The 54,389-nt window shown below is 59.7% G+C and carries 47 protein-coding genes; 27 read left to right on the forward strand and 20 right to left on the reverse strand.

The window, feature by feature from the left end; genetic code table 11:
• The first annotated feature begins 162 nt into the window (after positions 1 to 162).
• The 6 genes from HNH97_RS11220 (at position 163) to HNH97_RS11245 (ending at position 11,318) form a co-directional block, all read left to right on the forward strand.
• Positions 163 to 2,394 (forward strand): TonB-dependent siderophore receptor, encoded by a 2,232-nt coding sequence (locus HNH97_RS11220; RefSeq protein ID WP_244949404.1) that lies wholly within the window; start codon positions 163 to 165, stop codon positions 2,392 to 2,394.
• Positions 2,381 to 4,141, forward strand: a complete 1,761-nt coding sequence (locus HNH97_RS11225; protein WP_171790938.1) for an ABC transporter ATP-binding protein/permease — start codon at positions 2,381 to 2,383, stop codon at positions 4,139 to 4,141. The genes HNH97_RS11220 and HNH97_RS11225 overlap by 14 nt, the downstream gene beginning before the upstream one ends.
• 132 nt (positions 4,142 to 4,273) lie before the next feature.
• On the forward strand, positions 4,274 to 5,503 hold the full coding sequence (locus HNH97_RS11230; protein WP_171790939.1) for an FAD-dependent oxidoreductase: 1,230 nt from the start codon (positions 4,274 to 4,276) through the stop codon (positions 5,501 to 5,503).
• 12 nt (positions 5,504 to 5,515) lie between these two features.
• A complete protein-coding gene (locus HNH97_RS11235) occupies positions 5,516 to 7,927 on the forward strand; it encodes a penicillin acylase family protein (protein WP_171790940.1) in 2,412 nt (803 codons plus the stop codon).
• Entirely contained in the window at positions 7,924 to 9,210 is a 1,287-nt protein-coding gene (locus HNH97_RS11240; protein ID WP_171790941.1) for a serine hydrolase domain-containing protein, read from the forward strand. Before HNH97_RS11235 ends, HNH97_RS11240 begins: the two co-directional genes overlap by 4 nt.
• Positions 9,210 to 11,318, forward strand: a complete 2,109-nt coding sequence (locus HNH97_RS11245; protein ID WP_244949405.1) for a S9 family peptidase — start codon at positions 9,210 to 9,212, stop codon at positions 11,316 to 11,318. Before HNH97_RS11240 ends, HNH97_RS11245 begins: the two co-directional genes overlap by 1 nt.
• 145 nt (positions 11,319 to 11,463) lie before the next feature.
• Here the strand turns inward: HNH97_RS11245 and HNH97_RS11250 are convergent, their stop codons facing one another.
• From HNH97_RS11250 to HNH97_RS11290, 9 genes are all read right to left on the reverse strand, one after another.
• Positions 11,464 to 12,915, reverse strand: coding sequence for a sulfatase family protein (locus HNH97_RS11250; protein ID WP_171790942.1), 1,452 nt, complete (start codon positions 12,913 to 12,915; stop codon positions 11,464 to 11,466).
• A 34-nt stretch (positions 12,916 to 12,949) separates the two neighbouring features.
• A complete protein-coding gene (locus tag HNH97_RS11255) occupies positions 12,950 to 13,333 on the reverse strand; it encodes a hypothetical protein (protein WP_171790943.1) in 384 nt (127 codons plus the stop codon).
• 43 nt (positions 13,334 to 13,376) lie between these two features.
• Positions 13,377 to 14,507, reverse strand: a complete 1,131-nt coding sequence (locus HNH97_RS11260) for an AraC family transcriptional regulator (protein WP_167400394.1) — start codon at positions 14,505 to 14,507, stop codon at positions 13,377 to 13,379.
• A 121-nt stretch (positions 14,508 to 14,628) separates the two neighbouring features.
• Positions 14,629 to 15,789, reverse strand: coding sequence for an MFS transporter (locus tag HNH97_RS11265; protein ID WP_171790944.1), 1,161 nt, complete (start codon positions 15,787 to 15,789; stop codon positions 14,629 to 14,631).
• 12 nt (positions 15,790 to 15,801) lie between these two features.
• Complete coding sequence (locus tag HNH97_RS11270) at positions 15,802 to 16,854, reverse strand: phosphotransferase enzyme family protein (protein WP_171790945.1); 1,053 nt, start codon at positions 16,852 to 16,854, stop codon at positions 15,802 to 15,804.
• Positions 16,851 to 18,140, reverse strand: a complete 1,290-nt coding sequence (locus HNH97_RS11275; RefSeq protein WP_171790946.1) for an aspartate aminotransferase family protein — start codon at positions 18,138 to 18,140, stop codon at positions 16,851 to 16,853. Before HNH97_RS11275 ends, HNH97_RS11270 begins: the two co-directional genes overlap by 4 nt.
• A complete protein-coding gene (locus HNH97_RS11280) occupies positions 18,137 to 19,258 on the reverse strand; it encodes a class II histone deacetylase (protein ID WP_171790947.1) in 1,122 nt (373 codons plus the stop codon). Before HNH97_RS11280 ends, HNH97_RS11275 begins: the two co-directional genes overlap by 4 nt.
• A gap of 32 nt (positions 19,259 to 19,290) precedes the next feature.
• Positions 19,291 to 21,684, reverse strand: coding sequence for a TonB-dependent receptor (locus HNH97_RS11285; protein WP_244949406.1), 2,394 nt, complete (start codon positions 21,682 to 21,684; stop codon positions 19,291 to 19,293).
• Between the two features lie 219 nt (positions 21,685 to 21,903).
• On the reverse strand, positions 21,904 to 22,878 hold the full coding sequence (locus HNH97_RS11290; RefSeq protein WP_171790949.1) for an alpha/beta hydrolase: 975 nt from the start codon (positions 22,876 to 22,878) through the stop codon (positions 21,904 to 21,906).
• A 113-nt stretch (positions 22,879 to 22,991) separates the two neighbouring features.
• Between HNH97_RS11290 and HNH97_RS11295 the strand changes: the two genes are divergently transcribed.
• Positions 22,992 to 24,077 (forward strand): helix-turn-helix transcriptional regulator, encoded by a 1,086-nt coding sequence (locus HNH97_RS11295; RefSeq protein WP_171790950.1) that lies wholly within the window; start codon positions 22,992 to 22,994, stop codon positions 24,075 to 24,077.
• Here the strand turns inward: HNH97_RS11295 and HNH97_RS11300 are convergent.
• The 3 genes from HNH97_RS11300 to HNH97_RS11310 all read right to left on the reverse strand — a co-directional run bounded on the left by HNH97_RS11300 (position 24,038) and on the right by HNH97_RS11310 (position 29,008).
• The gene (locus tag HNH97_RS11300; RefSeq protein WP_171790951.1) at positions 24,038 to 25,249 is read right to left on the reverse strand and encodes an MFS transporter; all 1,212 of its coding nucleotides are present in this window, start codon (positions 25,247 to 25,249) and stop codon (positions 24,038 to 24,040) included. The genes HNH97_RS11295 and HNH97_RS11300 overlap by 40 nt on opposite strands.
• Before the next feature lie 30 nt (positions 25,250 to 25,279).
• Positions 25,280 to 26,347 carry a RidA family protein gene (locus HNH97_RS11305; protein WP_171790952.1) on the reverse strand — a complete coding sequence of 356 codons (1,068 nt, stop codon included), beginning with the start codon at positions 26,345 to 26,347 and terminating at the stop codon, positions 25,280 to 25,282.
• 123 nt (positions 26,348 to 26,470) lie between these two features.
• Entirely contained in the window at positions 26,471 to 29,008 is a 2,538-nt protein-coding gene (locus HNH97_RS11310) for a glycoside hydrolase family 3 C-terminal domain-containing protein (protein WP_171790953.1), read from the reverse strand.
• 37 nt (positions 29,009 to 29,045) lie between these two features.
• Here HNH97_RS11310 and HNH97_RS11315 point away from each other — a divergent pair, with 37 nt between their 5' ends.
• The 7 genes from HNH97_RS11315 to HNH97_RS11340 all read left to right on the forward strand — a co-directional run bounded on the left by HNH97_RS11315 (position 29,046) and on the right by HNH97_RS11340 (position 35,743).
• Positions 29,046 to 29,225, forward strand: coding sequence for a hypothetical protein (locus HNH97_RS11315; protein WP_171790954.1), 180 nt, complete (start codon positions 29,046 to 29,048; stop codon positions 29,223 to 29,225).
• 93 nt (positions 29,226 to 29,318) lie between these two features.
• Positions 29,319 to 31,328 (forward strand): primary-amine oxidase, encoded by a 2,010-nt coding sequence (locus HNH97_RS11320; protein ID WP_216657629.1) that lies wholly within the window; start codon positions 29,319 to 29,321, stop codon positions 31,326 to 31,328.
• A 25-nt stretch (positions 31,329 to 31,353) separates the two neighbouring features.
• A complete protein-coding gene (locus HNH97_RS11325) occupies positions 31,354 to 31,737 on the forward strand; it encodes a nuclear transport factor 2 family protein (protein WP_171790955.1) in 384 nt (127 codons plus the stop codon).
• A gap of 963 nt (positions 31,738 to 32,700) precedes the next feature.
• Complete coding sequence (locus HNH97_RS11330; protein WP_171790956.1) at positions 32,701 to 33,240, forward strand: TetR/AcrR family transcriptional regulator; 540 nt, start codon at positions 32,701 to 32,703, stop codon at positions 33,238 to 33,240.
• A 271-nt stretch (positions 33,241 to 33,511) separates the two neighbouring features.
• Positions 33,512 to 33,904, forward strand: a complete 393-nt coding sequence (locus HNH97_RS17755) for an alpha/beta fold hydrolase (protein ID WP_216657630.1) — start codon at positions 33,512 to 33,514, stop codon at positions 33,902 to 33,904.
• A complete protein-coding gene (locus tag HNH97_RS11335; RefSeq protein WP_216657631.1) occupies positions 33,802 to 34,353 on the forward strand; it encodes an alpha/beta fold hydrolase in 552 nt (183 codons plus the stop codon). The genes HNH97_RS17755 and HNH97_RS11335 overlap by 103 nt, the downstream gene beginning before the upstream one ends.
• Positions 34,354 to 34,462: 109 nt before the next feature.
• Complete coding sequence (locus HNH97_RS11340) at positions 34,463 to 35,743, forward strand: MFS transporter (protein ID WP_171790957.1); 1,281 nt, start codon at positions 34,463 to 34,465, stop codon at positions 35,741 to 35,743.
• Positions 35,744 to 35,857: 114 nt separating this feature from the next.
• Here HNH97_RS11340 and HNH97_RS18390 read toward each other — a convergent pair whose 3' ends face one another.
• Positions 35,858 to 36,262, reverse strand: a complete 405-nt coding sequence (locus tag HNH97_RS18390; RefSeq protein WP_407716818.1) for a DUF2867 domain-containing protein — start codon at positions 36,260 to 36,262, stop codon at positions 35,858 to 35,860.
• A gap of 131 nt (positions 36,263 to 36,393) precedes the next feature.
• Here HNH97_RS18390 and HNH97_RS11350 point away from each other — a divergent pair.
• A protein-coding gene (locus HNH97_RS11350) for an IS3 family transposase (RefSeq protein WP_118963845.1) occupies positions 36,394 to 37,580 on the forward strand; the annotation gives its coding sequence in 2 pieces (ribosomal slippage) (positions 36,394 to 36,652 and positions 36,652 to 37,580; 1,188 coding nt in all).
• Positions 37,581 to 37,731: 151 nt separating this feature from the next.
• Here HNH97_RS11350 and HNH97_RS11355 read toward each other — a convergent pair.
• Positions 37,732 to 38,040, reverse strand: a complete 309-nt coding sequence (locus HNH97_RS11355; RefSeq protein WP_171790958.1) for a muconolactone Delta-isomerase family protein — start codon at positions 38,038 to 38,040, stop codon at positions 37,732 to 37,734.
• An 86-nt stretch (positions 38,041 to 38,126) separates the two neighbouring features.
• Here HNH97_RS11355 and HNH97_RS11360 point away from each other — a divergent pair, with 86 nt between their 5' ends.
• A complete protein-coding gene (locus HNH97_RS11360) occupies positions 38,127 to 39,056 on the forward strand; it encodes a LysR family transcriptional regulator (protein WP_171790959.1) in 930 nt (309 codons plus the stop codon).
• A gap of 80 nt (positions 39,057 to 39,136) precedes the next feature.
• Here HNH97_RS11360 and HNH97_RS11365 read toward each other — a convergent pair whose 3' ends face one another.
• The gene (locus HNH97_RS11365; protein WP_171790960.1) at positions 39,137 to 40,042 is read right to left on the reverse strand and encodes an AraC family transcriptional regulator; all 906 of its coding nucleotides are present in this window, start codon (positions 40,040 to 40,042) and stop codon (positions 39,137 to 39,139) included.
• A gap of 95 nt (positions 40,043 to 40,137) precedes the next feature.
• Here HNH97_RS11365 and HNH97_RS11370 point away from each other — a divergent pair, with 95 nt between their 5' ends.
• Positions 40,138 to 40,965, forward strand: coding sequence for an oxidoreductase (locus tag HNH97_RS11370; RefSeq protein ID WP_171790977.1), 828 nt, complete (start codon positions 40,138 to 40,140; stop codon positions 40,963 to 40,965).
• 112 nt (positions 40,966 to 41,077) lie between these two features.
• On the opposite strand, the gene HNH97_RS11375 is transcribed toward HNH97_RS11370, so the two are convergent.
• Positions 41,078 to 41,656 (reverse strand): TetR/AcrR family transcriptional regulator, encoded by a 579-nt coding sequence (locus HNH97_RS11375; RefSeq protein ID WP_265176010.1) that lies wholly within the window; start codon positions 41,654 to 41,656, stop codon positions 41,078 to 41,080.
• A 134-nt stretch (positions 41,657 to 41,790) separates the two neighbouring features.
• Here HNH97_RS11375 and HNH97_RS11380 point away from each other — a divergent pair, with 134 nt between their 5' ends.
• The 3 genes from HNH97_RS11380 to HNH97_RS11390 all read left to right on the forward strand — a co-directional run bounded on the left by HNH97_RS11380 (position 41,791) and on the right by HNH97_RS11390 (position 43,924).
• Positions 41,791 to 42,774, forward strand: a complete 984-nt coding sequence (locus HNH97_RS11380) for an SDR family NAD(P)-dependent oxidoreductase (RefSeq protein ID WP_171790978.1) — start codon at positions 41,791 to 41,793, stop codon at positions 42,772 to 42,774.
• Positions 42,775 to 42,838: 64 nt separating this feature from the next.
• The gene (locus HNH97_RS11385) at positions 42,839 to 43,084 is read left to right on the forward strand and encodes a hypothetical protein (RefSeq protein WP_171790962.1); all 246 of its coding nucleotides are present in this window, start codon (positions 42,839 to 42,841) and stop codon (positions 43,082 to 43,084) included.
• 12 nt (positions 43,085 to 43,096) lie between these two features.
• Complete coding sequence (locus HNH97_RS11390; RefSeq protein ID WP_171790963.1) at positions 43,097 to 43,924, forward strand: SDR family NAD(P)-dependent oxidoreductase; 828 nt, start codon at positions 43,097 to 43,099, stop codon at positions 43,922 to 43,924.
• A 119-nt stretch (positions 43,925 to 44,043) separates the two neighbouring features.
• Here the strand turns inward: HNH97_RS11390 and HNH97_RS11395 are convergent, their stop codons facing one another.
• Positions 44,044 to 44,955 (reverse strand): LysR family transcriptional regulator, encoded by a 912-nt coding sequence (locus HNH97_RS11395; protein WP_171790964.1) that lies wholly within the window; start codon positions 44,953 to 44,955, stop codon positions 44,044 to 44,046.
• 165 nt (positions 44,956 to 45,120) lie between these two features.
• Between HNH97_RS11395 and HNH97_RS11400 the strand changes: the two genes are divergently transcribed.
• Both HNH97_RS11400 and HNH97_RS11405 read left to right on the forward strand, forming a co-directional pair.
• Positions 45,121 to 45,732: an FMN-dependent NADH-azoreductase gene (locus HNH97_RS11400; RefSeq protein ID WP_171790965.1), complete on the forward strand. Its 612-nt coding sequence runs from the start codon at positions 45,121 to 45,123 to the stop codon at positions 45,730 to 45,732.
• Between the two features lie 30 nt (positions 45,733 to 45,762).
• Positions 45,763 to 46,386 carry a YceI family protein gene (locus HNH97_RS11405; RefSeq protein WP_171790966.1) on the forward strand — a complete coding sequence of 208 codons (624 nt, stop codon included), beginning with the start codon at positions 45,763 to 45,765 and terminating at the stop codon, positions 46,384 to 46,386.
• A 473-nt stretch (positions 46,387 to 46,859) separates the two neighbouring features.
• On the opposite strand, the gene HNH97_RS11410 is transcribed toward HNH97_RS11405, so the two are convergent.
• Positions 46,860 to 47,228: a winged helix-turn-helix transcriptional regulator gene (locus HNH97_RS11410; RefSeq protein WP_124306749.1), complete on the reverse strand. Its 369-nt coding sequence runs from the start codon at positions 47,226 to 47,228 to the stop codon at positions 46,860 to 46,862.
• A gap of 121 nt (positions 47,229 to 47,349) precedes the next feature.
• On the opposite strand from HNH97_RS11410, the gene HNH97_RS11415 reads away from it, so the two are divergent.
• The 5 genes from HNH97_RS11415 (at position 47,350) to HNH97_RS11435 (ending at position 51,627) form a co-directional block, all read left to right on the forward strand.
• Complete coding sequence (locus tag HNH97_RS11415) at positions 47,350 to 48,375, forward strand: zinc-dependent alcohol dehydrogenase family protein (RefSeq protein WP_171790967.1); 1,026 nt, start codon at positions 47,350 to 47,352, stop codon at positions 48,373 to 48,375.
• A 346-nt stretch (positions 48,376 to 48,721) separates the two neighbouring features.
• Positions 48,722 to 49,810, forward strand: coding sequence for a protein NO VEIN domain-containing protein (locus HNH97_RS11420; protein ID WP_171790968.1), 1,089 nt, complete (start codon positions 48,722 to 48,724; stop codon positions 49,808 to 49,810).
• Positions 49,811 to 50,203: 393 nt separating this feature from the next.
• Positions 50,204 to 50,437: a hypothetical protein gene (locus HNH97_RS11425; protein WP_171790969.1), complete on the forward strand. Its 234-nt coding sequence runs from the start codon at positions 50,204 to 50,206 to the stop codon at positions 50,435 to 50,437.
• 42 nt (positions 50,438 to 50,479) lie between these two features.
• The gene (locus tag HNH97_RS11430; protein WP_171790970.1) at positions 50,480 to 50,998 is read left to right on the forward strand and encodes a cell wall hydrolase; all 519 of its coding nucleotides are present in this window, start codon (positions 50,480 to 50,482) and stop codon (positions 50,996 to 50,998) included.
• 176 nt (positions 50,999 to 51,174) lie between these two features.
• Complete coding sequence (locus HNH97_RS11435; RefSeq protein ID WP_171790971.1) at positions 51,175 to 51,627, forward strand: hypothetical protein; 453 nt, start codon at positions 51,175 to 51,177, stop codon at positions 51,625 to 51,627.
• A 177-nt stretch (positions 51,628 to 51,804) separates the two neighbouring features.
• Here HNH97_RS11435 and HNH97_RS11440 read toward each other — a convergent pair whose 3' ends face one another.
• Together HNH97_RS11440 and HNH97_RS11445 are read right to left on the reverse strand one after the other, a co-directional pair.
• Positions 51,805 to 52,542 (reverse strand): DUF3223 domain-containing protein, encoded by a 738-nt coding sequence (locus HNH97_RS11440; RefSeq protein ID WP_171790972.1) that lies wholly within the window; start codon positions 52,540 to 52,542, stop codon positions 51,805 to 51,807.
• A gap of 3 nt (positions 52,543 to 52,545) precedes the next feature.
• Positions 52,546 to 54,210 (reverse strand): helicase-related protein, encoded by a 1,665-nt coding sequence (locus HNH97_RS11445; RefSeq protein WP_216657632.1) that lies wholly within the window; start codon positions 54,208 to 54,210, stop codon positions 52,546 to 52,548.
• Positions 54,211 to 54,389 lie beyond the last annotated feature (179 nt).

The raw sequence follows: 54,389 nt of genomic DNA on the forward strand, positions 1-54,389 counted from the left end.
CCTCCCTCCCGCGGGCCGCCCCCTGCTGCGTGAACCCTGGCGCCAGCATGGACTACAGGCCCCGCCCCGCGCGACATCCCCCACCTGCCTGATGGTGCGGGAAACACGTGATCGCGCACCTGTCCTGCTGGCTGGTTTCATGTCAGTTCAGGATCGCAACCCATGTCGCGTTTTTCCAAGGCGTTCCCGCCTGTCGGGATCGTCCTGTGCGGATGCCTGATCGCACCCCCTGCCGGTGCGGTCCCGCACCGCACCCGCCACCCTGCCCCGCCGGTGGCCACCACGGGCAGGCATGCCCCCCATGCCACCACAAAAGCACAGCCCGGGCCCGACGCCACCGCGCACGCGCCCGAGACGATCGAGGTCCGGGCCAACCGTGGGTCCTATACGGTGCCCGCGACCGACATGTGGGCCAAATCCGGCGCGGCGCTGAAGGACGTGCCGCATTCCATTTCCGTCATCACGCAGGAACGGATGCAGGATTCCAACATGCTGACGATGACGGACGCGATGCGGCAGGTGAACGGCATCCGCGTGCTGCCGGGATCGAGCGCGAGTTCGAATTTCTACTCCCGCGGCTACCAGTTGACGACATCGCTCGATGGTACGCCCAACGCGGCGGGCACGCTCAACAACGCCACGTTCGACCTGTCGATGTATGACCGGATCGAGGTCCTGCGCGGCGCGGCGGGCCTGCTGCAGGGGGCGGGCGGCGCGGGCGGCGTGGTCAACGAGGTGACGAAGAAGCCCGGCCGCGACTTCGCCCTCAGTGGCGCGGCAGGCATCGGCAGCTTCGACCATTACCGTGCGGACATCGACCTCAGCACCCCGCTCAACCGTTCGGGGACGCTGCGCTTTCGCACCGCCGACCTGTTCGAGGACAACCGTTATTTCTACCGCTATTCCCATTCGCGCAAATGGCAGGCCTATGGCGCGCTGGAATGGGACATCACGCCCACGACGACCTTCCTCGTCTCCCACGCGGCGCAGCAGCAGGACATCACCGCGCCCTATTTCGGGCTGCCGGTCACGACGGACAGGACGCTGTGGTATGGCGGCCGGTCGGCCAACCCGTCGCAGCCATGGGGCTACAGCAATTACATGACGCAGCAGACCGCCGTGTCGCTGTCGCAGAAGATCGGGCGGGACTGGACGCTGACGGCGCGCGGGACGTTCTATGACCAGAGCTACAACATGCTCTATAACGAGCCATGGACGACCATTGATGCGAAAAGCGGCCTGCTCACCTACGAGGACCAGGGCATTTCCGCGCAGAAGGGCACCAATTCTTCACGCTCGGCCGATATCTACGCCACGGGTGCGTTCCGCCTGTTCCACCACACGCATCACCTGCTGGTCGGCTTCAATTACAATTCATATGACCAGTACGTGGCCTATCCCGACATCACCGGCAGCGGCGTTTATGACAATGTCAGCATCAACAACACCGCCACCGTGCCGGCCCCCGCCCCCGGCAGCATCAGCTACGCCCGCTCTTCCGGCGGGGCCGAGGGCAGCGACGACGATGCCTGGCAGTGGGGGTTTTACGGGCAGTTGCGGCTGCAACCCGTACGGAACCTTTCGCTGGTGCTGGGCGGGCGCATCTCGCGCTTTTACGAACATGAACGCGATGCCGCCCCCTCCCCACGCGGGGCGTGGGCGACGCAGTCCGATATCCATGCCCAACTGACGCCCTACCTTGGCACGGTGTACCAGATCACCCCGAACCTGTCGTGGTACGCCAGTTACGCCAGCATCTTCACCCCGTCGGTGGGTGACATGCGCTATCGCGGCGGCGGGCTTGCACCACAACTTGGCAACCAGGTGGAGACCGGGTTCAAGGGGGAGTATTTCCACGGCCGCCTCAATGTCTCGACCGCGCTGTTTCGCATGGAAAGCGTCAACCAGCCTCTGTCGGACCCCGAACATGTCGGTTTCTACATCACTACCGGCCCCATCCGCCGACAGGGATGGGAGGCGCAGATGGATGGGGAGATCCTGCCCAACCTCAGCGTCTCGATCGGCTATACCTACCTTGACACGAAACTCTCCAACCCGTCCTCGGCGGATTTCGGGGGGGCGTATTCGCCGCATCACATGTTCAAGTCGTGGGTGCATTACACCCTGCCCGCAGGCCGCCTGAAGGGGCTGAGCCTCGGGGCCGGCATCGACGCCAGCAGCAACCTGCGCGGCGGCTATCCCACCACGGTGCAGGGCGGATACATGACCATCGACAGTGTCATGGGCTATGTCATCAACCGGCACCTGCGCGTGCAGATCAATGCCAACAACCTGACCAACCGTTATTATTACGAACGGGCCAGCGGCGTGTGGCAGTTCAATTTCCCCGCCGCCCCCCGCAACTTCATGGCGACCCTGCGTGCGACGTACTGATCCCCCTGCCCGCCACTCCATCCGCCATTCCCTGTCCGACTGGGCGGTGCTGCTGCCCTACTGGCGCTCACGCGAAAAATGGGTGCCGCTGGCGATGCTGGCCACGATCGTGGGGCTGTCGTTCGTCTATGTCCGCACGGCCGTCTGGTTCGGCCGGTGGAACCAGCATTTCTTCGACGCCATGTTCGCCTACCGGGTGGAAACCTGCCTGTGGCTGCTGCCGGCCTATATCGGGGTCTGCATCCTCTCCAGCGGCTGTTATGTGCTGCAGACGTACCTGACGCAGGTGCTGTCGATGCGCTGGCGCCTGTGGAACACGCGGGTCTACCTGCGGCAGTACCTGTCCCATACCGCGTATTACCGGATGGAACATGGCGCGGCGACGGGCGACAACCCCGACCAGCGCATTGCCGATGACCTGTCGCAGATGACGGTGCTGAGCCTGCGCATGGGCCTTGACGGCATCCAGGCCGTGACCACGCTGCTGTCATTTTCCATCGTGCTGTGGGACATCGGCGGCAGCATCAACTTTAACTGCCTGGGCCATCACATCCATGTCTCGGGCTACCTGCTGCTGGGCACCGTGCTTGCGACGCTTGGCGCGTCGGTGGTCATGGAAAGACTGGGCAGTCCACTGGTGGAGGCCGATTACCGGCAGCAGCATTTCGATGCGGACCTGCGCGCGGACCTGCTGGATATCCGGCGCAATTCCGAACAGATCGCCTTTTGCCGGGGGGAGGACGCGGAAAAGCTGCGCCTTTCGCACAACCTGCGCACTATCGCCCATAACTGGCGCAGCGTCGTGACCTATACATGGCGGGCGAATTTCGTGGGCGACCTGTTCAATGGCACCGCGTCGATCATCCTGTGGGTGCTGCTTCTGCCGAGGCTTGCCGCCCATGCCCTGACGTTTGGGGAATATTCGCGCATCAACGCGGCGTTCATGCAGGTCCGGCGTAGCCTGCAATGGTTCATGAACAACTATACCGACCTCGCCACCCTGCGTTCGGTCCTGCAGCGCCTGCATGAATTCGAACGCACCGTCCGCCAGCCTTCCCGGACACGCATCACCCGCATCGACACGCAGGCCCCCGGCCTCGACATCCATGACCTTGTGCTGGACCGGCCCGATGGCGGCCGCCTTGTGCAGATCCCCGCACTCCATGTCGGCGGGGGGGAACGCTGGCTGGTGCGCGGTGCATCAGGCAGCGGCAAGAGCACCCTGCTGCGCGCCATCGCAGGGCTGTGGGAACATGGGCATGGCACCATCGCCCTTGATATCGGCGACAGCATGTTCCTGCCGCAACGCGCCTACCTCCCGCCCGGCAGCCTGCGCGCGGTGCTGGCCTATCCCCGCGCGGCAGACAGCCATGAGGACGTCCGGTATGCGGCGGTCCTGCGTACCGTCAACCTCGACCGCCATGTCGCGCGCCTTGACGAGACGGCGCAATGGGACGCCGTCCTCTCCCCCGGGGAGGCACAGCGCATTGCCATCGCACGGGTGCTGCTGCAACGCCCGGGCCTGCTTTTCATGGACGAGGCGACCTCCGCCCTTGATGCGGACAATACGCGGCGCGTCCATGCGGCCCTGCTTGCCGCGCTGCCACGCACAACCATCATCAGCATCAGCCATCACGACGGGCCATGCGCCTTTTACCCGCATGAACTGCTGCTCGAAGGCGGGCGCGTCATCACCCGGATCGCCCATGATACCTGTCCACAGGATGCAGCCCCCCACTCCCCTTAACCATGGGTTATGGGAAGGCAGCGTTTTTACTCTGGCCTGCGAAGATATCTGTTCCTAGGTTTTCAGGTCGAAATAACGTCATGAAAACATTACCATCACGTAATACATGGTGAGGACAGGGGACTAGGGTCGATGCCGGCACAACGCAATATCACGGTCATCGGTGGCGGCGTCACGGGACTGGCGACGGCCTACGCGCTGCTGCGCGACGGGCATGCGGTCACGCTTCTCGAACGGCATGGCGACGTGGGGGAGGAAGCCAGTTTCGCCAATGGCGGGCAGTTGAGCTATCGTTATGTCCATCCCCTGGCGGATGCGGGGGTTCCGCGTGAAAGCCTGTCATGGCTGCTGCAGGCGGGGTCCCCCATCTCGCTGCGCCTGCGCGCCGACCCGCACCAGTGGCGCTGGATGCTGGCGTTCCTGCGGGCGTGCAACAGCACCACCAACGCCCGCAACAGCAGGGTGCTGCTGCAACTCGCCCTGCGCAGCCAGGATGAACTGGGCCGCTGGCGCAGTGAGGGGCTGAAGGATTTCCTGTGGCGGCAGCCGGGCAAGCTGGTGGTCTATCGCAACGCCGCGAAATTCCGCAAGGCTGCGGCGGGCGTCAGCAACCCGGAACTGGAGCAGGTCCTCTCCCCCACGGAATGCGCGCGCGTGGAACCGGCCTTCGCCGCCCTTGCGCCGAAGCTTGCGGGGGGCATCTTCTCGCCCGCGGACGAGGTGGCGGACTGTTATCGCTTCTGCCTGTCGCTGCGTGACGCCATGACGGCCATGCCCTCCTTTACGCTGCTGCGCGGGCAGGCCAGCCTGGGCGCGGGCGCGAACGGGCGGTGCGACGTGATGGTCGATGGCCGGGCGCACGATACCGACCTTGTCGTGCTGGCCGCAGGCGTGGGATCGCGGCAGATGGCGCGCCCGCTTGGCTTCGACCTGCCGCTTTACGGGCTCAAGGGCTACAGCCTGACGGCGAATTCCCCCGCCGGGACCATGCCCGATGTCAGCGTCACCGATTACGACAACCGCGTGGTCTATGCCCGCCTTGGCGATGCGCTGCGCATTGCGGCAATGGTCGATATCGGCGCGCGTGACGCCAGCATAAACCCCCACCGCATCGCGCGACTGCGTGCGCTTGCGTCGGAAACGCTGCCGCAGGCCGGGCCGTATGACACCGCGCGGCCATGGGCGGGCCTGCGCCCGGCCACGCCCAGCGGGGTGCCGATCATCGCACGCACACGCTATCCCAACCTGCTGTTCAATGTCGGGCAGGGCGCACTTGGCTTCACGCTGTCGGTGGGCTCGGCACTGCGGATCCGTGACCTCGTACGCGGCACGGCCGCCGCCTCCCTGACCGACGCGACATAAGGAAACCGCAACATGCGCAACATCGGGTGCAGCCGTCGCGAGGTTCTGCTGGGCGGGGCGGCAGCTGCTGCCGGCCTCATCGCCCTGTCCCCCACGGCACGCGCCGCGCGCCACCGCACCGTGGTCGCGGGGCTGGAGGGGCTGTCGGCCCCGGTGGAGGTGCTGGAGGACCACTGGGGCGTGCCCCATGTCCGCGCGGGCAGCATTGCCGACGCGTTCTTCGCCAACGGCTACCTTGTGGCGCGCGACCGCCTGTGGGAACTGGATTTCGGCCACCGGCAGGCACTGGGCCACCTGGCCGAAGTCTTCGGCCCGGACTTCGTGCCCTCTGACACGGCCAACCGGCTGTTCCTGTTCCGGGGTGACGCGGCCGCCGAACTGGCGCGCTTCCCTGCGCAGGTTCAGGACTGCGCGCGGGCCTATGTGGCGGGGATCAACGCGCGTCTGGCGCAGGCACGGGCCAATCCCGACCTGCTGCCCCCCGAATTCACGATCTTCGACTATGCGCCGATGGCGTGGGACGTGCTGGACCTGATCCGCGTGCGGGCCGAGGTCACGGGCAACACGCGCGCGGAAATCCGCCGCGCCCGCCTCGCCGCGCGTGGGGGCCTGTCCTACGACACGCTGACCACCCCGCTGGAACCGGCGCATGACCTGCGCGTGCCCAACGGCCTTGATGTCCATGCGGTATCGGCAGCCGACCTCGGCCTGTTCGACGTGCTGCAGGCGTCGCTTCCGCTGGGGCGCGTGCGCGATGCAGGGGACACGGAACACCGGCGCACCAATTCCGGCAGCAACGCCTGGGTTGTCGCGCCCACGCGCACGGCGACGGGGCGCCCCATCCTTGCCAATGACCCGCACCTGGGCTTTGGCGTGCCGGGGCCGCGTTATGTCATCCACCTCAGCGCGCCGGGCCTGGATGTCATTGGCGGCGGCACGGCGGGGATGCCCGGCGTGATGCAGGGCCACAATGCGCATATCGCCTTTGGCCGGACGAATTTCCACATCGACCAGGAAGACCTGTTCATCCTGCGCACCCACCCGTCCCATCCCGACCGTTATTTCCATGATGGCGCATGGAAACAGATGGAAACCGTCTCCACCCACATCGCGGTACGCGGGGAGGCGGGGCGCGACGTCGTGCTGCGTTACGCGGCGCAGGGGCCGGTCGTGTCCGCCGACCCCGCGCGCCGCCGCGCAACGGCGGTCAGCGCGACATGGCTGTATCCGGGGGCGAACGGGCTTCTGGTCAATATCGGCCTGAACCTTGCCCATGACTGGGACAGCTTCCGCGAGGCGCTGCGCGTCCATACCAGTCCGACCAACTTCACCTATGCCGACACGGCGGGCAATATCGGCTGGCAGGCGGCGGGCGGGCTGCCGTCGCGCGTGGACGGGCATGACGGGCTGCTGCCTGTGCCGGGCGACGGGCGCTACGACTGGAAGGGGCTGCAGCCGCTGGAGATGCTGCCCTCGACCTTCAATCCCGCCTGTGGCTGGTTCGGCACGTCCAATGAAATGAACCTGCCCCCCGGCTATCCCGCGCAGGAACGCCGCGTCAGCTTCGAATGGCGCGACCGCTTCCGCTACAACCGCGTCGCCCATGTGCTGGAGACGACGCCACGCGCGACCATCGCGGACTGCGCGGCGTTGCAGCATGACACGTTCTCCCAGCTTGCGCTGGACATGGTCGCGCTGCTGGGCGATGTGCCGCCCGATGTCGCGGACGCGGCGGCGCTGCTGCATCGCTGGGATGGCCGGGTGCAGGCCGACAGCGCGGCGGCGGCCCTTTACGAAGTCTGGTGGTCGCGGCTGGAACGCGCGCTGCATGCGCTGCTGATCCCCGCGGACCTGCATGACCTGCTGCCCGGTCCCATCAACGCCACGGTGCAAAAGACGCTGCTGCACACACCCGACGCCCGTTTCGGCGCGGACCCGGCCAGGGCGCGCGACGCCATGCTGGTGGAGGCCCTGCGCGCGGCGAAGGCGGAACTGCGCGAACGCCTTGGTCCGGTCATGGCGGCATGGCGGTGGGGGACGCTGCATACCATCACGCTGGAGCACCCGCTGGCGCATGCGCCCGGCGTGGCGGCGCAGTTCCCCAAACTTGGCGGCGCGCGGACCGGCACGGGGGGGGATTCCTATACCGTCATGGCGCGGTGGTACAATCCCCTGTCGAAGGGGCATGATCCCTATGTCGCCACGGGCGGGGCGAGTTACCTGATGGTCTGCGACGTGGGCAAATGGGACAATTCGGTCTTTCTGAACTTCCCCGGACAGAGCGGCGATCCGCGCTCACCCCATTACGCGGATTTCATGGCTGACTGGCTCAGGGGGAAAATGCAGCCCCTGCCCTTCTCCGCCCACCGTGTCCGGGCCGCAGCGGTCCGGCGCACCAGCCTGCAGCCGGGGGCCACACCATGAGGCAGAATGGCATCCTTGCCGCGATATGCGCGCTGGGGCTGGGATTCATCGCCCCCGCTGTCGCGGCGACACCGGCCTCCAACCCCACGGACACGGCCATGGACGCCATCCTGACACAGGGGGAGTCGCGCCCGCTGGCGGCGATCGTCGCCATGCGGCTGCACAGGGGACGTGTCGCCTACAGCTACCACGGCGGGTTTGCGCGCCGCACCGATAACGCCAGCGTACCGGCCGGGCCGGATACGCTGTTCCGCATTGCCTCGGTCTCCAAGCTGGTGACGACGATCGGGCTGATGGAACTGGTGGAACGGGGGCGGGTGTCGCTGGATGCGGATGCCTCGGACTATCTCGGCTTTCGCCTGCGCAACCCGGATTTCGCGGATCAGCCGATCACGGTGCGGATGCTGCTCAACCATACCTCGACCATCGTGGATGCCGACCGCTATACCCTGCCGCCGGAGCAGAAGGTGGCGGACCTGTTCGGCCCGGCCCATCGCGTGGGACAGCCGGATTACCATTTCGCGCATGGCGCGGGGCACCCGCCGGGGACGTGGTTCGAATACTGCAACCTGTGCTACGGCCTGATCGGCACCATCATCGAACGGGTCAGCGGGGAGCGTTTCGACCGTTACCAGCAGGCGCATGTGCTGGGGCCGCTGGGCATTGATGGTGGCTACAACATCGCGGAGCTGCGCCATCCCGACCGGCTGGCGACGCTGTATCGCGACATGCCGTCGGGTTATGTGCCGCAGGTCGATACGCAACCGCCCAAGGGATGGTCGCCTGCGCAGCTTGCTTCCTATGTCATCGGCTCCAACGGTACCGCGTTTTCGCCGCAGGGCGGCCTGCGGGTGTCCGTTGCCGGCCTTGCCCGTCTGGCGCGCTTCATGCAGCAGGGCGGGACGCTTGACGGCACGCGCCTGCTGTCCGCGCACAGTGTGCAGCAGATGGAAACGCCGACATGGCGGTATGACGGTCATGACGGGACCTGCCCCTATCCCATCGCCAGCTATGGGCTGGGCATGATCCAGTTGACGGGGCAGCCTGACCCGAACGGACGGCCGAGCGCACCCTATCGTGGCTATCACGGGGGGCTGCGCGGGCATCTTGGCGATGCCTACGGGCTGCATTCGGGGTTCTGGTACGAAACCGCCAACGGGGACGCGTTCGTGTTCGCCGCGGACGGTTACCCCGATGAGAACGCCATAACGCCGGGTGCCTATTCTTCCTTCACACGGGTGGAGGAACAGATTTTCACGACCCTTGCCGGAGCCGTACCCTGATGCCTCACATATCCTTCCTGCTGCGCCGGACGGGCCTTGGCCTGCTGGGCAGTGCGCTGCTGGCGTCCTCCGCGCTGGCGGCCCCCGGCGGCGATGCGACACCGGGTGATACGTCACTGGAACAACGCCTGTCCTCCCTGCTGGCGATGCCTTACGCCAACGGGCTGGCCGGGGCGGCGCAGGCCCCGCGCATCGCATGGGTGGAACGCCGCGCGGGCGTGCGCAACATCATGGTATCCGACCATGGGCAGGCCCCGCGCCGCATCACCCATTACACGCGCGATGACGGCACCGACCTGTGGGGCCTGGCCCTGACGCCCGACGGGCGCAGCCTTGCCTTTGTCGAGGGCGGCGATCCCGAATATCCGAACGACGCGCCGCCCAACGCGGGACAGGCGACCTTCGCGGGCAAGGAAACGGTCCACCTGATCGGGCCGTCGGGGCGCGAGACCGTCATGGGCGAAGGCCATTCGCCCGCATTCTCCCCCGATGGGACATTCCTGGCCTTCAGCCGTGGCGGCACGCTGATGATCGCGCACACGGGGGCCATGCCTGCTGCCGCCTTTACCACGCCGGGTTCCATCACCGGGCTGCGCTGGTCACCTGACGGGCGGCACATCGCGGCGGAAATCGATCGCGGGTCGCATGGGGTCATCGCGCTGTGGGATGTGGGGGCGAAGGCGAACAGCCTGACCTTCATCCCGCCGGGCCTGTCGAACGACCGGCAGCCGGTTTTCTCCCCCGACGGGAAATCGGTGGCGTTCTTCCGCACGCAGGACCCGATCCTGGGGACGGACCCGCAGAAGGGACGGTTCTGGTCCGTGCATGTCCATGACCTCAACTCCGGGACGGAACATGCCGTCTGGGCCGCGCCGGCGGGCAAGGGATCGCGGTTTGCGACGCCAGAAGGCTCCGTCCCGTACTGGGCGGCCGATGGCAGGCTGCTGTTCCCGTGGGAAGGCAGCGGATGGATGCGCATCTGCGCCCTGCCGATGACAGGACAGGGTGAGCCGGAATGCCTGACACCCGACGGTGCGGAAGTTTCGGCCTACCAGTTGTCTCAGGATGGAAAAACCCTGTTCTATACTTCCAACTCCGGCGACCTGGACCAGTGGCGGGCCTGGTCGCGGCCCGTTGCGGGCGGTGGGGACGCCGTCGCGCTGACGCCGGGCAATGACGAGATCTCCACCCTCGTCACGGCGGGTCCCGGCATTGCCGTCATGGCGACCGGCGTGACACAGACGGCGCATCCCGTTGTCCTGGAAAACGGGCAGGCCATGACCCCTGTCACACCCGCGCTGCCGTCGGGCATCTCCTTCGTCACGCCGCAGAGCGTGCGTTTCCGCAGTGCCGACGGGCTTGACCTGCATGGACAGCTTTTCACGCCACCCGATGATGCGGCCCACCGGCATCCGGCGCTGCTGTTTGTCCATGGCGGGCCGGAACGCCAGATGCTGCCTGCGTTCAACGCGATGGGGTATTATTCCAATGCCTACCTGATGAACCAGACGCTGGCGTCACAGGGATATGTGGTGCTGTCGGTGAATTACCGCAGCGGTTCGGGCTATGGCGAGGCCTTCCGCAATGCGCCGGAAACCGGGCGCGCCGGGGCCAGCGAATATCGCGACGTGCAGGCGGCAGCGGCCTACCTGCAGAAACGCGACGATGTGGATGTCCACAGGATCGGGATCTGGGGCGGCAGTTGGGGCGGATACCTGACGGGACTGGCGCTGGCGCGCAACAGCGACATCTTTGCCGCCGGGGTGGATTTCCACGGTGTCCACGACATGACCGAACCCGACCATCCGGGCCTGTCACCGCAGCAGAACCGTGACGCACACGAACAGGAATGGCGGTCTTCCCCCATCGCGGATATCGGGCACTGGCGCGCGCCCGTCCTGCTGGTGCATGGCGATGATGACCGTAATGTGGAGTTCGAACAGTCCACGCTGCTGGCACGCATGCTGACCGCGCAGGGTGTCCCTTACGAGGACCACGTCTTCCCCGGTGAACGCCATGCCTTCCTGCGCACCCAGGACTGGTTGCAGGGATATCTGTGGATGACGCACTTTTTCGCGCAGACCCTGATGACACCGTCAAAACCATAAACCACATGGCAGGCCCGGGAACACCGGGCCTGCCGCCTTCATGGATCAGGGCGCATGACAGGCGCCCGTGGCGTCCTGCCCCGGTCCGGGGTGGGATCGCGACCGGCCTCCGGGAACAGGGACAGGGCTTTTCGGGGATACGCCCCTAGCCCGTGCCCAGTCCGTCATCTTCCAGTCCATAATGATCGACATAATAGCGGCCATGCGGACTGCCGGTGTAGTTACCCGGGGTAAATGGCAGCATCGTACGGTTCCATGCCAGCCATTGCGCGCGCATCCGTTCAAAACGCTCCGGGTCGCGCTGCTTCAGGTTTGCCCGTTCTTTCGGGTCATGGCGGACATTGAACAGATATTCATTGCCGCGAATTTCCAGATATTTGTAATCACCCTGCAGATGCGCGCGCTGTTGCTGCGCATGATACCGCCAGAACAGGTTGCGCGGGACCGCTGCGGCCTGCCCTGCCATCTGCGCCATAAGATCCTGCCCATCGGGTGGGTAATCCGCAGGCATGGCCGTTCCCGCCGCCGCCAGCAGGGTCGGCACCCAATCCATCGTCACAACGACCTGTTCATCCTCGCGCCGGGGCGGCAGGCGCGCGGGCCAGCGTATGATGGCGGGCACGCGAAGTCCCCCTTCCATAAGTTCCGTCTTCATGCCCGTGAAGGGATAGGTATCGGCGTATCGTTCCCCCCCATTGTCACTTGTAAAGACAACTATGGTATTGTCGGCCATCCCATGATGTTCCAGCGCATCGAGCACACGCCCGATCTGGCTGTCCATCGCCCCGACCATCGCCGCATACGTCTCCAGACTGCCGCCATCGTAATCGGCAAGGCCGCCTGACGCCTCCCTGCTGGCATGCGCCAGCCGTTGTGACTCGGCCTCGTCCTGTGGCCCTTCCCATGGCCAGTGCGGGGCATTGAAATGCAGGCTGATGGCAAAAGGCTGCTGATCGCGCGCGCGTGCGGCAATCAGGGAAAGCGTATGATTACCCAGCAGCGTCGTCAGGTATCCTTTGTCATGGATACGCGCCTCGTCCTGATAAAACTGGTCTGTCCCGGGGATCAATTGATGGGTGAAATAATCTGCCGCCCCACCGGAAATACCATAGAAATGCCTGTAGCCACTTTTTCGCGGGCCATAATGCGGCAGGCCACCCAGATGCCATTTGCCAACCAGCGCCGTCCAGTATCCCGCGGCAGCCAGTTGCCTGATCCATGTGGGTTCACCGGGTGGCAGGCCGATGTCATAGGTGGCGATCGGTTCTTCCAGACCGCAGGCCAGACGGTCCTGATACCGTCCCGTCATGAGGGCGGTGCGTGTCGCCGAACAGACGGCGGAATTGGCATAGGCCCGCGTCAGCATGACACCTCCGGCCGCAAGCCGGTCGATCGCGGGGGTACGGATCACAGGATTGTCATAACAGCCGGCATCGGCATAGCCCATGTCATCCGCCATTATGAAGACAATGTTCGGTCGCGGCGAAACCGAAGCCGCCCCTGCCCTGCCACCGCCAGCCATGTTCAGGCCGATCCATGCACAGGCCGCCTGCGTCACGGTGCGCCGTGACATGCGCGTATCTGATCCGGATGTCATGCAGACCTCACGTCCTGACAGACAGGAATGGATTTCACGATCTGCACTGCCTGCCGACCATAATGGCGTAGGACAGCGCCATGCCGCAGGCCATCGTCAGCCACATGGCGACCATCGAGGACAGTCCCAGCACAGGCGCGACAAGAAGCGCGCCAAGGAGCATCAGCACGACCATTCCGCTCAGATGCGTCAGGATCCTGATGGCGCACCCGGTCCGCCCTGTCCTGATGCCGATGCTCAAGGCCAGCATCCCCACGACGAGCATGGCGGCATAGGTCAACTTCATCTGCAGGAATGGGGATATCCAGTCGGCCGCGGCGGTTTCCCCCATGTCCATGCCATCCATGTCATCCATGCCCGCCATGCACGAGACGGTTTCCATCAGCATGATGGTGGATACAAAAACATCGCAGATCATCAGGCAGAACAGGGAATTTTCGAAAATCTTCCTGCCGTGATCATCAAAAATTCGTATCGGGAGAAATATTTTCTTCATAGGTTATGTCCCCATGCATGGACCCATGCGCCTCAGCCTCCCCCTGCAGACGCTCCATGTCCGCAACGGTGAAGGCGCTTGGACAGACGCCGCTCCAGGCGCGAAAGGCACGCCATAAGGTTGTTGAATCGCTGTAGCCCACGATCTGCGCCACGGAACTGAAGGGCATGTCACCATTCAGGATCAGCGTCGCAGCCATCGTCAGGCGTTTGCCCTTGATCAGTTCACGCATGTTGACGCCACTGTCCGCCATGCGCCTTTGCAGCGAACGGACCGAAAGGCCAAAGGCGCGCGCAATGCTTACGATGCTGAGGTCTTCGCTCGACAGGTGCTGTTCGACATACCATTCCACCTGCTCAACGACGGAGTTGCGGTTCTGCCCGATCACGAGATCTTCGGCGTGGCGTTCCATGTATTTCAGGAACCCCGGATCATGCCCACGGATCCTGCGATCAAGGTCTGCGGCCCAGAAGACGATGCGATTGCTTCCCTGATTGAACCTTACGGGACATCGCAGGATGTCATGCCAGATTTTCGGGTTTTCCGGCGGCGCATGCTCGAAACAGATCTCCACCGGCCGCCACTGATGCTGCATCATGTCACGGATGATCTTGCAGGTTGCGGAAATGCTGAACTCCGCATCCTGCCTGCGTGGCCAGATCGTGCGGTCCACGATCTGGTATTCCATGGCGGCATATTCATTTTCACAGATCAGCGCGGTATGCGTCGCGGTCTGCCATGTGTTGATGTAGCGCATCATCTGCCTGAACGCGACACGCAGTGTCGGCGCCCTGCTGAACAGCAGGCCGACCGGGCCAAGGATTTCCTCCGCCTCCGATGACTGTCCCATTTTCAGGCCGAAATGTTCGGTCTTCAGTTCCTTCGCAATGCCCTCCAGAAACCTGACATAGGTATGAAGCGGTATGAGGTCATAGGAATCAATGCATTTCACATCCGAATTGAAGTGACGGAGCATTACACGCTGAAGTATTTCCTCCTCATTGCGCAGATAGTTCAAAATGGGTGTCAGGACGGAGGCACGGATGAACTGCATGTCCGAACGGCGAAGGCCCGACGGCAGGCGACCAGCAGGCATATGCCCCGCCTTTGCCGGTACGGGTTGCGCCGCGGGACGTCCCCTCCTTCGCACCACATGTCCTTTGCCTGGTGAAATCATCGTGCCATCGCCTTTCCATCTCTCAGGGAAGTCCAGGGAACTAGGCCGTGTACTCCTGCCTGCGCCCCTGCATCGCCGGATTACAGATGAAGAGGAACGAGACGATCAGCGCCGCACCGGCCAGCAGCAGAAGCGGGGTCATGCCAGCGGCCTCGATGACATAACCGGAAATTGGGGGGCCAAACGCAAATCCCCCGCCAATCGTCAGATTGACAAGCGCCATGGTCAGGCGTGACGCATTGGCCTGCGCCACCCGCCCAAGGACAAAGGGCACCGTAAATGTCCATGCGAACTTGAACAGTACGGCCGCCATGACAAAACGTGCGGATGCCGGGGCGTTGAGCAGCATGCACAGAGAGACCGCCAGCACGGCGTAGCCACCCAGCATCAGGCGGCCCGCCCCCTTGAGGCGCATGCTGGCGAATGATGCCGTCATGCCCCCGGCAATCCCGAACAGGGCGGCAATGGCCAGCGCCGCGTCAACCCCTACCGGGTTCGGGTTGGCCTGCCCCCCGATCCGTTCCATGAAGGTCCATATCCCGCCAATCGCAAGATAGAAAAGCAGGACCCCCATGATCCGCATGACCGATCCGGTGCGCGATCCTGCCTGCAATATCGTCGTCGGTTTCGTGCGTTCCGGCACCGGGATATCGGGAAAGGCAGGTGCCAGCAGCCCGGCAAGCAGCATCAGGAACGCAACGGAAAGGTAAATCGCCCCGATCCCTCCATGCACGTCCAGCCACGGAAACAGCATGATCACGATGGCGCTGAGCAGCAGTTGGCCCGCTACCCACAGGCCGAACACGAATTCCTTGCGGGCCATATGTCCCGCCAGCGTCATGGTCAGCACCATGATTGTCCCCATGCCAAGGGAACCGATCGCCCGGCAGAGCAGCAGCACATGGTAATCATGCGTCATGTACGACGCGACATTGGCAAGGATATAGAGCACGACTGCCGCATAAAGCGCCCGGCGCATCGAGACACGCGGCAGCCACCACAGGGCCGGCAGGCTTGCAAGGCTTCCGCACCCGAGTTCTATGGTGAAATATGTCCCTGCCTGTACCGGTGACAGGTTGAAATCCTTCATCAGCACGCCTGCCATGGCCGGTGCGCCAAGGGGCATGATCGCACCCACCGCGGACAGGGCGACAATCGCGGCAATCTGGAGAGACGGGACAGCAGGCGTGACACGGGTCATTGCTTTCTCCTGTCAGGATATGCCGGCGCCGAACGATGTCGGCCGACCTTTCAGATAACTGTCTGCCAGACGGGCAGCGCGTTCCACGAAAAATGATGTCATTTCACGGGCGGTCCCGGTTTCTGCCCGGGTATGCACCCACCCCAGATAGGTCAGGGCACGAAGAAACATGAATAACGGCATGGCCCTGCGCATGGAGGCATCCAGCTTTCCCGCCTGTGCGTAGGATCCAAGAAATGACTCCGAAATAACCGGGTATCCGGGATGATCTTCATGAAAAAACAGACACGTTGCAAGATCGAACAGAAACCAGCCATGACCGCAGTCGTCAAAATCGATCAGCCGCGGGCCAGCATGCGGATCATAAAGGATATTGTCCGCAATGCCGTCCGCATGGATCATCCCGAACCTGTCGCGCCCGTCCCCAAATTCCCGAAGGTCCCTTTCGGCCTGCGCCACGGCCTCGGCCACGCGCCGGGCGTCATTGCCGCTGAGTGCGGGCAGTTGCCGGAAATCGCCCCACAGGGGGCTTTGGCCGATCAGCCCATCACTATCCCACGACGGGCGATGGAACCCCTCCGGCGCGACCCAGCGCATCGAATGCGCGTGCATCGCCGCAAGCTGGCGCCCGATATCCACATATATTTTTTCCAGGGTGCGGATGTCGGTCACTTCGCTGACCGGCACGCCGGGCATGTGGTCCTGCATGTCAACGAAGCGTGGTTCGGGGATCCCGGGGGCCTCCACCACCTGAAGCACCCCGCCATCGTGCCCCGTGCGCAGCACCGGGACGCAGAATCCCGCTTCCGACAGGGCCTGCATCCAGACCAGTTCCGACTTCAGGGCCGCGACCTGATGGTATCCCGGGCGATGTATACGCAGCACCACGCGTCCATCCGTGGCCGATGACAGGGCGAATACCGCATTTTCGCGATATTTCAGCAGCCGCTCCACCTGCCAGCGTCCGGGCCACAGCACGGCGGCGCGACATGCCATGTCCCGCAACCGATGCGATTGCTCCGCGACCGAGGCCGTATAGAAATCAGGCACGGGCACGGCCATCATCCCTCCCCCACAACCTGATCGAGCGTCTCGAGCAGCAGATCCGCGCAGGCCTGGTCAAAGACCAGCGCCGGCCGCATCTTCAGCACGTTATCATCCCGTCCCGTCCGGCTCAGCAGCACGCCTTCCTCCCGCATGCGGTTCACGATGCGTCGCGTCCGCGCGGCATCGGGCGTCCCATCAGGCCGGACAATTTCCAGACCGAAGAACAGGCCGCGTCCCCGCACGCTGCCGATGGCCGGATGCCGCCGCGCCATGTCCCCAAGCCCGGAGCGGATATTCGCCCCCATCATGCGGCTATGTTCAAGCAGCCCCCCGTCACGTATGACGTCCAGTACCGCCAGTCCCGCGGCGGCGGAGACGGGATTGCCGCCAAAAGTATTGAAATAAAGCGCGTGCTCCCCGAAATCCTCAAGGATATCCCCCCGGGTAATGACACCGGCCACCGGATGGCCATTGGCCATCGGTTTCCCCATGGTCATGAAATCCGGCACGATGCCATGGGAATGATACCCCCACATGGCATCCCCCATGCGCCCGAACCCCGGCTGGACCTCATCACCGATCACATAGCCACCGGCGGCCCGGATTCTCTGCGCCACGCCACGGAGATAGCCCGAAGGCGGTTCGACCAGCCCCTCTGTTGAAAAGATGGTATCCACCAGCAGGGCGGCGACACCGTATCCCGCGTCCTGCAGTGAGGCGATCGCGGCATCAAGTTCCGCAAGCGCCTGATCCAGAATCGCTGCATGCCGTTCCTGAGGAACACCCACCGTATCGGGGATCCGTAATGTCCGCACCCATGGCGCAAGGCTTTCCGGCGCGGGCAGGCCGGTCGTCAGCGCCGCCAGCGTCGCCGAATTGCCGTGATAACTGAAATCGCTGACGATGACCCCCTGGCTGCCGCTGCCGAAGCGGGCCATGCGCAGGGCGAGTTCGTTGGCCTCCGTCCCGGTGCAGCAGAACTGGGCCACTGACAGGGGGGCATCGACCGTTGCAAGCAGTTGCTCCGCATACTCGACCACACGTTCGTGCAGGTAACGGGTATGCGTGTTCAGTGTCGCCGCCTGTTCCGCAATGGCCGCGACCACCCGGGGATGGGCATGACCGACATGCGCGACATTGTTGTAGACATCCAGATACCGGCGCCCCTCGGCATCCTCCAGCCAGACCCCCTGCCCGCGCACGATATGCAGGGGCGTGTCGTAAAAGAGGGGGGCATGCGCACCAAGGACACGCCTTCGGCGGACAAGAAGCGCCTGATCCGCCGCGGACAGCGTTACTGTCATGTCTTCAGCCCCGCTGCCTGCGCCTGCTCATCAAGAAGCATGTTCTGGAATGCGACGAAGCGTGCGCCTGGCTGCTGCATCGCGATAAAGGGCGCGACGGGATCGACCACGTCGCTGGTGGTATCCGCCAGCGTTTCCAGCAGCGCATGGCCACAGAACGGGACATAGGCTTCGGAATATCCGCCCTCATGCATGGCGACCAGGCGGCCGCCGCAACAGGCATCTGCAATCTTCATCATGCAGCCGATAAGGTAGCGGTATGTATTGCTGCCCAGCATCATGCGCGCCAGCGGATCGAACGCCCCCGCATCATACCCGCAGGCGATGATGATCAGTTCCGGCTGGTAGCGCAGGAGCGCGGGCATCACGATCCGCTCCATCGCCCCGACATAGGCCTCGTGCCCTCCGCCGGGCAGCAGCGGGACATTGAGGTTATGGCCTTCGCCGGCCCCTTCACCGCGTCGCTCCACCCCGCCACTGCCGGGCGGATAGCAGTTTTCCTGATGGATGGAGATGGTCAGCACATCGGCAGAGTCATAGAAAATCGCCTCCGTCCCGTTGCCGTGGTGCACGTCCCAATCCACCACCGCGACACGACGGAGGCCATGCGCCGCCTGCGCCGCCCTGATCGCAATGGGAATATTCGCAAGGAAGCAGAACCCCATCGGCATGTCAGGAAGGCAGTGATGCCCCGGGGGACGGCACAGCGCATAGGCGTTATCCAGTTCGCCACGCATGACGGCATCGACGGCGGCAATCGCCAGTCCCGATGAGACACACGCGAAATCGTAGCTGCCCTTGCTGAAACTCGCCTGGGTATCGGCGGCGAATTCGCCACCGTCGGCCTCGCTCATCGCCCTGAAACGTTCAAGATAGGAGGCCGGATGGACCCGCAGCAGGTCCTCCCTGGTCGCGGCCCGGGCGCCGCGATTTTGCAGGCGGCCCGAAAGGCCGGAAAAATCGACAAGATTCTTCAGGCGCCGCTTGCTGTCCGGGGATTCCGCCGTGCCCGACCCGGCGGAAGGCTGCACCCATCCGCCAATCGCCAGGGGACCGATATGCGGTTTGGTCACATGCCAGAAACACCGCTCATCCGTGAAGAAACCAGTCCGCTTCATGTGCCGTTCCTTTCTCTATCGTAACAATATACCTAGAACCCGGTCGAAATCGTGCCGATCAGGGCGAATCCCCCACCCATGGTATATTGTGGTGCGGTACCACTGACGGTTGTACCACTCATGCTCCGCTGTGCATGTGCATTAGACGTCACGCCACTGGCGTCCGCAAAATATATGTTGTTGCCAATGTTCTGGAAATTAAGCTGCAACTGCGGCCGCTTCAGTCGCCAGACATTATGCATGCGATAGCCAACGGTAATCGATGTCCAGATATAGCCAGGGACACTTTCGTCATTCATGAAGGTCGTATAGCGACGGCCGACATAATTGAGGTTGAAGTTGCCGAAATATGTCCCGTCATCATAGGCAAGTCCCGCCGCCGCAGTGAATGTTGGCGTATTGACCGCAGTCTTTCCTGCCGTCGGCAGGTATTGCGTCGGCTGTCCTGCTGCATAAACGGGGTAATTATTGTCAAATGTGGCATGGATGTAGGACCCCGAAAGATACGGGCTGAAATGGTGCCATGGACGCATGCTCAGTTCGAGCTGCGCGCCACGCAATGTTTCGCCACCAACATTGATTGTCGCGGAAACATAGGTCCCGTCCACGTAGGATTGCGATCCGACCTGATGATTGGTCATGTTATAGTTGAACAGCGCGGCCGAGACATTGAACAGGCCGGTATGGCGATACCCGATTTCCTCGCCAATCGCGTATTCGGCCCGTTCATTGGGGGGATGCCCCTGCACAATCAGTCCCTTGGCGTTCGGGTCATAGATATCGATATAGGCTTCGGATTTTCCGGGTGCCTTGAAACTTGTCGTGCCGTTGACATAGATCTGGTCATGCGGGGTGATGCGGTAACTGATCGCGGCCTGCGGCAGGGGTTCGGCATAGCTTCCCCCGTTCTTGTAGGTGCTCGCCCCCGGAATGTCGTTGGTCACGACACGGCTTATCATGACTTCCTTGAAGCCCACCATAAGGGTCAGGCGGTCATCGAGGGCGCGGTACGTATCATCAAGCCAGATGCTGTTGGTCTGCTGGCGAAAGGCAATGTTCCATCCCGACAACTGTCCATACGGGGTCATGATGTCGGTGCTGCCCCAGGCATTGGCCGGGAAACCGTGCGGCCCCGCAATCGCGAACCCCATCTGTTCCGTCATGTCGAGATAGGCGTACATATCCCCCAGGCGCAGGGTGTTATGTCCCCGCGTCCAACTGACATCGCTTGTCAGACCCAGCGTATGTTCGAACAGGGGATCGATGGCTTCGGTCACGATCGAACCATTGACGGCATAGGGGGTATTGATGTGCCCCACCGGTTCCGTGCCGAAATAGGCACCATCCTGCGGGATGGATTCACCATAATTGTGATACGCCCCCCAGTCGATGAAATAGGGACGCACATTCAGCTTCACCTGATGGCCAAGATTGAACTTCATCGGTGCAATCAGCGACCATGTGGACAGGTTCTGGCGCTGCAGGCCATAGAAATTGGCTGAACCCGGCGTGTAGGTGGGGCTGTAATACAGCGCCGAAGTCCCATGCTCGCGCCAGTCCTGCAATGTCAGCGACGTCCCGCTCTGGTACGACTGGTACTGTCCCCAGAACAGGGTCAGGCCGACACTGTTGCCATGTCCCCATTCCTTGATCGCCTTTGCATCGACATGATGGCGATCATACGAACCGGGCCCAAACCAGTTATCGCCAAATGTGTAGGAATATGAACCAAACACACGGATTCCGGTATGTCCGATTTCCCCACTGTCGAGGCGTATGAACTCACGCTTGCTTTTCCACGACCCATAGCTGGAACTGACATATCCCCCGGCCTTGCGCGAAGGGTCGCGCAGTGTCGCATCGATCTGGCCACCGACCGACCAGTACGCAGGCGACGACATGTCGGGCGATCCCTGGCTCAACTGGACGGAGGAAAGGTTTTCGGTGTCGGGCGATACACGGGCGTCCGGCTGCAGGTAGATACTGTCCATCAGTGGAATGCCTTCCACCAGATAGCCGATTTCCGTCTGGTCCAGGCCACGGATGGTCATGCTCGCACTGCTCAGCCCGAACGGGTCGGTCCGTGCATAGGCGACACCCGGCATCGCGGCGACCAGGCTCTGTGCGCTGGACATCGGGGCCTGCTTGGCGATGTAGTCCTTTGAAACGCCACTGCGGGCCTTCGGGGCGTCCTGCACGATCATCATGCCGCCCCCCGGCGTGGTATTGATCCGCCCGTTGGCCGATGACATCCCGCCCGTGACGGAAATATGTTCGGCCTGGCTCTGGCTGGCATTGACGCCCCCGGTTTCGGGCCGGGCCATCTGGTGGGACGCGGCGCGGGAAGCGGTCTTGCTGGACTGCCCCGTGACGGAAGTTTTCCCGGTAGCCTTTGCCCATGCTCCTTCAGTCCCGACGAACAGCATGGCGGATGAAGCCAGTAACAAAGTCCGAGACGCAATGATCGAAGACATCAGGATACTCCAGATATTACGTTGTTTTATATGTGGAACATGATTTTTATTAAATTCCGCAACTAAAGCAGCCAAACAAGACATGGCAACTATTTCGTCGTGTATATACTTAACATGTCATTTCGTAATTGATACGATATTTTGCGCCAAAATATCGTTAGAATACGTCACTCATCCTGCCGCCACGCCACGGCGGTCGGTAAACCGCCCAAGGGCATTTCCGGCAATATCGTTTGCCAGACAGGAGATTCTTGATTCCCCAAGGATCTCAAACGCATGCATGGCCCCGGGATAGACATGCAGTTCCACAGGCACGCCAGCCTGTATCAACCGCATCGCATAGGATGTCGTTTCCTCCACGAACAGGTCCAGCGCCCCGATCGCCATGAATGCCGGCGCCAGTCCGGCAAGCGAGCGCGCACGCGCGGCAGCGGCATAGGGCGAGGTGGCATTGCCGCCCGGCGCATGGGGCAGCAGGCAGGACCATCCAAAACGGTTGGATGCGCGCGTCCAGATAAATTCCCCCGTCATGGGCGACGGGTCCGAGGTCGTCGCCGTCCTGTCATCCAGCATGGGGCAGAACAGCATCTGGAACGCCAGCGACATTTCCTGCCGGTCGCGGACCAGCAGCGCGAGGGACGCGGACAGGCCGCCCCCCGCGCTTTCACCGCACACCCCCACACATTCGGGATCAATGCCAAACTGCCCGGCATGGCTCACGGCATGCCGCAGCACCGCATAGCAATCCTCGATCCCCCCTGGAAAAGGCGTTTCGGGAGCAAGCCGATAATCGACTGAAATCACAACGATATCGTATTTATGGCTGTATTCGCGATTTCGCAGTTCGCTCATTTCCGGCAGGCCCACCATATATCCCCCGCCATGGCAGTGCAGGAGCAGCGGTTTGCGTGCCCGTCCCCCCACGGGGGCATAGACCACCGCACGGATCGTGTTGCCATCGCAACCGGTGACATGGATTTCATGTTTTGTCACAAGGGTATCATGTTCTGACTGCGCGCACTGGGCGGCCGCTATCCCGACGAACTGCTGCCTGGCCTGAATGAGGGTTTCCTCGCTCATGTCCTCGGCGGGGAAGCGTGTCAGGAGAGGCAGCAATTCTGGATCGACCAACGAATATGTGCTCATCCGGATATTTTCCCATGAATATTGTTGTTCCGATACCATAACGGACACGATATGCTGCCTCACAAGGTCAGGCATGACTTGTTTTTGACCGATTACGACAGGGAAACAGGCCGGTGCATAACCGATCCGACAGACGGGACAGGCAGCCTCCCGCCGGGGGGCCTTCCCACAGGGGAAGCGCACGCCCCTTTGTCCGGGCGCTGAAATTCCAGCCCCTGCTCAGCTACCTCGAAAACGAGGCGCCACCTTCGCCCGTCCTGTCGGAACTGGCACGACAACTGCGCATACCCGCACCCTATGACCTTATGAACCTTCATGATTATGTAAGGATATTCGAGCAGGTCAGCCTGCTGTGCGATATTCCGACGCTTGGGGCGGAACTCGGGCGGGTGGATGATTTTCCCATAATCCGCATTCTGGTGGGGGAAGCTACGGATATCGGGCAGGCGCTGTCCATCCTGCAGGCCCATTCCCCCCTGATCCAGAGCGGGACGACCACGGGCCTGGACATCAGGGATGACCATGCCAGCATCAGCTACCGGGTGGACTATCCGGCCCTGTGGCCGCGACGGCAGGATGCGGAAATGAGCATCATGCAGGTGCATGCCTTCATCCAGTCCCGCGCCCCCGCCTCCTGGCGGCCGGAGGAGATATGGTTCGAACATGCCCCGCCTGGCGCTGCCGTCCTGCGGCGCCTGCGTGAGATCTGTGGCTGTCCGTTACGTTTCAACCAGCCCATCAACCGCATCATGTTCGATACGGCGATATTATCGCGCAGGCTGCCGGCGCTGACACGACAGGAACTTTCGTTACGCCCCTATCTGCGCCGGCAGATCGACGCGATGCGCGGGGATATCCAGCCGCGCTCGGTGCTTGAGGAACTGCGCGCCATCATCCTGTCCTGCCTTGGGGAACAGTCGCTTTCGATCACTGTTGCCGCCGAACGGATGAACATCACCGAACGCACCTTGCAACGGCAACTGAAACGGCATGACAGGACATTCCGGCAGGTCCTGCATGAAGTCCGCACGGAACAGGCGATGATGATGCTGCGTCAGGGCAACATGACCATCGCACAGATTGCGCTGGCCCTTGGTTATGAAGATATTTCTTCCTTTTCACGGGTTTTCAAGAAATGGACAGGAAAAAGCCCGCGCCATTACAGCCCGGAACACGAAGCCTCGGCTTCCGCCACCTGATGCCGCGCGGCACGTGACGGCCGTCCCTGCCCGGCACGCCCCGCCACGATGACACTGGCGGTCGCAGCAACAAGGCTGCACGCCGCCATGCCCGTCAGCATGACTGCCTGACCTGCGTGGTCAAGCAGCCATCCCGCCACCACAGCGCCCAGCCCGAGGCTGACGCCAAGGGTCATTGTGGTGACATTCATCAGTACGCCGGAAGTATCAAGCAATGTTATGGACCCCAGCATGAATGGCAGCAGGAAGGTCCAGGACAGCTTGAACGCAACCAGCGCGCCTGCGGCGACTGCGGGCGAATGTCCCCACCCAAGACCGAACAGCGAAAGCAGCAGGAGCGCATATCCCCCCAGCAGCAGGGCCATGCGCCTTTTGCCCGAGGCCGCCAGCGCGGCGGACCCCGACCCCACGATCCCCATCATGCCGACAAGGGCAAGCATGTGATCGATCCCGGCCGATGTCATCCCCCCCGCCTGCAGGAACACGGACGCAAATGTCCATACCGCCCCGGTCGCGATATTGAAGATGAAAAGTGCCCCGACACTCATGATCCCCGCCAGCATGATCCCGGTACCACCCGTTACAGACGCGGTGGCAGGAACAGATGCGGCATGGGGCGGGGCATCGGGAAAGTACCTGTACAGGGGAACAAGCGCCAGCACCCAGAGCGCCTGCACCACATAAGGGACGCCCACGCCAAACCGGGCAAACAGCGATGGCAGGACCAGCAGGCCCAGCGTCGCCACGACGACCTGCGATGTCAGCATGACCCCGAACAGCCTGTCCGGGTCATCAAATCGCGCCACGCTGCGGTTACACATCACATACAGGGTACCCGACGCCATGGCCGTCGGAATCCGGCACAGGTAAAACCAGTTGATCAGTCCATGGCCAAGCAGGACAGCCGACAGGATGCTGCCCCCCGCAAAGATCACCGCACACAGGGTCGCGACATGGCGCCAGCCGATATGTTTCTGCCACAGAAACATCAGCAGGCCCGGCAATGGGGAAATCAGCATGTCGATGGAAAACAGTCGCCCGATCGTGCCGGGAGAAAGGTGAAGCTGTGTCTGGAAAGCCTGTGCCAGCATCGGCGCCCACAGGAACAGTGCCGGAATGATACAGGACGTGACGATGACTGTCAGGCGAAGCATATCAATGGATCTGGACATCAATGCTCTCCGGCGGCAGGGAAGGATCGTTCAGGCGATAAAAACCAGTTCGGCGGACGGGCTGCTGTTTTCGCAATACACAATGCCTGGCGATAGCGGGGGATGAGCGAAGGGCAGCATCCTGTCGACATATGCGCCCATCGCCTGCGGCAATGACCCGGATCCGTTTTCAGCCCACGCCGTACTGACGAAAAAGGTCAGGGCAATGATACGTCGCGGCGCACTCCCGGTTATGGCCGCGATCGTGGCATTGCACAGGCTGCGCCAGTCCGCATCCGTATCGGCATCCACGATACGGAACCGCAGGGCGGGAATGGCAGTATCCGCCGCCACGGACGGCCGCAGGGCATAACCGTCGATTTCTATGGCGAATGCCGGGATGGCCATGCCCTGTCCCCGGATCAGTTGCAGCCTGTTCGCCATCGTCACAGGATGTCGCGCAACCCTGGAAAAGGCGTCTGTCACGATCTGGCGTACGGCGTCATCCTCCAGGCCGGTTTTGAGATAGACATTCAGTTTCTGGATATCATCCGGCCCCAATTCAAAATATCGCAAAACCGACATGATTTTGTGGACGACCACTTCGGTCTGGGACACGAACTCCGGTGCGACATGATACTCCCCCTCCACGCGGGCGCCATCCGGCGCCGTCGGGAATTCAAGGGCCTCCAGTCCGGTCAGAAACGTCTGCGGGCCGATACGCACTCCCTTGGCGACATCCATCGGCATTTCATGGAACAGCATCCGCTGCGCCTCCGCCACTAGGGCTGTATCAAGGACAAACAGCCCGAAAAAAGCAACCAGCGCCGAAGGATCACCCAGTTCCGGACTGCAGAAAATCGTACCGACCCCGGGCCGCTGCACCAGGGCGGGCGCATGGGCATGGCAGGCACGATGCACTGCCTCGATCGCCTGGATCGGGTCCACATGCCCCGCGCGGACAAGGATGGTATGTTTGACCATGCCGGCCATGTCGCCACCGAGCGTCTGCAAGGTCCGCGCGATCTGGCCGATTATGGCGTCCACCTGTGCATTGAGGTCCCCCCCGTCGGGAGCCGTAAGCCAGTTGGCGCAGAAATATCCGCAATCTTCCACCATCTCCCACTCCCTTTGCGCAGGTTTTCCTGCCCCATCAGATCATGATCGCATGACGTAACGGGAGAACCATTGCCGACAGATTTTTTACAATCGACACCACCCCGACAGAACAGCGTTCGCGTTCTATGACGGGGGCATGTCGCCATATGCGGATGTTTCGCCGATACGCACGGGTATCGTGACCTCGTCATGTCCGGCGGACCAGCCAATGGCGATCGTGTATTTCCCGGCAGGAAGGGTCCACTGGCGCGCGCCCGTGTCCCATGCGGCAAGATGCGAAAAAGGCACCCGCAGGTCCACCATGCGTTTCCGGCCAACGGGCACCCGCACGCGTGCGTAATCAATCAGGGCACGCCTGTCATCGCCACGGATCAGGTAAAGCTGCGGCACCGCATCCGCATCGCGATGACCGGAATTATGGATACTGAAATGGACCGACAGCATCCGCGACGTTGGATCCACCGCCGCATGCGCGTGGCGCAACGTGAAATGACCATACGTCAACCCATATCCGAACGGGTATAATGGCCTGACGCCATGTTCCGCGAACCAACGATAGCCAACATTTGCCCCTTCGGTAAAAACGACACGCCCGTCCTTGCCCGGATAGTCCATCTCACCCTGGTTGCCCGGCCCGTCATGTCCTGACACGGGAAATGTCAGGGGCAGACGCCCCCCCGGTGAAACGTCACCAAACAGCATGGCCGCCAAGGCATCCGACCCGGCCTGGCCCGGATACCATCCTTCCACGATCGCCCGCACCCTGTCGCGCCACGGCATCTCGACCGGGCCGCCGGTGTTCAGGACCACGACCGTACGCGGATTGGCCGCACTGATGGCGTCAATCAGCGCATCCTGACCCACGGGCAACCGCATGGACAGCCGGTCGGCCCCTTCGGTTTCCCAGTCGCCCGCAACGACAATCGCGACATCAGCCTTGCGGGCGGCCTCGATGGCCTGCGCCAGCAACTCTGGCTCCGGCAGGTGCCAGTGCAGGTGCAACAGCGGGTCGGGATTGCCGAACATGCGCGTGAACGTCGCAGGCAGGAAGGCATCACGGGCATCGAATTCAACCCGCAGGGAAACCGGCTTCCCCTGCGTCAGGGTGACCTCTCCCGACTCGATCGTGGAGAAATCCGCCGAAAAGACATGCGTAACCTCATGCCCATCAACCAGAAGCCGTGCGGTCCCTTCACCGCTCAGGGCGAAACGGTAAGTCCCGCTGACTGGCGGACGCAGCACGCCATCCCATATGGCGGTATAATCATTCTTCAGCGCCCGGACCGGCGCGGGTGCCCCCGCTTCGGTCAGTTCCACGCCATTTTCGATCCGGCTGGCAAGCAGGCGTCCACCCGCGGATGCCGGTCCGAAATAGCGTGCACGCAGCCCTTCTTTCGCATTGTCAGGCGTCCGGAGCACCGAAGATGGAATCGGGTCGAGATCATGATTTGCCTCATCCCCCTGCGCATACATGACGGGGATACCGGAACGGGCGGCACGACGACGGATTGCGGCCAATGGGCCTGCATCCATGGCGCCCGGATGGGTGTTCCCATCCGCGACATAAGGCGATCCCCTTTCCTGCCATGACACATGCGGACCCGCACTGTCACCGATGACCACAATATTACGAAGTCGCGCCAATGGCAGGAAATTTCGCCGGTTCCGCAAAAGAACCGTCCCTTCGGCGGCGATGGCGCGTGCAAGAGCCTCATGCCTTTCGGGCCAGTCCGTCGCGATCACGGGCGACTGCCCCACTGCGATCCTGTGCATGGCCCCCAGCATGTGGAGCGCCATATGATCGACCTGCGTTTCGTTCAGGCGACGCCGGGCCAATAACCGGGACAGCCCGACATGATCCAGCGGCATGGACAGACGGTCTATGGCCGCCTGCGCGCCCCGTACCCCGTCATGAAGCGCAAATACCGCATCCGGCTCGATATAGCCCTCCAGCCCGAATGCGCGTATGCGTGCCAGAAGATCCTTGTTTTCACATGCATTTTGCCCATTGATCCTTGGATAGCTGCACATTACCGCCGCCGCGCCGCCATTTTCCACGGCGGCGCGGAACGCCGGGTAATACAGGCCCTGCAAGGCCGCCTCGTCTATGATTTCATCGATATTGCGATCATTCGGCGCATCACCAAAGCGATAGGCCTCCTGATTATTGGCGACGAAATGCTTCACCATGGCGATGACATGCTGCGACTGGATGCCATCGATCTCGGCACGGGCAATCCGTCCTGTCAGCAACGGATCCTCACCAAAGGTTTCAGCGGAACGCCCCCAGCGCCACGTTCGCATGATATTGATGGTCGGCCCCAGCAATACATCATGTCCCGCCAGCCTGTCTTCCACACCCAGCGCCACACCATATTCATGCGCAAGCGCCGTATCGAAGGAGGCCGACACCGCAACGGCCGCAGGGAACGCCGTAGCCGCGGCGAAACCACGCAGGCCGTTGGGACCGTCATCTTCATCAAGATCCGGGAGGCCCAGTCGCGCAACTCCCTTACCGTCCTGTACAAAAGCAATCTTTTCCGACAGCTTCATCTGTTTCAGCAGGTGTACGGTACACTGCGCATCGCTACCGGGATCAAGGAAACATGGTGCGGGAACGATCCGCGCCCCACTTTGTCCGGGGATAACCGCTGCGGGCATATCCTTTGATGAAGGATCCGCATGTACGGGAAATATCATGCAGTACACTGCCATCATCACAACACAGGATAGCGGGAAAGAGTCGTTCCAGCGGATTTTCATCTCATCCTCTTTTCCATATTTTCCAGATCACGGCCGTTTTGCAGATCATGATGTCCGAGGCCGATCTGGTGGCATCATGACACTTTCCGCAGGTCATTACGGCATCGTTTCATGAACTGTCGTCTTCTATCTAACAATTGGCGCATTCTATCGTGCAGCCCGTGGACAATACGTATTTTACTGTCGGAATACCGGCCTGTACCACCCGATGGGCTGCGCCATAGCCATTATTTCGGAAAGCATCATGCAAAACCATGCCCTCCACCCCCTCGATCCGCTGACCGAAACAGAGATCGGCGCGGCATGCGAAATTGTGCGCATGCAACATCCCGCCCAGGGAATCTGGCGTTTCCCGCTGGTTCAACTTGATGAACCTCCACAAAAGGAAGTCCTGCGCTTCGAGGCCGGCACACAGATCATGCGCAAGGCACGGCTTGTAGTCCTCGATCATCCGTCGGGAGCCGTTTACATGGTGCGCGTCGATCTCGACCGCCGCATTGTCACGGCCTTTACACGCAATGAGGCTGGCCCCACCAATCCCGTGGGCCAGCCACCCGTGACAATGCAGGATATGGTCACCTGTGATCGCGTGGTGAAGGCATCCCCCGCCTGGCGGGCGGCAATCATGCGTCGGGGCATCACTGAAGATGAGATCCCCCTGGTACAGGTCGATCCATTCTCTGCCGGGTATTTCGGCTATCCCGCTGAAGAAGGGCGCCGTGTGGTACGGGCCGTCAGTTACAGACGCTCCAGGATGACAGATAATGGCTACGCCCATCCAATCGAGGGTGTCGTCGCAACAGTGGATCTGAATGCCGAAAAGGTCATCGGCATCGTGGATGATGGGAACATCGTTCCCATTCCCACCACTGCGTTCAATTATGATCCTGACAGCCTCCCTTCTCCGCGCACGACCCTCAAGCCATTGCATATCGAACAGCCCGAAGGACCAAGCTTTTCCGTAAACGGATGGGAAACCCGCTGGCAGAATTGGTCTTTTCGTGTCGGTTTCACGCAAAGGGAAGGACTTGTCCTTCATCAACTCTGCTGGAATCAGGACGGTAAGACCCGTCCCATCATCTATCGCGCCAGTGTAACCGAAATGGTGGTTCCCTATGCCGATCCAACGACCAACCATTACTGGAAAAGTGCATTTGATGGCGGGGAATATGGACTGGGAACCCTGGCGAACAGCCTTGCGCTGGGATGTGACTGTCTGGGACTGATCCGCTATTTCGACATTCCCCTTCCAACCGATGATGGCACGCCGCGCATCCTGCGCCGTGGGGTGTGCATGCATGAAGAAGATTATGGTACTTTATGGAAACATTATGATGCGCGTTCAGGCGTGCATCAGGTCCGCAGGTCACGTCGGCTTGTGATTTCCTTTTTCGCAACCGTCGGAAATTATGATTATGGATTTTACTGGTATCTTTACCTCGACGGCACCATCCAGTTGGAAGCCAAACTGACCGGCATTATCCAGACGGCCGCCATCGCACCTGACACTCCCTATCCCTGGGGTGGTATGGTTGCGCCGGGATTGGGCGGTCCCACCCATCAGCATTTCTTCAATGTACGATTGCATATGATGCTTGATGGCATTGGGAACAGCCTGACGGAAACCGAATTCCACCCGCGCCCCATGGGAAAAGACAATCCATACGGCAATGTTTTCGACACCCGCACCCGGCTTCTGTGCAATGAACAGGACGCCGCGCGTGAAGCCGATGGCAGGACCGGACGCTTCTGGAAAATCGTCAATCCCAATACCGTAAATTCCGTCGGGGCGCACCCTGGTTACAAACTGGTTGTAACACCTTCCCCACTGATGCTGGCCGACCCCAAAAGTACGGTCAGCCAGCGCGGCGGTTTCGCTACCAAGCATGTCTGGGCGACCCCTTACGATCCCGACCAACGTTACGGCAGCGGAGAACTTCCAAACCAGAGCCCCGGGGGCGATGGCCTTCCTGCATTCATCAGGAATGACAGGCCAATTGAGAACTCCAACCTCGTCGTATGGCATACATTCGGGCATACCCACATCTGCAAACCCGAAGACATGCCGATCATGTCGGTTGAATATGCAGGCTTCATGCTCAAGCCGGTGCAGTTCTTCAGCAGCAACCCCACCATGGACCTTCCGGCTGCCAAGGACAGCAAAAGCGTACAGGATGGCCTGTCTGGATGCTGTCAGAATGAGTGCAAGGGTAGCTGAGGCATAACAAGAAAAGGGCGTCCCCGTGAACGATACAGCAGGCGCAACCACACCTACCCTGCTCCTTCAGATGTATGTCGAAGGATGCAAGACGCTGGATGTCAGACTTCTGCGCAACTGCTTTCATGCGACCGCTGTCATGAACGGGTTTATGGGGAGGCAGCTTTATCTAGGTCAACCAGATCCATTTTTCGATGACGTGACAGATCTTCAGTTACGGGCGATAGACAACAGCAGATCAACTTATGAGATAAAATCGGTTCAGAAATTCGGGAATATTGCATCAGCCATTGTCATCACCGAATATTTCGCCAGTCAGCATAATTTTATCGATTTGATGCATATGATTTTTGAAGCAGATCGATGGTGGATTATATCCAAAACATTCACTACCCGAGAGGGACCTTGAGTTCAGGTTGCAATCATGCAGGTCATCATGCGTGACTGGTGAATGCTTAAACACTGCTCGATACAGTTACGCTCGCAGCTTTCTCGTGATGAGTATCAGTGACAACGGCGGTATCGAGATAACCTCGAACATCATCCTGCCCCAGTCAGAACAGCGTGCCATGGCTATGGCACTACATCGCGCCGGACATGACGCAACAGAAAAAAAGCGGCTTGGCCGCCGTCGTCGAGGAACCCAAGGTCGATGGTTCAGGGTGATACTTTCTAAACTTGCCCTGGTCTTTTCCGTCTGTTTCCCATGTGTTTCCTGCACGTATTTCCGAGGCCACGTTCTTCTCTGCTGCCTTCGATCGGTCCGGACTGATCGCCGCAGCATGACTTAACAATTCCTACATATCGCGAGGAGCGAATTGGCGGCAATCCAAGGACTGTCGCGTGATGCTGTCTCCAAAAGCGCCCATCTCGACCGCCCTTCCACCCAAGCGAAGTTACGCGAGATGGTCGAGATCCTCAATCGCATCCACCCTTGGACAGATTCAACCCAACAGACTTTCGCGTGGTACCGATCAGGATCCCTACCCTCCTTCGGTGACCAAACTGCCGAGGCGCTCGTCCTAGAGGGGCGCGCCAATACCATCAGACGTTACCTGAATCAGATATGCGACCGGCAGCTACGCGTGAGGTTCAACGGGCAATTACCGTGGGGAAGCATCCCGAAAATAATCGAGTTTGAAAAATGGCCGAGATTGATGGATCCGTCCAGTCGGGCTTTGGCAAAGCCGAGCCCGGAACGAACTATCCGGTCCGGCCCAGCAAGCGCGGATGAGAGCAGTTCTGTTCTTCTTCAGGCGCCTCACCTATATGTATCACTCGGCACATATTGGGGATCAGGATGACGAAGACGCCTGCAGCACGACGCGGCAGACCGCGTACCTTTGATCGGGACGCAGCACTCCGAAGCGCCATGAATGTGTTCTGGCAGCATGGTTTTGACGGTACGTCGATGACGCAGCTTGTCGATGCAATGCAGATCAACTCGCCCAGCATTTACGCTGCCTTTGGCAGCAAGGAAGACCTCTTCCGCGAGGCGGTCGAACTGTACGTCGCATCCGATGGCGGTTCGACCATGCGGGCGCTGACCGGTGACGGTGACGTGCGCGATGCGCTACGATCGATGCTGGCCGAGACGATCCAGACCTTTACCCGCCATGACGAACCACGCGGTTGCCTCATCGTGCTCGGCGCGCGTCATCTCGGGCCTGTCGGCGATCCCGTCCGCACCTTCCTGCGTGACCAGCGCGAACGCATCCGCATCCTGCTCGTAGAACGTCTGTTAAAGGCAAAACAGAATGGCGAACTGGGAGCCGAAGCTGATGAGGAGACGCTCGCGACCTGCGTCATGACGTTCCTCAATGGGATATCGATCGAAACCGTGGACGGCGCGTCACAGCCGACGCTGCTCGCTGCGGCCGGGTTGTTCGTGGATCGCCTGCTTCCCCGCTGACATTATGTGCTGATCGTCACAGAATCCTTGCAGACCAGCACTGAGCGATATATGTGCTGTGCATCACATAAAGGATGATGCGCATGCAACCTGCCGGATTTCCGATCAGCGAACCTGTCGCCGGCTTTGGTTCGGTAACGGGCGTTCCCCTTCTACCGGATGGCCTTGCTAACGCCGTCAATAGCTATCTGGTCCCGAAACAGCCCGTATCCCTGCTCGTAGCACGTCAGGCCTTTTTCGCACCCTACGCCTGACAGACAGGAAACACGACATGACCCAACCTTCCCTGACACACGCCATGGCCCAGATCGGTGACGTGCGCCTCCATTATGTCCGCGCCGGTCAGGGTGAGCCGGTGCTGCTTGTCCATGGCTGGCCCCAGACGTGGTACGAATGGCATCGCGTCATTCCCCACCTCGTCAAGGCTGGCCATGAAGTGATCGCGGTCGACATGCGCGGTGCCGGTGATTCCTCGCGTCCGGCCAGCGGTTACGACAGCAACACCGTCGCCGACGAGTTGCACGCACTCGTCCGGCAGCTTGGCTTCGCAAGCATCGCCTGGTGGCGCACGATAACGGCGCGCGGGTGGCCTATGCCTATGCCGCCCGTCATCAGGCCGAGGTCAAGAGTCTGGTGTTCCTCGAAAGCAAGATCCTCGGCATAGAAAGCGACGATGATGCATCGAAGGAATATTGGCATTTCGGCTTCCATCAGGAGGCAGACCTGCCGGAATTGCTGCTTGCTGGGCGCGAGCGCGCGTATCTTAGCTTCTTCTTCAAGCGCTATTCGTTCGACCCGCTTTCGATCACGGAAGCCGATATCGACGAATATGTCCGCTGCTATAGCGGGCTTGGTGGAATGCGCGCCGGTTTCAGTTACTACCGCGCCTTTCCGGAAACCGCAGTGCAAAGCCGTGAACTGGCAAGAACGAAGCTGACGATTCCGGTCCTTGCCTATGGCGGATCACATTGCATGGGCGAGATTCCGCTTCGCTCGATGAGCCTGGTGGCCAATGATGTGCAGGGCGGCGTCATTCCCGACTGCGGCCACTGGGTACCCGACGAGAAACCGGAATGGATCGCGCGGGAGATCATTCGGTTTCACGGGGTCTAAGGCTAAGGAAACCAGGCCGCTTTGTGAGACACCATTTCCAAACTCGCAACTTGACGATGTTACCGATCAGTAACCACGGTCGGGACAACGTAACTTATCGGTCAGTCATATGAAGCTTTCCATACCCCGAACCAAGGGAACACAACGCCCGCACGTCTTCGTGCTGGTGGTCGGGCTCACCTTTCTCTCGCTGCTGGTATCCGCCGGTGTCCGGGCCACGCCCGGCGTGCTGATGATGCCGTTGCAGGACGCCTTGGGCTGGAGCCGCAGCAGCATTTCCGTCTCCGCCGCCGTGGGGATATTCCTGTACGGACTCGTCGGGCCTTTCTCCGCCGCCCTCATGCAGAAGTTCGGCATCCGCCGCATGCTGATTGGTGCGCTGCTGCTGATCGGTCTGTCGACGCTCATGTCACTGGGCATGACGCAGCCCTGGCAGTTCTTTCTGACCTGGGGTGTGCTGACCGGTTTCGGCACGGGTGCGGTGGCGATGGTATTGGGCGCCACGGTGGTGAACCGCTGGTTCGTGGCCCGGCGCGGCACGATCATGGGGCTGCTGGCCGCCAGCACCGCAACGGGTTCACTGCTTTTCCTGCCGGGCCTTGCGGCACTTACCCATCATTTCGGGTGGCGGGCACCTGTCATGGCCGTTGCCGCAACCACCCTGATACTGGTGCCCCTTGTGGCCCTTTTCCTGCCAGAGCACCCTGAGGATCGTGGACTGGTGCCACATGGGGCGGAACCGGATCATGAACCGCTGCGGTATACGGACCAGAACCCTTTACGCACGGCCATAACGGCCCTGCTGGCGGTCGCGCGCAAACGAGACTTCTGGTTTCTGTTCGCGACCTTCTTTGTGTGTGGCTTCACCACGAACGGGCTGATCGGCACGCATTTCATCGCAATCTGCGCTGACCATGGCATCGGGGAAGTTCCGGCGGCAGGATACCTTGCCATGATGGGGATGTTCGATCTTGTCGGCACCACGCTGTCTGGCTGGCTGACAGACCGGCTGGATGCGCGCTGGCTGCTATTTTCCTATTATGGACTGCGGGGGCTGTCGCTCATTGCGCTACCCTTCATCGATTTCTCGCCTGAAAGCCTGATGATCTTCGGGATATTCTACGGCCTCGACTGGATCGCAACGGTTCCGCCAACCCTGCGCCTGTCCAACATGGCATTTGGGGAACGCTCTGCCCCGATCGTGTTCGGCTGGATCATGTTCGGGCACCAGATTGGGGCTGCCTGTGCCGCCTCCCTCGCAGGCATGCTGCGACAGGCGCAGGGAAGCTATCAGGACATGCTTGTGCTGGCGGGCGTTGCTGGAGTAATTGCCGCATTTCTTGCCGTAAGCATTGGCAAGGGTCGTGTCTTGCAGAAAACAGTGGTCTGATCGAATCATTAAAGGATATTGCATGTTTTTTGGAGGAACCGGATGCCGCTGCCCATCCACGCGCGGCGTAGCCTGAGGACAGCATGGTTCGAACCGCGTGATCTGTTTTACGGATCAGGTCTTCCTTCCAACACGTTTCAGGCTTGATCGAACGACAAGGACATGAAACGGCTTAATCAAGGCCAGATAAAGACGACCCAGATTATTGTGGCAATGAACGACGGTAGTGACGAGCACCTCAAAATCGCTTCTGTTAACTGGCATTCGGAGCAGGATCGAAATCTTGAAATCAAGGTGCCGGTCATTTTCACCAAGTACAAGCTCATTGGCATTACGTGCAAGAACCGGGAAAAAATCGATGGATTTATTTCCCTCCGCCCGCGCCTTACATCGGAGTTCATCCGTTGTTTTTAAACCGAAGCGAGCGACTATATTGTCGCGTATTGCCAGAAGACCACGAACCCACCAGGCAGGACGATCAAAAATGATATGCGCTATAAGGTCTATGTCGTAGGGCACATCATTATGAGGTATTATGCTAAAGGAGTCGACAAGGTCGGCGTCCTTGAATGCGCTGGCAATACAGAGGTGGTCCCCATTTTTCGGACAGGGCGATAAGCTATCATCTGGCCTGAACGAGGACGGGTTTTATGGGCAAGGTTACGCGGAAGAGGTATGCGGCAGAGTTCAAGTCACGGGTTGCGCTGGAGGCGATCCGTGGGGAACTGACGCTGGCGGAACTGGCTTCGAAACATGGGGTACATCAGACGATGATCGCCCAGTGGAAACGGCAGGCGATCGAGGGGATGGCGGCGACCTTTTCCGGGAAGACGGTGGCTGAGCCCCCGGTCAGCCCAGCTGACGTGGAGAAACTGCACGCGAAGATAGGCGAACTTCTCGTGGAACGGGATTTTTTACGCGATGCCTCTGCTCGGTTGGGCGTGATCAGAGGCGGCAGATGATTGACCCGAAGAGAGCATGCCTGCCGATAATCCGGCAATGCACGCTGCTGCAACTCAACCGGTCGGGCGTCTACTATCGGCCTGTGCCACAGAGCGAAGCCAATCTGGAGCTGATGCGGCTGATCGACGCCCAGTTCCTGGAAACGCCGTATTATGGCTCACGGCAGATGACATGGCATCTGCGCCGCCAGGGACATGAAGTGGGCCGCAAGCGGGTCCGGCGGCTCATGGCGATCATGGGCCTGCGGGCGATCTACCAGAAGCCGCGCACGACCGTGCCCCATCCGGAGCATCGGAAATATCCATATCTGCTACGGGATCTGGTCATCAATCGGCCTGACCAGGTCTGGTGTTCCGATATCACATATATTCCCATGAAACGGGGATTTCTCTATCTCGTGGCGATCATGGACTGGTTCACGCGCAAGGTCCTGTCCTGGCGTCTGTCGAACACGATGGACGTGGAGTTCTGTATCGAGGCGCTACAGGATGCCCTCATGCGCTATGGCGCCCCGGACATTTTCAATACTGACCAGGGGTCGCAATTTACGACACCCCGTTTCAGCGGGATACTGGAAGAGCGTCAGATCCGCATCAGCATGGATGGGCGCGGTCGCTGGCTGGACAACGTGTTCATCGAGCGTCTGTGGCGGTCGCTGAAATACGAATGCGTCTACCTGTACGCGTTCGAGACCGGATCAGAGCTGAGGGCCGGGCTTGGCAGATGGATCGCCCATTATAACGAAAGGCGTCCGCATACGGCGCTGGCTGGACGAACGCCCGATGAGGCGTATCATGACGTGCCGACGCCATCTGGTCCGGGGTTAACCCCGGACCAGATGGCCAACAGCAACGCCGTCAGAAGGGCGGCATAACAACAACCGGGTATAGCTTATCAAGCCCGCAAAACTGTCCGAACGGACGGGACCACCTCAATACTGCTCTCTGTAGGCAGATTGACCAACTGCACAGCATTGCCCGCACCATTCAATATCAGATTCATCCGAATGTACCGCCCTGACCGCCTTAAGCTGCCCCCAACAGGCTTTTATCGAACAATGCCTGAAACTGTACGAATGGCCCTAGCGCTACCACCTGACGATCAAGCAGATGTTCCTGAATCATCGGCAAGCGATCAAGTTCGGTGTGGAGAGCTGCTTCATCAGCCACTTCGTAGATCAGCGTGACGACAGGCGGGCCTGGCGAGAAATAGAACTCGCGGAGCACGCCATTATTATAAGACTCCCAGACCGCCTTGATCTCCGCAACCATGTGCGGTGCGATGTCTTCCACTTTCTTGCCGGCAGCCGGCGTCAATAAGACCAGGTATTTCATCTCTCTCTCCATTTTAAGTAAAACTTAATATGTGGCGGATGAGGATGTTCTTGAAGCTAAGTAGCGTTCATGTCAGTGTTGACTGCATGTCCACACTGTCGCTGTCTCCGGGCCTTCTTCAGCTTTTGTGGTTCGTGCGCATCGTTGAAGCGGGCTCATTCGCAGAGGCTGCTCGCCGCGCGGGCGTTACAACTTCAGCCATATCAAAGGCCCTGACCCGGTTTGAACAAAAGCATGGTGTTCGTCTGCTACACCGCACGACGCATGCCCTCTCGCTGACGGATGAGGGTGACCGCCTGTTTGGCCAGGGTCGTCATCTGCTGGACAGTCTGGAGCAGATTGAAACGTCACTCGCTGAATTGGGAAACCAGAGTGCCATCGGGCGTGTCCGGATCACCGCTCCAACAGCCTTTGCGCGCGCCTGTATCATGCCCGAACTCCCTGCGTTCCTGCATGCGCATCCGGAAATCAATATCGAGATCCAACTCGGGGACGAAATGGCGGACCTCGCCACACGTGGCATCGATCTTGCTATCCGCTCCGGTAGTCTCGTCGGTCTGCCCGGCCATATCTCTCGCAAACTATACTCGTTCCCCTGGATAGCATGTGCCACCCCCGAATATCTTCGGCTTCATGGCGTGCCAGAAACACCGGCGGACCTGGCAGGACACAGGCAGATCGGCTTCAGGAACAAGGGGACAGGCCAGATCGACAACTGGCGCTTCGTGTCACCGGTGAACGGAAAGGCCATACGTCATGTTCCCCGGCCCAAGCATGTCTTCGACGATGGTGAGGCCGCCTGGAGCATCGTTCGGGCCGGGTTCGGCATCGGATGGGCACCTGCGTGGCTGGGTCTTGATGATCTTCGCAGCGGCCATGTCGTCGAGATATTAAAGGACTGGCGGATCGCCGAGGCGCCTCTTTCTGCCGTACGTCTGGAGAAACGCCATACGCCTGCGCGCACGCAAATCGTTATGGACTTTCTTGCCGCCCTGCCTTCGACCTGGCAGATTTAAAAGTGCGGGCGGCCACCGTCCGCCTGCCAGATGTCGTCAAACAAACGGACGACCTCGGGCGCGGGATTTTCGCTTCGGGCCTATACCGGTTCCCCAAGATGTTCCCGCATCCATTGAGTTTCCTCGCTGGGGCTGCGGCGGAAATGGCGCCTGAAGTCCCGGCTGAACTGGGCAGGACTGGCATAGCCGACTTCGGCGGCAATCGCAGCAATCGATCCCTTCCGCCGCGCGATCATCAGCCTGGCTTCGTGCAGCCGCAGGGCCTTGATGTACTGGATCGGGGTATTCCCGGTAAGGGACTTGAAGCCGGCGTGATAGGAAGGAACGCTCATACCGACCGTTGCAGCAAGCTCCGGTACCGACAATCCTTCATTGTAGCGTTCGCGGATCAGCGACAGGCTCTGCACGATCCTGCCTGTCGTGCCGTTGCGACGCAGCGCCACCATCAGCGAGCCCCCCTGAGGACCGATCAGGACGCGATAATGTAACTCACGCAGCAATCCCGGGCCAAGAATGGCGAGTTCCTGCGGATGATGGAGAGCATGAAGTAGACGCTGCAGCACGTCAGCAATGGAGGGCACCATCCGGCTTGAAACCAGACTTCTTGCCTTCTCCCTCTCGTCATGATCGACCTGCCCTTCCAGTACGGTCACGATTTCAGCGGCAAGATGCAGATCAAAATCGAAGTAGATGGCGAGCAGAGGATGCTCGGGACTAGCTTGCGAAGCCATCCGAAAAGGCACGGGGACCGAAACTGCAAGGTAATGGTCGGCGTCATAGCGGTAGACCTCACCATTAAGGAAGCCCTGCTTGGACCCTTGCAATACGAAGACCGCACCGGGGCGATAAAGGACCGGCACATCTTCAAGAATGGTCTCGGAACGCAGGATGCGGATACAAGGCAAGGGCGTGGCGTTGTAGCCATGTCGCGGTGCGAGCCTGCCTGCCAGCGCGAGGAGCGGAGACGATGCGGGTTGAGGATTCATAGGATCGAGCAAGATAATCAGAGGAAATGCGATAGAGAACGTATCGATATGATATTATTGGTCAAGGCTTGAATACAATCAAGCAGAGCAGAGCCATGCCAGAGCAGACTTTTTTCATCACGGGCGCCAACTCGGGGTTGGGGTTTGCCATTGCCCGAGCCGCCCTTGATGCGGGCCACAGGGTAATCGGGGCAGTCCGGTCAGAAACCGCAAGGGCCTCGTTACTGGAACGACTACCGGATGCCCGCGTGGTCCTTTGTGACGTCACCGCATTCGACCGCATTCCCGCCATCGTCGCACAGGCAGAAGAAGACCACGGCCCGGTCGATGTGCTCATCAACAATGCCGGCTACGGACATGAAGGCATTCTGGAGGAATCCCCTCTCGAGGAAATGCGCCATCAGTTCGACGTCAATGTCTTTGGTGCGGTTGCGGTCGCCAAAGCCTTCCTGCCACGTTTTCGCGAACGGCGCAGAGGGTTCATCGTGAACGTGACATCAATGGGTGGTCTGATCACGATGCCCGGCATAGCGTATTACTGCGGCAGCAAATTCGCCCTACAGGGGATTTCGGAAGTCATGCGCGCCGAAATGGCGCCCTTCGGCGTTCATGTCACGGCGCTGTGCCCCGGATCATTCCGCACAGACTGGGCCGGACGTTCGATGGTCAGGACCGAGCGCTCGATTGCGGACTATGATGCTCTGTTCGATCCCATCCGGGCTGCTCGACACGAAAAGGACGGCAGGCAGTTGGGCGACCCGGCGAAACTCGCCGCCGCAGTGCTTCAGCTTGTTGCGTCGGACGCGCCCCCGCCGCAACTCCTTCTGGGCAGTGACGCCCTGCGTCTGGTGCGTGAACGTCTCTCCCGCCTGGAAAGAGAAATTGCGGATTGGGAGGACTTGACCCGAGCGACGGACGGCTGACGTTTTCGCACGCCACTGTTCGCTGACGGTGGTGCAGGCCTGACCACGCCCTGCGCCACGTTACCGGGATGGCGGCTGTCACAGGCTGCCACCCTGCCCTCCGCCGAAACGCTCACCCTTCGGGCCGCGACCCTGCAATCAGAACATCAACAAGACGTTTTGCACGCGGCTCCCAGCCGGGACCTGTCGCGTAGTTCGAAACGCCGCCGAGGGCGCACAACAGGTCTACCGGTTCGATGTCAGGCCTGATGTCACCGCTTTCTATCGCACGGGTGACAAGCCCGCCAACCGCGGCGGTGAGAACGGTGCGGGAATCCGCATAGATCGCGTCCGTTCCGCCAATAAGGCTATTTAGTGCTGGGGCGATCACCTGCTTGGTCGCGATGTAATCCACAAACAGGTTCAGCCACGCGCGCAGCGCTTCAACGGGCGCATGAGTCTCCGCGAGACGGGTGGCTGCCGCTGCGAGCCTGTTCAGTTCATCACGATAGACCGCCTCAATCAGGGCGTCGCGATTGGCGAAATGGCGATACAGCGTGCCAATCCCCACGCCGGTACGCCGCGCAATTTCATCCAGGGGAATGTCGATTTCGCCTGATCCAAAGGCAGTCCTGGCCGTTTCCAGCAGGCGTTCGCGATTTTTGCGTCCATCGCTGCGTGGCCTGCGCCGGCGCGTCTGGTCCTCTTTCACGTCTTTCCCTCTTGTTAAACGGATGAATGCTCCGTATATAAATAAGCGGAGCATGCTTCCACATAACTCCCCGGGTGCCCATTCAGCAAGGAATGGCGTTCCCTTCATGCTGGAGGCCTATCATGGCACAGACTATGACACAGCAGTTTGGCGCAACATCCACGACCGAGGATGTCCTGCGCGACGTTTCCCTTGCCGGAAAGCGCGTCCTCGTCACCGGCGTTTCAGCAGGACTGGGCGTTGAGACAGCACGTGCGCTGGCAGCCCACGGGGCCACGGTTGTGGGGGCCGTACGCAACCTTGCGAAGGCAGAACACGCCACCGCACAGGTGCGAACGGATGCGGAAAAAGGCGGCGGATCGCTTGAACTGCTTGAACTTGACCTCGCGGATCTCGCCAGCGTTCGTGCCGCCACGGACCGCCTGAATGCGGCAGGCAAACCGTTCGATCTGGTCATTGCCAATGCGGGCGTAATGGCGACCCCTTTCGGGCATACGAAGGATGGATTCGAAACCCAGTTCGGCACCAATCATCTGGGGCATTTCGTGCTGGTCAACCGCATTGCCGGCCTGCTGCGGACAGGGTCCCGTCTGGTCAATCTTTCCTCCGCCGGGCATCGTTTTTCGGATGTCGATCTTGCCGATCCGAACTTCGAACACACACCGTATGACCCCTGGATTGCTTATGGCCGGTCAAAGACTGCCAATATCCTGTTCGCGGTTGCTTTCGATGCCCGGCACAAGGCGCAGGGCATACGGGCCACTGCCGTGCACCCCGGCGCGATCATGACGGAACTCGTGCGTTATCTGCCGGAGGGCGCACTGGAAGCAATGGAGGCGCAGATCAACGCGCAGGCGGCCGCCGCAGGTAAACCGCCATTCGAGTTCAAGACAGTGCCGCAGGGTGCTGCGACCTCGGTATGGGCTGGCGTCGTTGCTGCCGCCGATGCAGTCGGCGGACATTATTGCGAGGACTGCCACGTCGCACCGGTCATTCCCAATGACGCGCCCAAAGGGCTGCTTGATGAGGGTGTCCGTGCCTATGCCGTCGATCTGGCCCATGCCGAGGCATTGTGGGCAAAAAGCGAGGAAATGGTGGGAGAGCGGTTCGCATCGTAACCGCCGCCTGCATGACAGCCTGATCTGAAGAGGCATCAATGCCTGCCAGATCGGGCCCTCCCCTATGAATGAACTGACCATTTCCTGCCTGCCGATCCGCTTTACATTCTTGGTGGATCAGCAGGCTGCGTTTCCTTTGTCATTCTTCAGGCTGCTTTCTTTCCGCCTGCAGGACGGCACCAGTATCAACTTCATCAAGCAACAGTTTTGCTTCAGTGATGCCTACCCTTTGTCCGGGCGTCAGGAAGAGGGTGGCGCTGCGCTTGATGGTCAGTCGAACGAACATCCGGATGAACGAGTAATCAATTGAAAGGACAGGCATATGCCTAAAATCTGGTTTGTAACCGGCAGTTCACGTGGTCTTGGCCGCGACATTGTCGAGGCCGCCCTGTCGGCCGGTGATAGCGTCGTTGCAACGGCGCGCAAGCCCGCTGATCTCGATGCGCTGGTTGCTCAATATGGCGCGCGCATATTGCCCCTGCCCCTTGACGTCACCGACGCCAAAGCAGCCCAAACTGCTGTCCTGCAGGCAAAAGAGCATTTCGGCCGTATTGATGTCGTGGTCAATAATGCAGGCTATGCCAATACGGCCTCGGTCGAAGACATGGCGATCGAGGACTTTACCCAGCAGGTCCAGACGAACTTCTTTGGCGTCGTCTATGTCAGCAAGGCTGTGCTTCCCATCCTGCGCGAACAGGGGCACGGCCATATCTTCCAGATAGCTTCTGTCGGCGCGCGTATCACGGTTCCCGGTCTGGGTGCCTATCAGGCTGCCAAATTCGCGGTGCGTGGCTTCTCTCTGGTTCTGGCGCAGGAAATGGCACCGCTCGGCGTCAGGGTCACAACGATCGAACCGGGCGGGATCAGAACTGACTGGGCTGGCTCGTCCATGAAAATCCCGCCGATCAGTGCACCCTATGAACAGACAGTCGGGGCCTTTGCAAAGAGGATACGTGAGGGTTCAGGCCATCAGAGTTCGGACCCCGCCAAGATCGCCAGCCTGATTGTCGGTCTGGCGAACCGGGAGGACGCGCCGATGGAACTGCTTGTTGGTGTCGATGCGGTTGAATATGTGAAACGGTCTGACGAAGCCGTGACGGAGAATGACCGTAAGTGGCACGACCTTTCGATCACGACCACGGCAGACTGATGCATGATGTCTCTCCGGTTAGCAAAGGTAACGGACGAATAAGTTAGACCGCAGGAACGACGGTGCCGGTTTCGATCGCATGGTGAGGCGGGTCGGGACCGGCCTTTTCAAAGTCGGGATCACTGATCGGCAGTTTTGCCCGGGCAAAGCTTCAGCCTGTCAATCAGCCACCGACCCGCGCGCCCCGGCGGCTCGGCCGTGGGATAAACGACCGTCATGGGCATATCCACTCCCCCTTGGGAGATGTTGTCGATGCGGAGTTCGACCAGCCGGCCGCTTTCGATATCGGCCTGCACTATGTGCGACGGCATCCCGCCCCAGCCTAGGCCACCAAGAAGAAAATGATGCTTGGCGTAGAGATCCGCGAGCCGCCATGTCAGTGGGGACATGATGCCACGTTCCTTGCCAGCAGACAGATTTGTGCGGTCGGTCAGCACAAGCTGGACGTGGCGGGCCAGTTCTTCCTTGGGAATGATACCGTCAATCCGTGCCAGAGGATGGTCATGGGCGGCCACGATCAGGAAACGGATATCCCCCAGCGCCTCGCTGGACATGGAAGCGGGAACATCGGGCAGAGGACCGGCAATACCAATGCTGGCCCGCCCGTCGAGAAGCGGCTGAAACACGCCGCCAAGGGCCTCGACATACAGCCGCAGGGGCGTGTGCGGAAATGTCTCGCGGAATTTCGCAGCCACGGCTGTGATGCGGTCCATCGGGAAGAACACGTCCACCACAACCGACAGTTCGGGCTCCAGTCCCGACGCCATGCCCTTCGCCCGCGCCTTCATGAAGTCCACATTCGCGACCACGCCGCGCGCATCGGCCAGCAGCACCCGGCCAGCGGGCGTCAGTTGCGGGTAACGACCGGACCGGTCGAAGAGCACGATCCCCATCTGCGCTTCAAGTGTTGCGATCATTTCACTGACCGCTGATTGCGACCGGTGCAGCCACCGGGCCGCCGCCGAGAAGCTGCCTTCATCGCTGGCGGCAATGAAGGTACGCAGTTGATCCAGTGATACGCCGTCCAGCATAGGCCCCCAATCCATCGCTCCTTGCGGTATTATATATCGGAATATAGCGACTTTATAGATGGATAAATCCATGGGACATGCTGGATCATGTTCAGGGCAATCAGAAACCTATTTTCAGGGCGTAACAGAAAAGCCCTGTCCAATTCCTCTGCGGAGACGACCACGATGAAGATCCTGCATATTGATTCCAGCATTCTCGGCAACCATTCGGTCAGCCGCCAGCTTTCGGCAGAAACCGTCGCGCAGCAGAAGGCCGCGCACCCGGACGCCACCGTCACCTATCGGGATCTTGCTGCAAATCCCATCCCCTATCTGACCGGTGAGCACATGGCGGCATTCCAGGGGGCGCCGGTAACGGACGCCGCACTTGCCGATGATCTGGAGACCGGCAACGGGTATATCGATGACCTTCTGGCGGCTGACATCATCGTCATTGGCGTACCGATGTACAATTTATCTGTTCCCGCCCAGCTCAAATCCTGGATCGATCGCGTGGTTGTCGCGGGCAGGACGTTCCAGTATGGCGCGGCCGGCCCCGAAGGTCTGCTTCCAAAGGGCAAGAAGGCGTTCATCATCTCGACGCGCGGCGGGGTCTATACCGGGGACAGCCCGGCCGCTGCGCTGGATTATCAGGAGAAGTATCTCGGCACCGTCCTCGCATTCATCGGCCTGACGGATGTTACCTGGATACGCGCTGAAGGACTGGCGCTGGGGCAGGATGCAAAAGACGCCGCCATTGTGCAGGCCCAGGGCGAAATTGCCGGTCTTCCGGTCTGAATACTGTTTTATCTCAGAGGAATACGCCCCATGATCAAACGTCATTTCGCCACGTCCGCCCTTGTGGCGGCCGTCATATTCGGTGCGGTTTCACAGGCTTCCGCCCAGCAGGTTGCCAGCCCCGACCCATCAGCGGTGAAGGCTGGCACCTACAAGGTCGAGCCCTATCACACGCAGGTCGGCTTCACCCTTTTGCATATGGGCTTCAGCAATTTCTCCGGTTTTTTCACGGGAGCATCCGGTTCGCTCACGATTGATCCCGCCCATCTTGCTGCAACCAGTCTTGATGTCACCATTCCGGTGCAGTCGGTTGACACCACGGTGCCGAAGCTGGATGGCGAACTGAAAAGTGCGCAGTGGTTTGACGCAGACAAGTTTCCCAACGCGACGTTCAGATCGACCCGGGTCGTCCGGACCGGTGCGAACACCGCGAATATCACCGGCAACCTGACCCTGCACGGCGTGACAAAGCCGGTCACGCTCAAAGCCCGCCTGATCGGCAGCGGAACCAACCCGCTCGACAAGATGTTTACCGTAGGTTTTGAAGCAACAGGTACGATTGTCCGCAGTCAGTTTGGCGTCAAACAGTACGTGCCGCTCGTGGGTGACGACGTGACGCTGACGATCGCCGGCGCGTTCGAGTTGCAGCAGTAAACAGCAATCAGCGCCATGGTCTGTTGAGCGCTATACGCGTCTGACGATCATTCTTCACTGGATCATGGCGCCTAGTATCGCAATTAGTTGCGTGTTAGGCATCTCCGATTTGAACCTCTGAAATCAGTCCATTGATTTATTTGTGTTTTATCGACGCCCCACCATGCGGCCAAACAAAAACCCCACGAACCTTTTGGCTTCGTGGGGTTTTCTATATGTCGTTTGGTTGCGGGGGCAGGATTGCTTCTCAAGTTGCGACAATCGCAAGGTGAGAATAAAGCGGGCTTAATAGACTGTTTCGACGCACTTTTTTCTGCGTTCACCTGATCCCTTACTGCAATCAATGAGCTCCTCTCCTCGTAGAATGGAGGATTTATTTATACGAAGCTGTGTCCGCTTGCGCTCTCATCCCCGACGCTACATGGCCACGAGCATGTTTCCGAAACCGGACCTGCCTTGCGATCGTTGAACGGCTATGAATCGGACGCTTTAGCTGCACGTCTCAGATCAGCCCAGTCCAGTAGGGCTATGAAAACCGGACCGAGCGCTTTGCCAATGTCCGTCAGGCCATATTCGACTTTAGGCGGAACTTGTGCGTGGACCGTGCGGAAAATGACCTTTTCCTGCTCCAGTGCACGAAGCTGCTGGATCAGCATTTTCTGTGAAATATCCGGTATGGCTCTTTGCAGGTCTGAAAAACGCATGACCGGCCCCTCAAAAAGCCAGGCCAGAATCATCATCTTCCACCGTCCTTCGAGAATGCGAATAGCGCACTGCATATCGGCGGCCGAGCTGGAACGGGGACGTGCATTGTAGATGGTTTTCATATCTGAATCGGGCATGGTTACCTTTTGGTGGGTATTGAACTTTTTTGTGCGTTCTTGTCACGACGACAGCACTGTAGCACAGAGAAAGGCGCAACAGCGGTCTCGGCTTCACCCCTGACTGAAGGAAACACCTGCCATGTCCATGCGCGCGTGGCGCTTCGACGCCCTCTCTTCTCTCAGTGACCTTTCCGTGCACAGTGAACCGATGCCCGCACCTCAGCGCGGAGAAGTTCTTGTAAAGGTGCGTGCTGTTTCCCTGAATTATCGTGATATTGCACCCATTCTCGGTCGCTATGTCTGGCCAGCGGAGTCAGGGCTTATCCCATGCAGCGATGCTGCGGGGGAAATCGTCAGTGTCGGCGAAGACGTGACGGTTTTCCGCCCGGGAGACCGGATTGTCAGCAGCTTTCATGCTCGCTGGCTGGGCGGCAGACCGCCGACAGGTTTGATGCTGGAAAGCTACGGCACCGGTTCGGATGGCTGGCTGACTGAATACAAGGTCGTCTCACAGGAAGCGGTGGTGCCTCTTCCGGAGAAGGTCTCATTTAAGGAAGGGGCCACACTGCCCTGTGCTGCCGTGACGGCTTGGAACGCTCTGTCGGGCGCCCTCCCTATGCGAGCCGGACAGACAGTCCTGACCCTTGGAACAGGCGGTGTTTCGATGTTTGCGGTGCAGCTTGCCAAAGCCGTGGGAGCGACCGTGATCTCAACGACGTCCAGTGGGGAAAAGGCCGAACGGCTGAAGGCATTGGGAGCAGATCATATTGTCAATTACAGGGATATTCCGAACTGGGGCCGATACATCAAGGATGACATCACTGGTAGAACAGGCGTGGACTGTGTCGTTGAAGTCGGCGGTCCTGCGACGATCAATCAGTCTCTCGATGCTGTTCGCTGGGGTGGAGAGGTTGTGCTGGTCGGGTTTCTGAGTAGTGACAATCCGGGAATTGACTACTTCCATCTCAAAGGCAGCGGTGCAGTCGTCCGTTCTGTCGCTGTGGGTGACAGGCCGATGCTGGAAGACCTTGTGCGGGCATGGACCGCTTCCGGCCTGAAGCCTGTGATCGACAGTGTGTTTCCCTTTGCCCACGCCCGCGAGGCATTTGACCATCTTATGACTGGCAGCCATGTTGGGAAAATCGTCATTACCTTCTCGGACTGATCCACGCGATGGTGGTTCTGTCATGTTGCTCCGACGGTATGACAGCTGTCCTGGCATGTTTTTGGTAGTCAGGCATACCCGGTTACACCTTTGGATAAACCGCAAGCGGACCGTCAGCTTACCCCCGCTGGTCTGCCTGTCCGCTCAGTGATACAGGAGCAGACAGGCAGCAGTCGCCTCATGTCGGACATTCGAGCGTTAATGGGTAATGCCGCGAAAGCGGACATTGCTAAGCTAAGCGCGATAGACTGAGTTTTGGTGCATTTCTGCCATCCCGTCGCGGCTTGTTGAAGAGCAGGTCTAGACAAGATACCGGTTTGTTCAATCTTAATATGAAGGTGACCCAATGAACCGTCCGCTGATCATGCTGCATGGCATCCATCTCAATAATTATGACGGCAGCCTGGACGGCTTCTATGCGGGCGGCTTCAAGTGGGCGGCGGAGAATGGATGGGGCGGGGAGGTCCTGAATTTCAGGCCGACCTCTGGTCGCTGCTATGGGCATGTCGAAATACTTGGGAATTCGCTTCACATCGAAAAGCTCGGGACCACGCCCACGAGCGATTCCATCGACAATGTTTTGGTCGTCTGGACCGCGCCGGACCCGTCGCCTCGTCGAGGGAGGATCGTCGTCGGGTGGTACGACAACGCCACGGTCTATCGTGATCACCAGAAACCCACGGGCGCGCTGAAGCGAGCGAGGACCTATCGCGATCCGTACTCACATGAGCCGCACGTGCTGTCGTTCCAGGTTGAGGCGGATGAAAAGGATTGCCGGCTGCTCGTGCCGGAGGAGCGGGTTCTTTGGATCCCACCGCGCAAGAAGGGCGACAAGGGTATCCCCGGCCAGAGCCCAGTCTACTTTCCCGAGCTGCAGGCGGAGGTCGGGCCCGAGATCGCACGTCGCATCCGTCATTTCATCGAGACCGGGAAAGCATTGCCGCTTGCGGAGGCCGTCTCGCCGAAGTCCGGAAGCAAGGGCCATCGCTTCCAACCAGATCCGGAGAGGCGCAAAGAGATCGAAGATGCCGCGATGCGGATCGTGACCGACCACTTCAAGGTGCTTGGCTACAACGTTGACGACGTCTCGGCAACGAATCTGGGATATGACCTCGTCGCCGTTCAAGGCGACGCTACGCTTTGCATCGAGGTGAAGGGCCGGTCCGGCAGCGCAGTGGTGGCGGACTTCACCTATAATGAGTTTGACAAGATACGTCTCGAGGAACGTGGGCAGTTCCTCGATGGGAGCTATCGAATCTGCATCGTCACCGATGCACTAGGCGAGCGCGCCCGCCAGAAACTGCACCATTTCTGGTGTGTCACGCCGCCCGACGTAGCGCAAACTGCCTCACGGCAACGCGTTTGGCAAAACGTCGACGGCAAAGGAGCGCTTGAGCTTACACCGCGTGAAGCCGCCCAAGGCCGGGTGCGCTGAGCAATCAGGTGAAGTATGACGCGGTATCCGTGTTGGCCACGATCGCTGCGACGTTACCGAGAAGATTTTCACCAATCGAAGCGGGCTGTGGGCGATACTTAAGGACCGCCGCATCCACTTGAACGTCGTGAGCCTTGGTCTGACCGAGACCGCGGGGCTCAACGATCTGTTTGTCGACGGCGGCCAGGCGTAGATCTGATTTACGTTTTTGATGCCGGAAGGCCGGTCAACGAAACGCCGGGCGGTCTGACACGCGATGTCCCACGTACCGCCACTGCTCTGGCGTCTAATCAACGGTTCGCAGGCCAGCCCATCACTTATAATGTCGGGTTTTGTCGGATCCAGACATCCCCGGCGTTTCGGGTGAGCGATCGACTCTGGTCGATAGCCGTCATGAGCGTGAAGGCTGCGAATGGCCGCATTCAATCATTTCTTCCTGACAACCGACATTCCGGATTTCCCTTAAACAGCCTGTCTGCTCAGCAGAAACAGAGCAGACAAGCAGCAATCGCCTCATTGCAGACATTCTGCCACATTGCTGCATTGCCAGAAGCAGATATCAGGGAGCATGGCGCACCCAGAGGCGCATACGTAATGATGCTTGATGCCTGCACAGGAACAAATTAGAAACGTTTGAAGCTACGATAACATTCGGGAAAGACAGACAGCATGCCGTCATTACAATCTGCTTCTGGCCGTCTGCCTTCTTTGTCCTATTCTCAGGACGAAAGGCTCACCAGACAGAATATTGAAGATCTTGGCCGTATTATTGCATCAGAGGCACGTGGCTCGAACGAGACGGCACAACTCATGGTCGGATGGACCGTCATCAACAGGATGAAGCGCCGTCATCTCAGGTCGGTGTCCACAGTCTGGCAGCACAACAATTACGCACACAACCATCCTGCAACGACAATAAGCCGACGGATCGCAGAAAGTCTGTTATCCGGTCAAGCGCGCGATATCAGTCAAGGAGCGACCCTTTTCTATTCGCCAATCAGCATGCCAAAGGAAGGAGATACCGGACTTTCCGGGTATGACATTCAGGGAGGACTTGAAACTGTGGATGGTGTACGGGACAGAAGCGGAAGACCCATTAAAAATTATGTTCCGAGTTGGGCACGACCAGGGCAATATGTGCGGATATTTAGTGTGCCCGAGCGTGAATTCAAGTTTTATCGAGAGTAAAGCCCATGCGGTATCTGTTCTTTCTTCTGACGTTCCTAATGACGCTCTCTGCCGCTTATGCAGGCACGCCTTCACAGATACCAGCAAGTGTTCCCATTCCATCGACATTCGAGGCGCTCAGGGAATCTGCTGTACGGGCCAAAGCGACATGGTGTAGGACGGATGACTGCAAAGCCATGATTCTTCTAGACTATCTCGTTCAGAACGTTGGACTTTATCTATCCAATGATGCAAACGGTGCCGCCAGCGTTCTGGTACCGCATGGACGTACCATTCGTGCGGATATGCGGCTTCAGAATAAACTACTCAACCATCGTGAACTCTATGCCCCTTTTTGCGCTTTTATTGTGAATTATCTTTCTGGTATAAATAAGCAGACAGGATCGAATGAGACTGCATATGCCAGCTTTGTTCCTGCACAGATCGCCTTGAGTGCGGTCGATATGGATATTCACGATGGGGGGCATTGCGCGCAGCAGATCACGCCCTTTTTTGCCAGCAGACCAGATGATCGTGATTACGCGTTTAGTCTATGCATTGGAGGATATGAAAATCCTCATCGTCCTCAGTCCGCCTGCAATGTCATCAAGGAGAACGTGAAACCGGAAGAAAAGACGGTTCGTCCGTAAATTTTATTATTTATCAGGTATAACTTTATCTTAATTGAATATTTAGCGTTGGTCCGCTTTGCTCGCATCAAAATTCGATAGCGGACCGTTCGCTCTCCCCCCTTACCCACCGGTCTGCTCGAAGACTTAAGCAGACCATCAGATCTAAATCGCAAATTTGGGAGAGTCGGTGTTCGCTTACTCGAAACGAAGTGATCGTTTTACGGTGGAGGCATCAGACATGCTACATGATGGGCGTTCCTTAGCTATAATCCTAAGAACGGCCCGAGAATGATGGAAATTCAGAAACTCTTGCGCAAGAACTTCATCGACGAAATGCGTGGATATCTGCGCATCTGTTGAAGCGGTTAACGTGCCAGGAGGAACACCTTCTTCCCAGCCCTTCAGCTTTCTAAATTCTTTCACGATGATCCCGAACGGTGGATGAGCATGACTGAGTTGTGCCTCGGAATACGCAACGAGGCTTCCGGTAATATCGCATGCAATCAATCCATCAGGGTCGGAGAAATGGTCAAACTGTCTTTGCTTCATCCCCAGCAAATCGCGTGACACAGCATTATAGCAGGCTTTGGAAAACTCCTCCGCATCGCTTTTAGGACGGCCCGAGACCGCTTGAGGATAACTAAAATCAGTTGATGTATCGTCTACACGAACAACCCAGAATCCTGAGCTTGACCAGCCGTCTCCCTTATTCAACCGCCTCTCAAATCGCTTTATGCCGGAACCAATTTTTGAAGGTTCATCGGAAACGAGGAGATCAAAGCGCTCTAAGAGTGCGGAGAGATCGCTATGATCCTCAACATCTTGTATATGTTCTCCATCACAATAGCGCGCCAGCATTTCCTTGAAATACTGTGTAGCCGCCTTTTTGGTTTTGAAAATTCGACCATTCGACAACTCTACCGACTTTGCCATCTGTCACTCCTCCACTGTCGTCTTTTTCAGCACGTTTTCACGGATTTCTCGGACGACGATCGACGGCAAACCAATTGCGTCTAGCCGGTCGCACCGATCAACGACCCACTGAATACAGGCAGCCTGATCGAGGTCATCTAGTGCAACAACCTCGTAAAGTGCGACAGCTCCTATACGTGACATCCCAAGCTCCATAAGAGAGCGCAAGGTCACAGTACTCACCCCTAATTCCAAGGCGACGCCGATATCGAGGTCGCTATCAATCAGATCTTCTCGGTCTATAGCCTTCAAATGCTGGTTCAGCACGTCGACATAGGCAGAAAAATATCGAGGTGCCAGAAATCGAGCCGTACCTTCAATCATTTCCAGTGTGCCCCTGATGACGCTGGCTATATTGACCTCACCGTCGCGCCGCTGAAGATACTCAATCCGCTTGCGAATGATAGTCGGCAACGAAAAGCCCTTCAGCCACTGCAACACCGTAAGCGCATGCAAGGGGATCAGCGTACTCGGCCGGAAAACGGTCAGGACATTGTCGTTGATCCTTTCCATCATTTTCGAAAAACGGTGATAAGCATCATCACTTTCCGAGGGTGCAGGCAGCAGATCCTCCGCGGGCCCCTCATAAGCCTGAAAGAATGCCAACAATCTCTGTAACCCCAGCAAACTCACGCCTGGGTTCCGGACGCCAATTTCTGCAGAAAGTTCGAGGCCCTGTGTCGCCTTCGCGAGTGCTTGCTCGAGACGTTGCAAATTGGCGGGGGGCTGACGCTTAGCCCACGGTGCCGCTGTCAGTGATCGATCACGGACATATACTGTCGTAAGATAAGCACTCACCTGCTCGAATGCACGGACTTTACCGGGATCACGCTCCACTCCGGCTGGACGTTGCTCTATATATGCGGCGAGTTCATCGAGTTTCGAGAGAGCAGTATCGGTCTCTCGCCGGATCGGATAACGTGTGCGTTGGGGAACCCCTGAAGGCCACGCTCTTTTGTCGGCCGCATCAATGCAGATGATGTTGCCTTGAAATTCATCACCCCATCTGCCGGCTCGACCGGCAAGGTTCCAAAAATCCTGCGGCTCCATCGGCGTCTTCTTACCCTTGCGGGGTCCGCGAACGACGATAGTCCTGCAAGACAAGTTTACACCCTCTATGAGAGTAGATGTACAGACGAGAAACTTGAGCTTTCCTGTCTTGAACAGCCTCTCAACTTCCAGACGGATAAGCGAAGGCATGTTACCATAATGGAAGGCGATGCCGACTTCCACTAATGGTGCTAGCCTATAGCTTTTATGCACGCACTTTCGTGCTAGATCTGCAAGATCAGCTAGCTCCTGGTCGATCTCTTTAGCTGTCGGTAACAACTGACTGATGATCTCAGCAACGTCCTCAGCCTCGGCCGCTCCATTGGCGTAGACAAGAGTGCCGCCCCGTTCTCCAATGGCCGCCGCGATGAACGCGAGCCTCTTTGCCAGCGTATTCGGCTTGCTTGCAAGCGTTAGTGTCCCGAGAGGCAAATATTCCTCATTGTGCCGAAACTTCAGTGCCCATTTCGTCGGCTTTGCAGGGACCTGATGGGCGACCACGATGTTTTGTAATACGGTCGCGACATCACTATCGATCGGTATGGTCGGCGTGGTGTCTGGCGCATCTTCAAGCAACACTTCAGGGTTTCCCGAGCCTTTTCTCCACCCCCCTTCCGGCTAGCCAGAAGGGGAGCAAAAAGACCGAAATCCCCTACATAATAAGTTATGGGGCTGGCATAGGTAAGCCAATAAAGGCTTGATATGTTGTATGAAAGCACGTCGTCGCAGCCGGCTGCCTGTCAGCATCCAAAAGCGCC

The sequence above is a fragment of the Gluconacetobacter entanii genome (assembly GCF_013155425.1).
Classification (GTDB): Bacteria; Pseudomonadota; Alphaproteobacteria; order Acetobacterales; family Acetobacteraceae; genus Novacetimonas; species Novacetimonas entanii.

Bases quoted from the DNA above. Each gene is read 5' to 3' on its own strand.
- HNH97_RS11220 (WP_244949404.1), top strand. From the start codon at position 163: ATGTCGCGTTTTTCCAAGGCGTTCCCGCCTGTCGGGATCGTCCTGTGC.
- HNH97_RS11230 (WP_171790939.1), top strand. From the start codon at position 4,274: ATGCCGGCACAACGCAATATCACGGTCATCGGTGGCGGCGTCACGGGA.
- HNH97_RS11235 (WP_171790940.1), top strand. From the start codon at position 5,516: ATGCGCAACATCGGGTGCAGCCGTCGCGAGGTTCTGCTGGGCGGGGCG.
- HNH97_RS11240 (WP_171790941.1), top strand. From the start codon at position 7,924: ATGAGGCAGAATGGCATCCTTGCCGCGATATGCGCGCTGGGGCTGGGA.
- HNH97_RS11245 (WP_244949405.1), top strand. From the start codon at position 9,210: ATGCCTCACATATCCTTCCTGCTGCGCCGGACGGGCCTTGGCCTGCTG.
- HNH97_RS11250 (WP_171790942.1), bottom strand. From the start codon at position 12,915: ATGACATCCGGATCAGATACGCGCATGTCACGGCGCACCGTGACGCAG.
- HNH97_RS11255 (WP_171790943.1), bottom strand. From the start codon at position 13,333: ATGATCTGCGATGTTTTTGTATCCACCATCATGCTGATGGAAACCGTC.
- HNH97_RS11260 (WP_167400394.1), bottom strand. From the start codon at position 14,507: ATGCCTGCTGGTCGCCTGCCGTCGGGCCTTCGCCGTTCGGACATGCAG.
- HNH97_RS11265 (WP_171790944.1), bottom strand. From the start codon at position 15,789: ATGACCCGTGTCACGCCTGCTGTCCCGTCTCTCCAGATTGCCGCGATT.
- HNH97_RS11270 (WP_171790945.1), bottom strand. From the start codon at position 16,854: ATGATGGCCGTGCCCGTGCCTGATTTCTATACGGCCTCGGTCGCGGAG.
- HNH97_RS11275 (WP_171790946.1), bottom strand. From the start codon at position 18,140: ATGACAGTAACGCTGTCCGCGGCGGATCAGGCGCTTCTTGTCCGCCGA.
- HNH97_RS11280 (WP_171790947.1), bottom strand. From the start codon at position 19,258: ATGAAGCGGACTGGTTTCTTCACGGATGAGCGGTGTTTCTGGCATGTG.
- HNH97_RS11285 (WP_244949406.1), bottom strand. From the start codon at position 21,684: ATGCTGTTCGTCGGGACTGAAGGAGCATGGGCAAAGGCTACCGGGAAA.
- HNH97_RS11290 (WP_171790949.1), bottom strand. From the start codon at position 22,878: ATGAGCACATATTCGTTGGTCGATCCAGAATTGCTGCCTCTCCTGACA.
- HNH97_RS11300 (WP_171790951.1), bottom strand. From the start codon at position 25,249: ATGTCCAGATCCATTGATATGCTTCGCCTGACAGTCATCGTCACGTCC.
- HNH97_RS11305 (WP_171790952.1), bottom strand. From the start codon at position 26,347: ATGGTGGAAGATTGCGGATATTTCTGCGCCAACTGGCTTACGGCTCCC.
- HNH97_RS11310 (WP_171790953.1), bottom strand. From the start codon at position 29,008: ATGCCCGCAGCGGTTATCCCCGGACAAAGTGGGGCGCGGATCGTTCCC.
- HNH97_RS11315 (WP_171790954.1), top strand. From the start codon at position 29,046: ATGCAGTACACTGCCATCATCACAACACAGGATAGCGGGAAAGAGTCG.
- HNH97_RS11320 (WP_216657629.1), top strand. From the start codon at position 29,319: ATGGGCTGCGCCATAGCCATTATTTCGGAAAGCATCATGCAAAACCAT.
- HNH97_RS11330 (WP_171790956.1), top strand. From the start codon at position 32,701: ATGAATGTGTTCTGGCAGCATGGTTTTGACGGTACGTCGATGACGCAG.
- HNH97_RS17755 (WP_216657630.1), top strand. From the start codon at position 33,512: ATGACCCAACCTTCCCTGACACACGCCATGGCCCAGATCGGTGACGTG.
- HNH97_RS11340 (WP_171790957.1), top strand. From the start codon at position 34,463: ATGAAGCTTTCCATACCCCGAACCAAGGGAACACAACGCCCGCACGTC.
- HNH97_RS11355 (WP_171790958.1), bottom strand. From the start codon at position 38,040: ATGAAATACCTGGTCTTATTGACGCCGGCTGCCGGCAAGAAAGTGGAA.
- HNH97_RS11360 (WP_171790959.1), top strand. From the start codon at position 38,127: ATGTCCACACTGTCGCTGTCTCCGGGCCTTCTTCAGCTTTTGTGGTTC.
- HNH97_RS11365 (WP_171790960.1), bottom strand. From the start codon at position 40,042: ATGAATCCTCAACCCGCATCGTCTCCGCTCCTCGCGCTGGCAGGCAGG.
- HNH97_RS11370 (WP_171790977.1), top strand. From the start codon at position 40,138: ATGCCAGAGCAGACTTTTTTCATCACGGGCGCCAACTCGGGGTTGGGG.
- HNH97_RS11380 (WP_171790978.1), top strand. From the start codon at position 41,791: ATGACACAGCAGTTTGGCGCAACATCCACGACCGAGGATGTCCTGCGC.
- HNH97_RS11385 (WP_171790962.1), top strand. From the start codon at position 42,839: ATGAATGAACTGACCATTTCCTGCCTGCCGATCCGCTTTACATTCTTG.
- HNH97_RS11390 (WP_171790963.1), top strand. From the start codon at position 43,097: ATGCCTAAAATCTGGTTTGTAACCGGCAGTTCACGTGGTCTTGGCCGC.
- HNH97_RS11395 (WP_171790964.1), bottom strand. From the start codon at position 44,955: ATGCTGGACGGCGTATCACTGGATCAACTGCGTACCTTCATTGCCGCC.
- HNH97_RS11400 (WP_171790965.1), top strand. From the start codon at position 45,121: ATGAAGATCCTGCATATTGATTCCAGCATTCTCGGCAACCATTCGGTC.
- HNH97_RS11405 (WP_171790966.1), top strand. From the start codon at position 45,763: ATGATCAAACGTCATTTCGCCACGTCCGCCCTTGTGGCGGCCGTCATA.
- HNH97_RS11410 (WP_124306749.1), bottom strand. From the start codon at position 47,228: ATGCCCGATTCAGATATGAAAACCATCTACAATGCACGTCCCCGTTCC.
- HNH97_RS11415 (WP_171790967.1), top strand. From the start codon at position 47,350: ATGTCCATGCGCGCGTGGCGCTTCGACGCCCTCTCTTCTCTCAGTGAC.
- HNH97_RS11420 (WP_171790968.1), top strand. From the start codon at position 48,722: ATGAACCGTCCGCTGATCATGCTGCATGGCATCCATCTCAATAATTAT.
- HNH97_RS11425 (WP_171790969.1), top strand. From the start codon at position 50,204: ATGAGCGTGAAGGCTGCGAATGGCCGCATTCAATCATTTCTTCCTGAC.
- HNH97_RS11430 (WP_171790970.1), top strand. From the start codon at position 50,480: ATGCCGTCATTACAATCTGCTTCTGGCCGTCTGCCTTCTTTGTCCTAT.
- HNH97_RS11435 (WP_171790971.1), top strand. From the start codon at position 51,175: ATGATTCTTCTAGACTATCTCGTTCAGAACGTTGGACTTTATCTATCC.
- HNH97_RS11440 (WP_171790972.1), bottom strand. From the start codon at position 52,542: ATGGCAAAGTCGGTAGAGTTGTCGAATGGTCGAATTTTCAAAACCAAA.